This is a genomic window from Candidatus Solirubrobacter pratensis (genome assembly GCF_000425945.1).
GTDB lineage: Bacteria > Actinomycetota > Thermoleophilia > Solirubrobacterales > Solirubrobacteraceae > Solirubrobacter > Solirubrobacter pratensis.
On sequence record NZ_AUEK01000003.1, the window covers coordinates 168,840 to 223,550 of the forward strand.

At 72.8% G+C, this 54,711-nt stretch carries 60 protein-coding genes and 1 tRNA gene (2 of these 61 running past the window's edge); 38 read left to right on the top strand and 23 right to left on the bottom strand.

Features of this window, described 5'->3' with window-relative positions; genetic code table 11:
• From H958_RS33975 to H958_RS42490, 5 genes are all read right to left on the bottom strand, one after another.
• Window positions 1-7, bottom strand: the 5' end (the start) of a protein-coding gene (locus tag H958_RS33975; protein ID WP_037408783.1) for an ATP-binding cassette domain-containing protein. 593 nt of this gene lie to the left of the window's left edge; 7 of the gene's 600 nt are visible here — the first part of the coding sequence; its start codon is at window positions 5-7; its stop codon lies beyond the left edge, outside the window.
• Window positions 4-1,494: an ABC transporter permease subunit gene (locus tag H958_RS0100850; protein WP_028057280.1), complete on the bottom strand. Its 1,491-nt coding sequence runs from the start codon at window positions 1,492-1,494 to the stop codon at window positions 4-6. The genes H958_RS33975 and H958_RS0100850 overlap by 4 nt, the downstream gene beginning before the upstream one ends.
• Window positions 1,491-2,393, bottom strand: a complete 903-nt coding sequence (locus H958_RS0100855; protein ID WP_028057281.1) for an ABC transporter permease subunit — start codon at window positions 2,391-2,393, stop codon at window positions 1,491-1,493. Before H958_RS0100855 ends, H958_RS0100850 begins: the two co-directional genes overlap by 4 nt.
• 87 nt (window positions 2,394-2,480) lie before the next feature.
• Entirely contained in the window at window positions 2,481-3,017 is a 537-nt protein-coding gene (locus H958_RS0100860) for a hypothetical protein (protein ID WP_028057282.1), read from the bottom strand.
• 85 nt (window positions 3,018-3,102) lie between these two features.
• Window positions 3,103-3,885: an oxygenase MpaB family protein gene (locus H958_RS42490; protein ID WP_051323645.1), complete on the bottom strand. Its 783-nt coding sequence runs from the start codon at window positions 3,883-3,885 to the stop codon at window positions 3,103-3,105.
• Window positions 3,886-4,002: 117 nt separating this feature from the next.
• Here H958_RS42490 and H958_RS33985 point away from each other — a divergent pair, with 117 nt between their 5' ends.
• Window positions 4,003-4,746, top strand: a complete 744-nt coding sequence (locus H958_RS33985; protein ID WP_051323646.1) for a precorrin-2 dehydrogenase/sirohydrochlorin ferrochelatase family protein — start codon at window positions 4,003-4,005, stop codon at window positions 4,744-4,746.
• Here H958_RS33985 and H958_RS0100875 read toward each other — a convergent pair.
• Window positions 4,716-5,690 (bottom strand): aldo/keto reductase, encoded by a 975-nt coding sequence (locus H958_RS0100875; RefSeq protein ID WP_028057283.1) that lies wholly within the window; start codon window positions 5,688-5,690, stop codon window positions 4,716-4,718. The two genes, H958_RS33985 and H958_RS0100875, sit on opposite strands and share 31 nt — an antisense overlap.
• On the opposite strand from H958_RS0100875, the gene H958_RS0100880 reads away from it, so the two are divergent.
• The 10 genes from H958_RS0100880 (at window position 5,664) to H958_RS34015 (ending at window position 13,866) form a co-directional block, all read left to right on the top strand.
• Window positions 5,664-6,284 (top strand): MogA/MoaB family molybdenum cofactor biosynthesis protein, encoded by a 621-nt coding sequence (locus H958_RS0100880; RefSeq protein WP_231379147.1) that lies wholly within the window; start codon window positions 5,664-5,666, stop codon window positions 6,282-6,284. The two genes, H958_RS0100875 and H958_RS0100880, sit on opposite strands and share 27 nt — an antisense overlap.
• The gene (locus H958_RS33990) at window positions 6,262-6,930 is read left to right on the top strand and encodes an ATP-binding cassette domain-containing protein (protein WP_051323647.1); all 669 of its coding nucleotides are present in this window, start codon (window positions 6,262-6,264) and stop codon (window positions 6,928-6,930) included. Before H958_RS0100880 ends, H958_RS33990 begins: the two co-directional genes overlap by 23 nt.
• A complete protein-coding gene (locus H958_RS0100890; RefSeq protein WP_028057285.1) occupies window positions 6,927-7,601 on the top strand; it encodes a heme exporter protein CcmB in 675 nt (224 codons plus the stop codon). Before H958_RS33990 ends, H958_RS0100890 begins: the two co-directional genes overlap by 4 nt.
• 6 nt (window positions 7,602-7,607) lie before the next feature.
• Complete coding sequence (locus H958_RS33995) at window positions 7,608-8,339, top strand: cytochrome c biogenesis protein (RefSeq protein WP_051323648.1); 732 nt, start codon at window positions 7,608-7,610, stop codon at window positions 8,337-8,339.
• Complete coding sequence (locus H958_RS0100900) at window positions 8,339-8,536, top strand: hypothetical protein (protein ID WP_037408787.1); 198 nt, start codon at window positions 8,339-8,341, stop codon at window positions 8,534-8,536. The genes H958_RS33995 and H958_RS0100900 overlap by 1 nt, the downstream gene beginning before the upstream one ends.
• Window positions 8,533-9,897, top strand: a complete 1,365-nt coding sequence (gene hemA, locus H958_RS34000; RefSeq protein WP_081685480.1) for a glutamyl-tRNA reductase — start codon at window positions 8,533-8,535, stop codon at window positions 9,895-9,897. Before H958_RS0100900 ends, hemA begins: the two co-directional genes overlap by 4 nt.
• A 106-nt stretch (window positions 9,898-10,003) precedes the next feature.
• Window positions 10,004-10,858 carry a hydroxymethylbilane synthase gene (gene hemC / locus H958_RS34005; protein WP_037408788.1) on the top strand — a complete coding sequence of 285 codons (855 nt, stop codon included), beginning with the start codon at window positions 10,004-10,006 and terminating at the stop codon, window positions 10,856-10,858.
• Between the two features lie 43 nt (window positions 10,859-10,901).
• Window positions 10,902-12,371, top strand: a complete 1,470-nt coding sequence (gene cobA, locus H958_RS0100915; RefSeq protein WP_028057287.1) for a uroporphyrinogen-III C-methyltransferase — start codon at window positions 10,902-10,904, stop codon at window positions 12,369-12,371.
• Complete coding sequence (locus tag H958_RS34010) at window positions 12,368-13,219, top strand: SAM hydrolase/SAM-dependent halogenase family protein (RefSeq protein WP_081685481.1); 852 nt, start codon at window positions 12,368-12,370, stop codon at window positions 13,217-13,219. Before cobA ends, H958_RS34010 begins: the two co-directional genes overlap by 4 nt.
• Window positions 13,216-13,866, top strand: coding sequence for a biotin--[acetyl-CoA-carboxylase] ligase (locus tag H958_RS34015; protein WP_051323649.1), 651 nt, complete (start codon window positions 13,216-13,218; stop codon window positions 13,864-13,866). Before H958_RS34010 ends, H958_RS34015 begins: the two co-directional genes overlap by 4 nt.
• A 163-nt stretch (window positions 13,867-14,029) precedes the next feature.
• Here the strand turns inward: H958_RS34015 and H958_RS34020 are convergent, their stop codons facing one another.
• A complete protein-coding gene (locus tag H958_RS34020; RefSeq protein ID WP_196807147.1) occupies window positions 14,030-16,174 on the bottom strand; it encodes a putative bifunctional diguanylate cyclase/phosphodiesterase in 2,145 nt (714 codons plus the stop codon).
• 223 nt (window positions 16,175-16,397) lie between these two features.
• Here H958_RS34020 and H958_RS34025 point away from each other — a divergent pair, with 223 nt between their 5' ends.
• Together H958_RS34025 and H958_RS0100940 are read left to right on the top strand one after the other, a co-directional pair.
• The gene (locus tag H958_RS34025) at window positions 16,398-18,254 is read left to right on the top strand and encodes a hydrogenase maturation protein (protein ID WP_196807148.1); all 1,857 of its coding nucleotides are present in this window, start codon (window positions 16,398-16,400) and stop codon (window positions 18,252-18,254) included.
• Window positions 18,251-18,700, top strand: coding sequence for a hypothetical protein (locus tag H958_RS0100940; protein WP_028057288.1), 450 nt, complete (start codon window positions 18,251-18,253; stop codon window positions 18,698-18,700). Before H958_RS34025 ends, H958_RS0100940 begins: the two co-directional genes overlap by 4 nt.
• On the opposite strand, the gene H958_RS42495 is transcribed toward H958_RS0100940, so the two are convergent.
• Window positions 18,697-22,080 (bottom strand): DEAD/DEAH box helicase, encoded by a 3,384-nt coding sequence (locus tag H958_RS42495; RefSeq protein WP_081685482.1) that lies wholly within the window; start codon window positions 22,078-22,080, stop codon window positions 18,697-18,699. The genes H958_RS0100940 and H958_RS42495 overlap by 4 nt on opposite strands.
• Window positions 22,081-22,132: 52 nt before the next feature.
• Between H958_RS42495 and H958_RS42500 the strand changes: the two genes are divergently transcribed.
• The 4 genes from H958_RS42500 (at window position 22,133) to H958_RS0100965 (ending at window position 25,011) form a co-directional block, all read left to right on the top strand.
• Complete coding sequence (locus H958_RS42500) at window positions 22,133-22,717, top strand: TlpA family protein disulfide reductase (protein ID WP_051323652.1); 585 nt, start codon at window positions 22,133-22,135, stop codon at window positions 22,715-22,717.
• Complete coding sequence (locus H958_RS42505) at window positions 22,718-23,698, top strand: galactose-1-phosphate uridylyltransferase (protein WP_051323653.1); 981 nt, start codon at window positions 22,718-22,720, stop codon at window positions 23,696-23,698.
• A 100-nt stretch (window positions 23,699-23,798) separates the two neighbouring features.
• A complete protein-coding gene (dtd, locus tag H958_RS0100960; RefSeq protein WP_028057289.1) occupies window positions 23,799-24,218 on the top strand; it encodes a D-aminoacyl-tRNA deacylase in 420 nt (139 codons plus the stop codon).
• Between the two features lie 175 nt (window positions 24,219-24,393).
• On the top strand, window positions 24,394-25,011 hold the full coding sequence (locus H958_RS0100965; RefSeq protein ID WP_028057290.1) for a hypothetical protein: 618 nt from the start codon (window positions 24,394-24,396) through the stop codon (window positions 25,009-25,011).
• Between the two features lie 78 nt (window positions 25,012-25,089).
• On the opposite strand, the gene H958_RS0100970 is transcribed toward H958_RS0100965, so the two are convergent.
• Window positions 25,090-25,674 carry an ATP-dependent Clp protease proteolytic subunit gene (locus H958_RS0100970; RefSeq protein WP_028057291.1) on the bottom strand — a complete coding sequence of 195 codons (585 nt, stop codon included), beginning with the start codon at window positions 25,672-25,674 and terminating at the stop codon, window positions 25,090-25,092.
• 102 nt (window positions 25,675-25,776) lie between these two features.
• Here H958_RS0100970 and H958_RS0100975 point away from each other — a divergent pair, with 102 nt between their 5' ends.
• The 4 genes from H958_RS0100975 to H958_RS42510 are packed head-to-tail and all read left to right on the top strand — an operon-like array spanning window position 25,777 to window position 27,829.
• On the top strand, window positions 25,777-26,139 hold the full coding sequence (locus H958_RS0100975) for an SRPBCC family protein (protein ID WP_196807150.1): 363 nt from the start codon (window positions 25,777-25,779) through the stop codon (window positions 26,137-26,139).
• On the top strand, window positions 26,127-26,438 hold the full coding sequence (locus H958_RS0100980; protein ID WP_028057293.1) for an ArsR/SmtB family transcription factor: 312 nt from the start codon (window positions 26,127-26,129) through the stop codon (window positions 26,436-26,438). Before H958_RS0100975 ends, H958_RS0100980 begins: the two co-directional genes overlap by 13 nt.
• A gap of 9 nt (window positions 26,439-26,447) precedes the next feature.
• A complete protein-coding gene (locus H958_RS0100985; protein ID WP_028057294.1) occupies window positions 26,448-27,176 on the top strand; it encodes an SDR family oxidoreductase in 729 nt (242 codons plus the stop codon).
• Window positions 27,173-27,829: a Clp protease N-terminal domain-containing protein gene (locus tag H958_RS42510; RefSeq protein WP_051323654.1), complete on the top strand. Its 657-nt coding sequence runs from the start codon at window positions 27,173-27,175 to the stop codon at window positions 27,827-27,829. The genes H958_RS0100985 and H958_RS42510 overlap by 4 nt, the downstream gene beginning before the upstream one ends.
• Here H958_RS42510 and H958_RS34050 read toward each other — a convergent pair.
• The 6 genes from H958_RS34050 to H958_RS42515 form a co-directional block, all read right to left on the bottom strand.
• Window positions 27,826-28,896 carry an ABC transporter ATP-binding protein gene (locus tag H958_RS34050; RefSeq protein WP_051323655.1) on the bottom strand — a complete coding sequence of 357 codons (1,071 nt, stop codon included), beginning with the start codon at window positions 28,894-28,896 and terminating at the stop codon, window positions 27,826-27,828. The two genes, H958_RS42510 and H958_RS34050, sit on opposite strands and share 4 nt — an antisense overlap.
• Before the next feature lies 1 nt (window position 28,897).
• A complete protein-coding gene (locus H958_RS0101000) occupies window positions 28,898-29,962 on the bottom strand; it encodes an ABC transporter ATP-binding protein (RefSeq protein ID WP_028057295.1) in 1,065 nt (354 codons plus the stop codon).
• Window positions 29,963-30,934: an ABC transporter permease gene (locus H958_RS0101005; protein ID WP_028057296.1), complete on the bottom strand. Its 972-nt coding sequence runs from the start codon at window positions 30,932-30,934 to the stop codon at window positions 29,963-29,965. It abuts the gene before it with no gap.
• On the bottom strand, window positions 30,935-31,930 hold the full coding sequence (locus tag H958_RS0101010) for an ABC transporter permease (protein ID WP_037408789.1): 996 nt from the start codon (window positions 31,928-31,930) through the stop codon (window positions 30,935-30,937).
• Between the two features lie 132 nt (window positions 31,931-32,062).
• Window positions 32,063-32,134: transfer RNA gene (locus tag H958_RS0101015), tRNA-Arg, on the bottom strand.
• A complete protein-coding gene (locus tag H958_RS42515; protein WP_028057298.1) occupies window positions 32,125-32,691 on the bottom strand; it encodes an orotate phosphoribosyltransferase in 567 nt (188 codons plus the stop codon). The genes H958_RS0101015 and H958_RS42515 overlap by 10 nt, the downstream gene beginning before the upstream one ends.
• A gap of 126 nt (window positions 32,692-32,817) precedes the next feature.
• Here H958_RS42515 and H958_RS0101025 point away from each other — a divergent pair, with 126 nt between their 5' ends.
• Window positions 32,818-33,945: a carboxylate-amine ligase gene (locus H958_RS0101025; RefSeq protein WP_028057299.1), complete on the top strand. Its 1,128-nt coding sequence runs from the start codon at window positions 32,818-32,820 to the stop codon at window positions 33,943-33,945.
• Here the strand turns inward: H958_RS0101025 and H958_RS42520 are convergent.
• The 3 genes from H958_RS42520 to H958_RS42525 are packed head-to-tail and all read right to left on the bottom strand — an operon-like array spanning window position 33,903 to window position 36,441.
• A complete protein-coding gene (locus tag H958_RS42520) occupies window positions 33,903-34,892 on the bottom strand; it encodes a L,D-transpeptidase family protein (RefSeq protein ID WP_028057300.1) in 990 nt (329 codons plus the stop codon). The two genes, H958_RS0101025 and H958_RS42520, sit on opposite strands and share 43 nt — an antisense overlap.
• Entirely contained in the window at window positions 34,889-35,755 is an 867-nt protein-coding gene (locus H958_RS0101035; protein ID WP_028057301.1) for a CPBP family intramembrane glutamic endopeptidase, read from the bottom strand. Before H958_RS0101035 ends, H958_RS42520 begins: the two co-directional genes overlap by 4 nt.
• Window positions 35,752-36,441: an HAD family hydrolase gene (locus H958_RS42525; RefSeq protein ID WP_051323656.1), complete on the bottom strand. Its 690-nt coding sequence runs from the start codon at window positions 36,439-36,441 to the stop codon at window positions 35,752-35,754. The genes H958_RS0101035 and H958_RS42525 overlap by 4 nt, the downstream gene beginning before the upstream one ends.
• Here H958_RS42525 and H958_RS0101045 point away from each other — a divergent pair.
• The 5 genes from H958_RS0101045 to thiL all read left to right on the top strand — a co-directional run bounded on the left by H958_RS0101045 (window position 36,440) and on the right by thiL (window position 40,934).
• Window positions 36,440-37,216, top strand: a complete 777-nt coding sequence (locus tag H958_RS0101045) for a mechanosensitive ion channel family protein (protein WP_028057302.1) — start codon at window positions 36,440-36,442, stop codon at window positions 37,214-37,216. The two genes, H958_RS42525 and H958_RS0101045, sit on opposite strands and share 2 nt — an antisense overlap.
• 39 nt (window positions 37,217-37,255) lie before the next feature.
• A complete protein-coding gene (locus tag H958_RS34075) occupies window positions 37,256-39,448 on the top strand; it encodes a transglycosylase domain-containing protein (protein WP_051323657.1) in 2,193 nt (730 codons plus the stop codon).
• 136 nt (window positions 39,449-39,584) lie between these two features.
• Window positions 39,585-39,788, top strand: coding sequence for a cold-shock protein (locus H958_RS0101055; RefSeq protein ID WP_028057303.1), 204 nt, complete (start codon window positions 39,585-39,587; stop codon window positions 39,786-39,788).
• Between the two features lie 2 nt (window positions 39,789-39,790).
• Window positions 39,791-40,009 (top strand): translation initiation factor IF-1, encoded by a 219-nt coding sequence (gene infA / locus H958_RS0101060; RefSeq protein ID WP_028057304.1) that lies wholly within the window; start codon window positions 39,791-39,793, stop codon window positions 40,007-40,009.
• A 10-nt stretch (window positions 40,010-40,019) separates the two neighbouring features.
• Window positions 40,020-40,934 carry a thiamine-phosphate kinase gene (gene thiL / locus H958_RS34080; RefSeq protein ID WP_255325396.1) on the top strand — a complete coding sequence of 305 codons (915 nt, stop codon included), beginning with the start codon at window positions 40,020-40,022 and terminating at the stop codon, window positions 40,932-40,934.
• Between the two features lie 21 nt (window positions 40,935-40,955).
• Here thiL and H958_RS47255 read toward each other — a convergent pair whose 3' ends face one another.
• From H958_RS47255 to H958_RS0101080, 3 genes are all read right to left on the bottom strand, one after another.
• The gene (locus tag H958_RS47255) at window positions 40,956-41,093 is read right to left on the bottom strand and encodes a flagellar biosynthesis anti-sigma factor FlgM (RefSeq protein ID WP_196807151.1); all 138 of its coding nucleotides are present in this window, start codon (window positions 41,091-41,093) and stop codon (window positions 40,956-40,958) included.
• A 176-nt stretch (window positions 41,094-41,269) separates the two neighbouring features.
• The gene (locus H958_RS42530; protein ID WP_051323659.1) at window positions 41,270-42,022 is read right to left on the bottom strand and encodes a sortase; all 753 of its coding nucleotides are present in this window, start codon (window positions 42,020-42,022) and stop codon (window positions 41,270-41,272) included.
• 18 nt (window positions 42,023-42,040) lie between these two features.
• Complete coding sequence (locus H958_RS0101080) at window positions 42,041-43,834, bottom strand: M28 family peptidase (protein WP_028057305.1); 1,794 nt, start codon at window positions 43,832-43,834, stop codon at window positions 42,041-42,043.
• Window positions 43,835-43,882: 48 nt separating this feature from the next.
• Between H958_RS0101080 and H958_RS0101085 the strand changes: the two genes are divergently transcribed.
• The 4 genes from H958_RS0101085 to H958_RS0101105 all read left to right on the top strand — a co-directional run bounded on the left by H958_RS0101085 (window position 43,883) and on the right by H958_RS0101105 (window position 48,910).
• Window positions 43,883-44,593 carry a response regulator transcription factor gene (locus tag H958_RS0101085; protein WP_028057306.1) on the top strand — a complete coding sequence of 237 codons (711 nt, stop codon included), beginning with the start codon at window positions 43,883-43,885 and terminating at the stop codon, window positions 44,591-44,593.
• 1 nt (window position 44,594) lies between these two features.
• Window positions 44,595-46,085, top strand: a complete 1,491-nt coding sequence (locus H958_RS42535; protein ID WP_051323660.1) for a sensor histidine kinase — start codon at window positions 44,595-44,597, stop codon at window positions 46,083-46,085.
• Window positions 46,086-46,215: 130 nt separating this feature from the next.
• Entirely contained in the window at window positions 46,216-47,445 is a 1,230-nt protein-coding gene (locus H958_RS0101100) for a glycosyltransferase (protein ID WP_028057307.1), read from the top strand.
• Window position 47,446: 1 nt separating this feature from the next.
• Window positions 47,447-48,910 carry an alpha,alpha-trehalose-phosphate synthase (UDP-forming) gene (locus H958_RS0101105; protein ID WP_028057308.1) on the top strand — a complete coding sequence of 488 codons (1,464 nt, stop codon included), beginning with the start codon at window positions 47,447-47,449 and terminating at the stop codon, window positions 48,908-48,910.
• Here H958_RS0101105 and H958_RS0101110 read toward each other — a convergent pair.
• Complete coding sequence (locus H958_RS0101110; protein ID WP_156027582.1) at window positions 48,907-49,488, bottom strand: hypothetical protein; 582 nt, start codon at window positions 49,486-49,488, stop codon at window positions 48,907-48,909. The two genes, H958_RS0101105 and H958_RS0101110, sit on opposite strands and share 4 nt — an antisense overlap.
• 59 nt (window positions 49,489-49,547) lie before the next feature.
• On the opposite strand from H958_RS0101110, the gene rpsF reads away from it, so the two are divergent.
• Window positions 49,548-49,919 (top strand): 30S ribosomal protein S6, encoded by a 372-nt coding sequence (rpsF, locus tag H958_RS0101115; RefSeq protein ID WP_028057310.1) that lies wholly within the window; start codon window positions 49,548-49,550, stop codon window positions 49,917-49,919.
• A gap of 5 nt (window positions 49,920-49,924) precedes the next feature.
• Window positions 49,925-50,344, top strand: coding sequence for a hypothetical protein (locus H958_RS34095; protein ID WP_037408796.1), 420 nt, complete (start codon window positions 49,925-49,927; stop codon window positions 50,342-50,344).
• Between the two features lie 114 nt (window positions 50,345-50,458).
• Here H958_RS34095 and H958_RS0101125 read toward each other — a convergent pair whose 3' ends face one another.
• Complete coding sequence (locus tag H958_RS0101125; RefSeq protein WP_028057311.1) at window positions 50,459-50,938, bottom strand: single-stranded DNA-binding protein; 480 nt, start codon at window positions 50,936-50,938, stop codon at window positions 50,459-50,461.
• A 299-nt stretch (window positions 50,939-51,237) separates the two neighbouring features.
• Between H958_RS0101125 and rpsR the strand changes: the two genes are divergently transcribed.
• The 5 genes from rpsR to H958_RS0101150 form a co-directional block, all read left to right on the top strand.
• Window positions 51,238-51,564, top strand: a complete 327-nt coding sequence (rpsR, locus tag H958_RS42540) for a 30S ribosomal protein S18 (RefSeq protein WP_051323661.1) — start codon at window positions 51,238-51,240, stop codon at window positions 51,562-51,564.
• Between the two features lie 4 nt (window positions 51,565-51,568).
• Entirely contained in the window at window positions 51,569-52,021 is a 453-nt protein-coding gene (gene rplI, locus H958_RS0101135) for a 50S ribosomal protein L9 (RefSeq protein WP_028057312.1), read from the top strand.
• 160 nt (window positions 52,022-52,181) lie between these two features.
• Entirely contained in the window at window positions 52,182-53,567 is a 1,386-nt protein-coding gene (gene dnaB / locus H958_RS34105; RefSeq protein ID WP_051323662.1) for a replicative DNA helicase, read from the top strand.
• Window positions 53,567-54,409, top strand: a complete 843-nt coding sequence (locus H958_RS0101145) for an ATP-binding protein (RefSeq protein WP_028057313.1) — start codon at window positions 53,567-53,569, stop codon at window positions 54,407-54,409. The genes dnaB and H958_RS0101145 overlap by 1 nt, the downstream gene beginning before the upstream one ends.
• Window positions 54,410-54,423: 14 nt before the next feature.
• Window positions 54,424-54,711, top strand: partial view of an adenylosuccinate synthase gene (locus H958_RS0101150; RefSeq protein ID WP_028057314.1) — the 5' end (the start) only. It continues 1,053 nt past the right edge of the window; the window shows 288 of its 1,341 coding nt (coding positions 1-288); the start codon lies at window positions 54,424-54,426; its stop codon lies off the right edge, out of view.

Sequence of the window (54,711 nt, forward strand, 5' to 3'; positions counted from 1 at the left end):
CGATCACGCCAGCGCCCCCAGGTAGACCTCGCGCACCCCCGCGTCGGCGGCGATCTCCTCCGGCGCGCCGTGCGCGATCACACGGCCGTCGTCGAGCACCGTGACGGTGTCGGCGGCGCCGGCCACGAGCCGCATGTCGTGCTCGACGACGATCACGCCGCGGCCGCCCGTGGCGAGGCGGCGGAGCAGCCCGATCAGCCGCTCGCGCTCGGCGGCGCCGAGCCCGGCGGCGGGCTCGTCGAGCGCGAGCACCGGCGCGCCGGTGGCGACGGCGCGGGCGACGGACAGGAAGCCGGCGTCGGCGATCTCGCGCGCGAGCGCGTCGTCGGTTCCGGCGACGCGCAGCTGCCGGTACGGCGAGAGCGACGGGAACCCGGCCTCGCGCTGGAGCGTGCGCACCACGCGCTCGCCCTCGATCCTCCCCGCCGCCCGCAGCTCGCCCGCCAGCACGCGCAGCAACGTCGTCTTCCCGCTCCCGTTCGGCCCGATCACCGCGTGGATCTCGCCGGCGCGCAGCTCGAGCCCGACGCCGCGCAGCACGTGGACGTCGCCGAGCCGCAGATAGAGCTCGCGCGCCGTCAGCAGCCGCCCACCCGCGCCCACGGCGGCCGGCGCGGCCGGCGGCGGCTCCGCGAGGGCGCGCGGCCGCGCCCGCACGTACGGCCGCAGCACCACGCAGGCGACGAGCAGCGCGGCCGTCACGACGCCGGTCGCCGCCGTGTCCGACGCGCCGGAGTCGGCCACCAGCTGCGACAGGCGCGGGATCGCCGCGACCACCGCGAAGCCCAGCAGCGGCCCGGCGACCGGCGCCGTCCCGCCGACGATCACGGCCGCGAGCAGCTGCAGCGAGAGCAGCGGCGAGAGGTCGGCGGGCGCCGCGACGCCGAGCAGCAGGCTCACGCCCGCACCGGCCGCGGCGCCGAGCGCGCCCGCCACCGCCATCAGCTCAATCCGCCGCCGCCTCTCGCGCACGCGCAGGGTCAGCGCCAGCTCGCGATCGTCGCGCAGCGCTGCGGCATCGGCGCCGGCCCGCGCCGCCCGCAGCCGCGCGGTCCCCCACAGCGCGGCGCCGCACAGCGCCGCCGCCGTCACCGCGTGCACCCGAGGCGTGAGCGTCAGCGACCAGCCGAACAGCCCCTGGACGCGGTCGATCGCCGGGCGCGTCAGCCCCTGCTCGCCGCCCGAGAGGCCCGGGAAGGCGATCAGTGCCGTGTACGCGAGCCACGCCAGCGCCCATGTCGCCAGCGCGACCGCGGGCCCGTCGGCGCGCGCGACCAGCCACCCCGTCCCGGCTCCCGCCGCCGCCCCCGCCAGCACCGCGACCAGCACCGCGGTCCCGATCGGCAGACCCGCGCGCTCGAGCTGCAACGCGCCGACGCCGCCGACCGCGGCGAACGCACCCTGCGCGAGCACGGGCATCCCGGCGTGCGCGACCACGAGCGCGAGCCCGAGCACCGCGGCGAGCAGGTAGAGGTCGTGCGCGAGCTCGGTCACGCCGCCAGCAGCCCGTGCGGGCGTCGCGCGGCGAGCAGGGCGAGCAGCGCCAGCGGCAGCACGTCGGCCCAGCGGGCGCCGAGCGCGCCCCACGCGGTGACGAGCGACTCCAGCACGCCGAGCGCGAGCCCGCCCGCGAGCGCGAGCCGCAGCGAGCCGAGCCGGCCGAGCAGCGCAGCGCAGATGCCCTGGAGCCCGAGCAGCACCCCGTCGTCGACGCCGATCGGCGCGGCCGGCGCGATCAGCAGCCCGGCGAGGCCGGCGAGCGCGCCGGCCAGCGCGAACGCCGCGAGGATCACGCGCTCGCACGGGATGCCGAGCAGCGCCGCGGCGCGCGGATCGTCGCTGACCGCCCGCACGACCGCGCCCGCCCCGGTCAGCGCGAGCGCCCGCTCGACCGCCACGCCCGCGGCCAGCCCGACCGCGAGCACCTCGAACGCCCGCACCGGCACGGTCACGCCGCCGCCGAGCCGCAGCACCCCGGCACCGCCGAGCGGGTCAGGCAGCGCATACGCCTGCTGCGAGAACGGCAGCCCGAGCAGCTCGCGCACGAGCAGCCCGGCGGCGAGTCCGCCCGCGACCCAGCCGAGCACGTCGGCGCGCGGCAGGAACGGGCGCAGCGCCAGCGCGTAGACCGCCATCGACAGCAGCGCGCCGGCCGCGAGCGTCACGAGCGCGAGCGCGACCGCCGTCCCGAAGCCCGGCGTGGACGCCACGGGCGCCGTCCCGACGACCACCAGCACGCCGACGAAGACGGCGCCGACCACCACGTCGCCGTGCGCGAACGCGATCACGCCCGTGAGCCGGTGCACGAGCGTGAAGCCGAGCGCGATCAGCCCGTAGGTCGCGCCCGTCGCCAGCCCCGTGATCAGCGCCTGCAGCGCCACGGCACCGCTCACGGCGTGACCTCGCCCGGGAGAATCGCCCTCTGGGCGATTGCTCCCAGCGACGCGAGCCCGCAGGGCGAGCAATCGCCGCTCATCGCGCTACGAGACCGTGTAGCGGATCCGCAGCTTGCCCTCGCAGAGGCTGATCACCTGGATGTCGACGGCGTGCTTGCCGCTCAGGTGCGCCTCGGCCTCGGCGCCTTCCTCCTGGTCCTTGGCGAGCAGCTTGTAGCCGTTCTCGACCAGGATGTCGGACGCGTCGTCGCGCTTGGCGGGCAGGTCGTCCGGCCCGCCCTCGGTGACCGCGAAGTAGCGCGTGGTCTTGCCGAAGGGGCCCTCGGACTCGTAGACGTGCGCATCGCCCGGCAGCGCGAGATCCGCCGGCGGCTTGGCCTTGGGCTCGCCGGCGAGGTCGCCGGCGTCCGCGCACGGCTTGTCCTTGCCGCCCTGCTCCGCGGCCTTGTCGGCGTCGGAGTCCCCGTCCTGCGCCTGGCCGGCGTCCGCGTCCTGCGTCGCGGACGCCGTCGCGGTGGCGGTCGTCGCCCCGCCCGCGCCGGACGCGGCCGGCCGGTCGTCGCCGCCGCAACTGGCGACGAGCAGCGCGAGCAGCGCCGCGACGAGCGTGATCGTCCTCATACGCACTTCGTTCCCCCCAACTCGACCCTTTGACCTCTGGGCATCCGCGCCCAACGCCACAGCCTGACGTACGCAGATGAGCGCTTTATGTGACGCGCGCGACGCGGCGAGGCAGCGCGGGCACCACGAGCCGCTTCACGTACTCGGCGCCGCCGTGCAGCGCCACGGCGCGGACCGGGTCCCACGACAGGCCGTACTGGCGCCGGATGTCCGCCGGCAGCAGGCCGACCGTGATCTGGTTGACGAGCTCCTTGAGCGGCTTCCAGTGCAGCGCGACCGGCGGGGCGAGCACGACCTCCTTGCCGAGCTCGCGCGCCTGCGGGGTGACGAACAGCTCCCCGCTCGCGTACATGTCCGCCATATAGGCCTCGAAGGCGTCGATGTCGCGCGGCATGTCGCGCTCGCGCAGGCCGAACCGGCGGCCGACGACGCGATAGTCGCGCCACAGCGCGTCGAGCTCGTCGCGCGAGAGCGAGCGGACGTACTTCGGGTACACGAGCATCGCCGACTCGGCCAGCGCGGCCAGGATCCACAGCAGCAGGGCTGGATCGTCGGCGCGATACGGCGTGCCGGCGGGGAACGGCCCGGCGGGCTCGCGCAGCTCTCCGCGCACCCGCCGGTGCATGGCGCGCACGCGCGCCGTCAGCTTGTCGGCGCGCTCCTTGCTGTCGAACGCGACGGCGTCGAGCACCGTCGCGGTGCGGCGCAGGCGGGCGTACGGATCGTCGAGCGCGCCCGTGTGGGCGAAGAACCCGGCGAAGGCGACCGGGTGCGCGGCCATGACCAGCAGCGCCCGCGGGCCGGAGAGCCCCGTCAGCCGGTGGCCCACCACCTCCCGTAGGAGTGAGCGATCGTCGAAGTAGTCCATGTAGCGTCGTCCGGAGGTCCGAGCTTTGCGAGCGGCGAAGGCCGAGTAACGTCGTCCGGAGGTCCGAGCCTGCGAGGACCGAAGGCCGAAACTCTTCCTTAGTACGGTAAGACGTCGATGCCGGCTCAGGCCTATGCGGGAAAAGCGTGCGTCTGCCAGTACAGGCGCGGGATCTGCGATCAGACCTGCGTGCGCGACATGCTCGACACGCCGTTCTACATCGCGTGCCTGAAGCTGACCGGGCGCCGCTGCGTCGTCGTCGGCGGCGGCGAGATCGGGCTCGAGAAGGTCGAGGGCCTGCTCGCCTGCGACGGCCGCGTCGTGCTGATCGCGCCGGCCGCGGTGCCGGAGCTGGAGAAGCTGGCGTCAGAGGGCTCGATCGAGTGGATCCGGCGCGAGTATGAGACCGGCGACCTCGAGGCGACGTTCATCGCGATCGCCGCGACCAGCGACACCGACGTGAACATCCGCGTCTACGACGACGCGGAGGAGCGCGCGATGCTCGTCAACGTCGTCGACGTCCCGCCGCTGTGCAACTTCATCCTGCCGGCGATCGTCCGCACCGGCCCGCTCGCGATCGCGATCTCCACCGCCGGCGCCTCGCCCGCGCTGGCCAAGCGCATCAAGGCGCAGATCGCCGACGTCTACGGCGAGCCGTACGCGCGCCTCGCCGTGCTGCTCAACGAGGTCCGCGGCTGGGCCAAGGGGACGCTGCCGACCTACCAGGACCGCAAGGCGTTCTTCGAGGGGATCGTCAACGGCGACCCCGACCCGATCGAGCTGCTGCGCGCGGGCGATGAGGCCGCGGTGCGCGACCTCATCGCCGAGCATCAGCGGTCGACCGGCGTCATGTCCGCGTAGCGGTCGCCGGCCGCCTGGCCGGCCTCGCCGAGGCGCGCGAGGTCGTCGGCGTCGAGCACGATCTCGAGCGCCGCGGCGTTCTCCTCGAGGTACCTGCGGCGCTTGGTGCCCGGGATCGGGACCATGTCCGCGCCCTGCGCGTGGACCCACGCCAGCGCGATCTGCGCCGCCGTCGCGCCCTTGTCCTTCGCGATCGCGTCGATCTTCTCGACGATCGCGACGTTGTGCGCCAGGTTGTCGCCCGCGAAGCGCGGCTGATAGCGGCGAAAGTCGTCCTCCGCCAGCTCGTCGAGCGAGCGCACCTTGCCGGTCAGGAACCCGCGCCCGAGCGGCGAGTAGGGCACGAAGCCGATGCCCAGCTCGCGGACGGTCGGGATGATCTCGGCCTCCGGCTGGCGCGCCCAGATCGAGTACTCGGTCTGCAGCGCGCTGATCGGGAACGTAGCGTGCGCACGCCGGATCGTCTCCGGCGCCGCCTCGGAGAGCCCGAGGTAGCGCACCTTGCCCTCCTCGACGAGCGCGCCCATCGCGCCGACCGTCTCCTCGATCGGCGTGTCCGGGTCGACGCGATGCTGGTAGTAGAGGTCGATGTGGTCGACGCCGAGGCGCTTGAGCGAGCCCTCGACCGCCTCGCGGACGTACTCGGGCCGCCCGTTGACGCCGCGCTTGCGCGGATCGTCGGGGTCGCGCATGTTGCCGAACTTCGTGGCGAGCTGGACCTCGTCGCGCCGGCCCGTGATCGCCTTGCCCACGAGCACCTCGTTCGTGTGCGGGCCGTACATGTCGGCGGTGTCGAGGAACGTCACGCCCAGGTCGAGCGCGCGCTGGATGGTGGCGGTCGACTCGGCGTCGTCGCCTTGGCCGTAGAACTCGGACATCCCCATGCAGCCGAGCCCTTGGCGGGACACGACGAGGCCTTGGGTGCCGAGCGGGACCTGCTGGATCAAGGAGCGTTCAGCCTTTCGCGGTGGATCTCGATCTCCGGTGTCGTACCGGCGAGGTTAGAGCGCGCTCGAGCGCCGGCCCGGCTACGCTCCCGACCCATCCGCACCGCGATCCTCACCGTCTCCACCTCGGTCTCGCGCCGCGAGCGCGAGGACCTGTCCGGCCCCGCGCTGGCCGCCGCCGCAGACGCGGCGGGCTGCGAGGTGCTCGCGATGGAGGTCGTGCCGGACGACTTCGCGCTGATCGAGGACCGCCTGCACCACTTCGTCGGCGAGGGCTACGACCTCGTGTTCACGACCGGCGGCACCGGGCTGACGCCGAACGACATCACGCCCGAGGCGACGCTCGCCGTGATCGACCGCGAGGCGCCCGGCTTCGCCGAGCAGATGCGCGCCGAGGGCCTCAAGTACACGCCGATGGGCATCCTCACGCGCGGCGTCTCGGGCATCGCCGGCCAGACGCTGATCGTCAACTTCCCCGGCTCGCCGAAGGCGATCGACCAGCTCTTCCCCGTGCTCGCGCCGACGCTCAAGCACGTGGTGCGCACCCTGAGAGGGGACTCGTCGCACCATGAGAGCGATCGAGCTGGCTGACGTCGGCCGGGCGTACGGCGAGCGCATCGCGCTCACCGGCGTGACGCTTGGCTTGGACACGGGTCAAACCCTGGCGGTGTTCGGCTCCAACGGCGCCGGCAAGACGACGCTGTTGCGGATCCTCGCCACGCTCCTGCGCCCGCACCGCGGCGCCGTGCGCGTGCTCGGCCGCGAGCTGCCGCGCGACGGCTGGGCGGTGCGCGGCAAGGTGGGCTTCCTCGGCCACGACCCGCTGCTGTACCGCGACCTGACGGCGCGGGAGAACCTGCGCTTCCACGCCCGGCTGCACGACGTGGCGCCCGCGCGCATCGACACGCTGCTGGAGGCCGTCGGCCTGGAGCGCCGCGGCGACGAGCCCGTGCACACGTTCTCGCGCGGCATGGTGCAGCGGCTCGCGGTCTGCCGCGCCGTGCTGCACGAGCCGGAGCTGCTGCTGCTCGACGAGCCGCTGGCCGGGCTGGATCCGGGCGCGGCGGCGGCGGTCTCGCCGCTGATCGCGGGCGGGACGCGCGTGCTGATCTCGCACGACGTCGAGCACGGGCTGCGCGAGGCCGACGTCGTGCTCGGGCTGCGCGGCGGGCGGCCGGCGATCCTGGCCGACGCCAAGAGCGTCAGCGCCCAGGACGTGCGAGGGCTCTACGCATGAAGCGGGCGATCGGCGCGCTGATCCGCAAGGACCTGCGGCTGGAGCTGCGCACCCGCGAGTCCGTGCCTGCGATGGTCCTCTTCTCACTCGGCACCTTCGTGCTGTTCCACTTCGCGCTCGACCGCCCCTCGGTGGACGGCGACCTGGCCGCCGGCGTGCTGTGGGTGACGCTGCTGTTCGCCGCCGTGCTGGGGATCAACCGGCTCTTCGTGGCCGAGCGCGAGGAGGGCGGCTTCGACGGCTTCCTGCTCGCGCCCGTCGAGCGCAACGCGATGTTCGTCGCCAAGGCGACGGTGCTGTTCCTGTTCCTCGTCGTGCTCGAGGTCGCCGCGATCGCGGCGTTCTCGATCCTGCTGCTCGACCCGTCGCCGTTCCCGGCGCTGCCCGGCCTCGCGGTCGTGCTGCTGCTGGCCGACGCGGGGCTCGCGGTGATCGGAACGCTCGTCGGCGCGCTGGCCGTCGAGACCCGCGCGCGCGACCTGCTCGTGCCGCTGCTCGCGCTGCCGCTCTCGGTCCCGCTCGTGATCGCGGGCGCGCGCGCGACGTCGCCGCTGCTGGAGGCCACGGGCGCCGGCCCGCTCGAGGGCCGCTGGCTGCTGGTCCTCGGGCTCTATGATCTCGTCTTCGGGCTGATCGCCTATGCGCTCTTCGACTTCCTGCTGGAGGACTGACAAGCCGTGTTCGGCCGGGGGCTGAAGACCCTCTCGCTTCTCACCGTCGCGCTCATCGTGGGCGCCTTCGCGCTGGTCTTCTTCTACGCGCCCGACGACGCCGACCAGGGCTTCATCCAGAAGATCTTCTACCTGCACGTGCCGCTCGCGATCGTCGCGCTGTGCGGCTTCGTCGCCGGCGGCGTGTACGGGATCCTGTACCTGCGCACGGGCGACCGGCTGCACGACCTTCGCTCCTACGTCGCGATCCACCTGTCGCTGATCCTCGCGGTCGGCGCGCTGATCACCGGCTCGATCTGGGCGCGCGCGGCCTGGGGGCACTGGTGGGTGTGGGACGAGCCGACGCTCGTCTCGTTCCTGATCGTGTTCCTGCTCTATGCCTGCTATCAGCCGCTGCGCTTCTCGATCGAGGACCCGGAGCGCCAGTCGCGCTACGCGGCCGTCTTCTCGATCGTCGCCGGCGCCTTCGTGCCGCTGAACTTCATGGCGGTGCGGATGGCGCAGTCGCTCGCCCACCCGCGCGTGCTGAGCACGACCGGCGGGAACATGCCCGGCTCGATGTTCTTCACGTTCCTGGTCTCGCTGGCCGGGATGGCGTGCCTGTTCGTCACGCTGTGGAAGTACGAGCTGGCGTCCAAGCACGCCTCGATGCAGCTCAAGCGCCTCAAGCGCAAGCTCGCGGGCGACGAGGACGTGTGGACCCCCAACCCGCGCCGCTCGGCGGCGCCGCAGCTCTGATGCCGGCGCTGCCGCTCGACGAGGCGGGCAAGTACGTCGCCGCGGCGTATCTGGTGTTCCTTGCGCTGGTTCTCATCTACGTGGCGATCATGGCCGGCAAGCTGTCGCGCATCGAGCGCGACCTGCAGGAGCTCAACGAGCTCGCCGACCGCCGCGCCGCCGACGAGGAGGACGACAGGGAGCCCGTGGCGAGATGACCGAGCTGCTGGCGCTTGGGGCCTCGCACAAGACCGCGCCGCTGGCGCTGCGCGAGCGGCTGGCGCTGCTCGACGGCCAGGTCGAGCCGTTCCTGCAGGAGCTGATCGCCCACCCGCAGGTCTCCGAGGCCGTCGCGGTCTCCACCTGCAACCGCACCGAGCTCTACGTCGTCGTGGGCGAGCCGGTCGAGGCCGAGTCGGAGGTCCTTTCGATCCTCGCCCGCCGCGCCGGCACGCGGCCGACGGAGCTGCTCGGCTCGATCTACGTCGAGCGCAACTGCGACGCCGCCCGGCATCTGTTCCGCGTCGTCAGCGGCCTGGAATCGATGATCATCGGCGAGGCCGAGATCCAGGGCCAGGTCAAGCGCGCCTACGAGCGCGCGCTGCACGCCCGTACGACCGGCCCGCTGGCCAACAAGCTCTTCCGCGCCGCGCTCGCGACCGGCAAGCGCGTACGCACGCAGACGACGATCTCGACCGGGCACGCGTCGGTCGCGTCGGTCGCGGTCGACGCGGCCCGCGACGCCGTCGGCCCGCTGGCCGAGCGCCACGTCGCGATCGTCGGCGCCGGCGAGACCGCTGAGCTGACCGCGCGCGCGTTCCACGCCCAGGGCGTCTCGACGATGTTCGTCGCCAACCGCCACCGCGACCGCGCGATCGCGCTCGCCGAGCGCTACGGCGGCGCGTCGGGCTCGTTCGACGAGCTGCCCGGCGAGCTCGTGCGCGCCGACGTCGTGGTCTCCTCGACCGCGTCGCCGCACGCGATCGTCGGCGCCGAGGAGCTCGCCGACGTGATGGCCGAGCGCGCGCGGCGGCCGCTGCTGCTGATCGATCTCGCCGTCCCGCGCGACATCGATCCCTCCTGCGCCGAGCTCGAGGGCGTGACGCTGCTCGACATGGATGCCCTGCAGTCGGCGGTGCGCACGAACCTGCGCGTGCGCCGCGCCGAGGCGGCGCGCGCGGTCGACATCGTCGAGGACGAGATCCAGCGCTTCGCGGGCTGGCTCGGCGCGCTCGAGGTGATGCCGACGCTCGGCGCGCTGCGCGAGCGCGGCGACGCGGTGGTCGACGGGCTGCTGGCCGAGAACGCCGGCCGCTGGGAAGGCTTGAGCGAGCGCGATGCCGAGCGCGTCGAGGCGTTCGGCCGCGCGATCGTCAAGCGGCTGCTGCACGAGCCGACGCAGCGGGTGAAGGAGCTGGACCCCGAGCACCGGCACGCGCGTCTGCAGCTGCTGCGCGAGCTGTTCGGGCTCGACGAGACGCCCGCCGGTGAGCTGGCCGAATCGGCTGAAGCCGGTTCGCCGGGAGATCGGCTGGCGCCGATCTCGCGCGGCGCGGAGATTCGTCGCCGCCGCGCGTGACAGGCAACGGCTCGCTCTGCCTCGGCCCAGGGGCCTCGTCACCGCTTCGCTCGGGGCTCGCGTTGCTCCGAGCAATCGCCCCGGGGGCGATTCTCCCGGGCGAGGCATGCCGGTGACCGCGCTCCGGCTCGGGACTCGCGCGAGCGCGCTGGCGCTCGCGCAGGCGCGCGCGGTCGCGGCGCTGCTCGACGTCGAGTGCGAGCTCGTGGAGATCACCACGGCGGGCGACGTGGACCGCGCGCGCGGCGACAAGTCGCGCTGGGTCGGCGCGCTCGAGCAGGCGCTGCTGGCGGGCGACATCGACCTCGCCGTGCACTCGGCCAAGGACGTGCCCGGCGCGCTGGCCGACGGGACCGTGATCGCGGCGACGCCGCGCCGCGCGAACCCGGTCGACGTGCTGGTGGGCGACGTGTCGCTGGCCGCCGTGCGCGAGGGCGCGCGCGTCGGGACGAGCGCGCTGCGACGCCGCGCGCAGGTGCTCGCGGCGCGACCGGACGTGTCGGTCGTCGAGCTGCGCGGAAACGTGGACACGCGGCTGGCCAAGCGCGCGGCCGGCGAGGTCGACGTGCTCGTGCTCGCCGCCGCCGGGCTGGAGCGCCTGCATCGCGACGGCGGAAGGCACCTGGACTTCGTTCCCGCGCCCGGCCAGGGCGTGATCGCGGTGCAGGCGCGCGCGGGCAGCGCCGCGGCCGACGCCGCGCGCGCCGCCGACCATCCGGGCACGCACGTCTGCCTCGACGAGGAGCGCGCCGCGGTGCGGCTGCTCGGCGCGAGCTGCAACACGCCGGTCGGCGTGCTCGCCCGCCGCGTCGGTGACGGGCTGGTCGTGTGCGGCTTCGCGGGCCTGCCGGACGGCTCGGCGTGGCTGGTCGACCAGGCCGGCTCCGGCGAGGCGCTGGCGCGCCGGATGCTCGCGGCGGGCGCCGCGGAGCTGCTGCGCGAGGCGGAGGCGATCGCATGACTCGCGCTGCGCGCCCGCATGCTCCGGCGGGAGGTAGAGCGCGGTGACGGTGTACCTCGTCGGCGCCGGGCCGGGCGATCCCGGCCTGCTCACGATGCGGGCGCACGAGCTGATCGCGGCGGCCGACGTGATCCTCCACGATCGTCTCATCCCTGCGGGCGCGCTCGACCATGCGCGACCGGATGCCGAGGTATTCGACGTCGGCAAGCAGGGCGGCGGGCCGCAGGTCCCCCAGGAGGAGACCGAGCGCCTGCTGCTCGAGCACGGGGCGACCGGGCGCATGGTCGTGCGGCTGAAGGGCGGCGATCCGTTCGTCTTCGGGCGCGGCGGCGAGGAGGCGCTGGCCCTGCGCGAGGCCGGCATCCCGTTCGAGGTCGTGCCGGGCATCACCGCAGGCATCGCGGCGCCGGCCTACGCGGGGATCCCGGTGACCCAGCGCGACGTCGCGAGCGCCGTGGCGTTCATCACCGGCCACGAGGACCCGGCGAAGCCGGAGTCGGCGCTCGACTGGCCCGCGCTGGCCGCCTTCCCGGGCACGCTGGTGTTCTACATGGGGGTCAAGGCGCTTCCGCGCATCGCCGAGCAGCTGCTCGCGGGCGGGCGGCCGCCGTACGAGCCGGTCGCGGTCGTCGAGCGAGGCACGCTCGCGGACCAGCGGACGACGCTGGGCACGCTGGTGACGATCGCCGCGAAGGCCGCGGGCGCCCGCGCGCCGGCGATCACGCTCGTCGGCCCGGTGGCCGGGCTGCGGGAGCGGATCGCGTGGCTGGAGGCGCGGCCGCTGTTCGGGCTGACCGTCGCGGTCACGCGCGCGCGGGCGCAGGCCAGCGCGCTGGCGGCGCGGCTGCGCGAGCTGGGCGCGACCGTGGTGGAGGCGCCGGCGATCAGGGTCCGCCCGCTCGACGCCGAGCTGCCCGACCCGCAGGGCTACGACCTCCTGTGCGTCACGTCGCCGAACGGCGCCGAGCGCCTGTTCGACCACCTGCGCGATGCGCGCTCGCTCGCCGGCGTGACCGTCGCCGCGATCGGCCCGGGCACCGCGCGGGCCCTGCGCGCGCGGGGCGTCGAGCCCGACGTCGTGCCGGAGCGCGCCGTCGCGGAGGGTCTCGTGGAGGCGCTCGCGGACGTGCGCGTCGAGCGCGCGCTGGTCACGCGCGCCGCCGAAGGTCGCGACGTGCTCCCGGACGCGCTGCGCGAGCGCGGCGCCGTGGTCGACGTCGTCGCGCTCTACGAGACGGTCGCCGAGCCGCTCGACGAGGACACTCGTGTCGCCGCCGCCGCGGCCGACTACGTGCTCTTCACCTCGGCGTCGTCGGTTCGCTTCTTCGCGGCGGCCGGCGGTTCGCTGAGCGGACCGCGGCTCGTGTCCATCGGGCCGGCGACGAGCGACGAGCTGCGCGCCCACGGCGCCGAGCCGGCGATCGAGGCCGACCCGCACACCCCCGACGGCCTCATCGCCGTCGTGCTCACCCACGCACGGGAGTCCGGCCCGCAGGGCGGGTCTTCGCCATGATCACCTTCCTGTCCGACTACGGGCCGGGCGACGAGTACGTAGGCGTCGTCCACGGCGTGATCGCGCGGATCGCGCCCGGGCTGCAGGTGCTCGACCTCGGCCACGGCGTGCCGCCGCAGGACGTCCGCACCGGGGCGCGACGGCTCGCGCGCGCGGTGCCGTTCACGCCGCCCGGCGTGCACCTCGCGGTGGTCGACCCGGGCGTCGGCGGGCCGCGGCGGGCCGTGGCGCTGCGCGCGGCCGACCGCTGGTTCGTCGGCCCCGACAACGGCCTCCTGATCGACGCCGCCGAGCGCTTCGGCGGCGTGGCGGAGGCCTATGACGTCGGCGAGTCGCCGTGGCGCCTGGAGCCCGTGTCGGCGACCTTCCACGGGCGCGACATCTTCGCCCCGGTCGCCGCCCACCTCGCGCTGGGCGAGGTCCCGGACGCGCCGGTCGAGGCCGCAAGCCTGGTCCGCCTGCCGCGCCTGCAGGCGCGCCGCGACGGCGGCGCGATCGTCGCGCACGCGCTCGAGGTCGACGGGTTCGGCAACGTCCGCCTCGACGCGCCCGCCGGCACCGCCGCCCGCACCGCCGGCGGCCATCCCGTCGTCGTCGCGCGCACGTTCGGCGACGCGCTCCCCGGTGGCCTGCTGCTCTACACCGAGTCCGACGGCGGGCTCGCGCTCGCCGTCAACGGCGGCAGCGCCGCCGCGCTGCTCGGCCTGCGCGCCGGCGACGAGGTCCGGCTCGAGGGTATCCCTACCACGCGGGAGATTCGCCCTCTAGGCGATTCTCCTGGCGCAACGAGCCCCGAGCGAAGCGGTGACGAGGCCTCCGGCCGAGGCAGGAGCGAGGCTTCGCCGTGATCGGCAAGCCCCGCCTCCACCACCGTTCGATCGGCTCGACCAACCTGCGCGCGCGCGAACTGGCCGACGCCGGCGCGCCGCACGGCACGCTCGTCACCGCCTCCGAGCAGACCGCCGGCCGCGGCCGCCAGGGCCGCACGTGGGTCACGCCGCCGGGGACCGCGATCGCGGCCTCGCTGATCCTGCGCGAGTTCGACGAGCTGTTGCCGCTGCGCGCCGGGCTCGCGGTCGCCGACCTCGCCGGGCCGGGGGCGCGCGTGAAGTGGCCCAACGACGTCCTGCTCGACGGCCGCAAGGTCGCCGGCATCCTCGCCGAGGCGCGCGCGCCGGCCTGGGCGGTGCTCGGCATCGGGGTCAACGTGACCGGCGTGCCGCCGGAGGTGGAGGACATCGCGACCGCGCTCGGCCGCGAGGACGTCGAGCAGGCGCTCGCCGAGCTGCTCGAGGCGCTCGAGCGCCGGCTCGCCGAGCCGGCCGGGCCGCTGCTGCGCGACCTGCGCGCCAGGGACGCGCTCCTGGGCGCCCGCATCCGCTGGAACGGCGGCGAGGGGACCGGCGCCGGGATCGACGACGCCGGCGCGCTGCTCGTGGACACCGGCGGCGAGACGATCGCGCTCGCCGCCGGCGAGGTCCACCTGCTGAGCTAGGCGCCTGTTGAACTTTGATCCGTCGATGCGAGGTGGTGCGCCCGTGGATGCCGGGCGCCGGGCCCGTGCCTAGGCATACCGGTGCGTCTTCCTGGGCACGGGCCCGGCCAATCCGGCGCCGCGGGCGTGCCGCATCGCACGGCGGGGAAAGATCAACGGGCTCCTAGGCCGCGAGCTCGCCCAGCGCGTCGATCGTCAGCAGCCGCTCGAGCTCCTCGGGCGGCTGCGGGCGCGCGAAGTGGAAGCCCTGGGAGAGGACGCAGCCGAGGTCCAGCAGCGCCTCGACCTGCTCGGACGTCTCGACGCCTTCCGCCACCGCGGACAGGTTCAGGCCCGCCGCCAGGCGCAGGACGGCGTCGACGATCGCGGTGTCCTCGCCGTTGTTGTTGAGGCCGTCGACGAAGGACTTGTCGATCTTGATCGTGTCGACCGGCAGCAGCGCCTTCAGCTGCGCCAGCGACGAGTACCCGATGCCGAAGTCGTCGATCGCGAGCCGGACGCCGAGCGCCTTCAGCCGCTTCAGCGCGACGGTCGCCGCCTCCGGGTCGGCGAGCACGGCGCTCTCGGTGATCTCGAGGCACAGCAGGCGCGGATCGAGCCCGGTGTCGCGGAGCGCGTTCTCGACGATCAGCGGGAAGTCCCCCGCGGCCAGCTGGCGCGGGGAGACGTTGACCGAGACGCTGAGCTCGCGGTCGACGGTCGCGGCCCACCTCGCCGCCTGGCGGCAGGACTCCTCCACGACCCAGGCGCCGATCGGGACGATCAGGCCCGTCTGCTCGGCGATCGGGATGAACGCCGGCGGGACGATCAGCCCACGCTCCGGGTGGTACCAGCGGATCAGCGCCTCGGCGCCGACGATGCGCCCGCTCGCGAGCTCCACCTGCGGCTGGTAGAGCATCTTCAGCTCGCCGCGGTCGAGCGCGTGGCGCAGGCTTCCCTCGAGGTCGAGCCGCTCGACGGCGCGCTCGCGCATGCTCATGTCGAACACCTCGCAGCGCGCCTTGCCGAGCTCCTTCGCGCGGTACATCGCGGCGTCGGCGTCGCGCAGCAGCTCCTCCGGATCGGCCGCGTTGGCGCTGATCGAGCGCACGCCGAAGCTGGCCGTGACGAAGCGCTGGCCGCCGTCGAGCTCCACCGGCGCGCGCAGCGCGCCCGCCAGGCGGTCGGCCACCCGCCGCGCCGCCTTCTCGCCGCCCGCGTTGCCGATCATCACCGCGAACTCGTCGCCGCCGAAGCGCGCGATCAGGTCGCCGGGCCGCAGGACGCGGCGCAGCCGCTCGGCGACGACCTCGAGCAGGCGGTCGCCCGCGCCGTGGCCGAGCGAGTCGTTGATCAGCTTGAAGTTGTCCAGGTCGACGAACAGCACGGCGACGTCGTCGTGCCCGCTCACGGAGATCAGCTCGTGCAGGCGCTGCAGGAACAGCGTGCGGTTGGGCAGGCCGGTCAGCGGGTCGTGGTGCGCCTGGTAGTCGAGCTGGCGCTCGACGCCCTTGCGCGCGGAGATGTCGAGCATGTGGCAGACCCAGTACGCGGGCGCCCCGTCGCGGTCCTGCACGAGCGAGTGCTGCCACAGGCCCCAGCCGATCGAGCCGTCGGCGCGCGTGAAGCGGCGCTCGATCTCGACGCCCGCCTCGGCCGGCCACATCGAGCCGTCGTGGTCGGACTCCGGCCTGAGCGAGTCCAGCCGGCGGCCGAGCAGCTCGCCCGCCGTCAGCCCGGTGTCCGCGCACAGGCGGTCGTTGACGCGCTGGATGTTGCCGTCGAGGCCGACGAGGGCCATGCCGATCGGCGCGTCCTCGAACGCGGAGCGGAAGCGCTGGTCGGAGTCGCGGGTCTCCTCGCGCGCGTCCTCGTTCATGCGCCACGAGACGATGTTCACGATGCCCAGCGCGCTGATGAAGAGCGCGTGGACCGCGGCCCACTTCCACGGGCTCGCCTGCGCGTCGGGCGTGTTGTAGACCGAGACCGAGTCCAGCACGCCCATCGTGCCGTGGTGGACGAGCACGTACAGGAACGCGAGCAGGTACGGGAACCACTCCTCGTAGGTCGCCAGCAGCGCGACCATCACGAAGAAGTGGAAGTGCGCCTCGATGCGCCCGTCCCAGAAGTAGACGAGCATCGCCGAGGAGGTCAGCAGCGAGAAGCAGACGGCGGCCGCGCGGTAGCGGCGGCCGAGGTCGGCGCGGCCGGCGAGGGCGGCGAAGACGGCGATCGGGGTGATGTCCAGCAGCGCGCCGGACAGCGCATGCCCGGTGGCGAGCGCGAAGATCAGCAGGGCCGGGACGTGCGCCCAGGCCACGCAGCTCATCGCGCGATGCCGCCGCGCCCACGTCTCCGGCGGGAGCGTCTGCCCTCGCGGAAGGCGATCGCGCCACCGGACCGAGCCGGTTTCGTTCGTCATTGCCGTCGCCTCCTTGCCACGGGGTCCACACCGTGGGTCATCGACCCGGGGGCCGCAGCGTTTACGGCATTGGACGTTTGTCCGTTTTTGCATCAAGTGCATGTGCGCCACGTCGATCAAGCGGAGCACCATGAACGAGCTGACCGACAACGGACTGAAGGTCCTCTTTCTCGTCTCCGCCCACAACAGCCTGAGCCAGCGTGCCTACATCGCGCTGACCGAGCTGGGTCACGACGTCACGGTGCAGGTCGTCAGCGCGGCGCATCAGATGGAGGCCGCCGTCGCGGTCCACCGGCCCGAGTTGATCGTGTGCCCCATGCTCAAGACGTTCATCCCGGAGAGCATCTGGCGCGAGCACCGCTGCCTCGTGGTGCATCCGGGGCCGCAGGGCGACCGCGGGCCGTCGTCGCTGGACTGGTCGATCGAGCTCGGCTACGCCGAGTGGGGCGTGACCGTCCTGGAGGCCGCCGAGGAGCCCGACGCCGGGGACGTCTGGGCGACGCGCAGGTTCGCGACGCGCCCGGTGGGCAAGAGCAGCCTGTACCGGCATGAGGTGCGCAGCCACGCGATCGAGGCGCTGCTGGAGACGATGCGCAAGCTCGCCGATCCGAGCTTCACGCCCGAGCCGCTGGACTACTCCGACCCGAACGTCACGGGGCAGCTGCGCCCGCTGATGAAGCAGGCCGTGCGGTCGATCGACTGGACGTCGGACAGCACCGCCACGGTGCTCCGCAGGATCCGCGCCGCCGAGGGCTTCCCGGGCGTGCTCGACAGCATCGCCGGCATCGACTTCCACCTCTTCGGCGCGCACGCCGAGCGCACGCTTCGCGGCGTGCCGGGCGAGATCGTCGCGACCCGCAACGGCGGGCTGTGCCGCGCGACGGCCGACGGTGCCGTGTGGATCACGCAGCTCAAGCCGCCCAAGGACGTCGAGGGCTTCAAGCTGCCGGCCACCCACGCGCTCGCGCTGGCGGGCGTGACGCTCGACGTGCCGGAGGTCGGCGTCCCGCTGCACGCGCCGATCCCGTCCGGCCACACGTGGCGCGAGATCTCCTACGAGGAGGCCGACGGCGTCGGCTACCTGTACTTCGACTTCTACAACGGCGCGATGAGCACGGAGCAGTGCCGGCGACTGCGCGAGGCGTACGCGTACGCGCGCTCGCGCCGCACGACCCGCGCGATCGTGCTGATGGGCGGCGAGGACTTCTTCTCGAACGGGATCCACCTCAATGTGATCGAGGCGGCGCACGACCCGGGCGAGGAGTCCTGGTTCAACCTGCACGCGATCGACGACGTCGTGCGCGACATCCTCGAGACGGACTCGCACCTGGTGATCTCGGCGCTGTGCGGCGACGCGGCGGCCGGCGGCGTGCCGTTCGCGGTCGCGGCCGACCACGTCGTCGCGCGCAAGGACGTCGTCCTGAACCCGTACTACCAGCACATGGGCGGGCTCTACGGCTCCGAGTACTGGACCTACGTGCTCCCCCGCCGCGTCGGCGCGGAGCTGACGGCCGAGCTGACCGGCATCAAGACCGGGAAGTTCGAGCCGATCGGGACGCGGCGGGCGAAGGAGATCGGCCTGATCGACGACGTGTTCGGCGACGACGTCACGGGCTTCCGGGCGCAGGTCCGCGCGGTCGCGGCCAAGCTCGCGCGCCACCAGGACCGGCACGCGTGGATCGAGGAGAAGCGCCGCCGCCGCGCGGCCGACGAGCGTGTGAAGCCGCTCGAGGCCTACCGCGGCGAGGAGATGGCGCGCTCGTACGAGTGCTTCTTCGGAGCCGACCGCAGCTACCACGAGGCGCGCACGCGGTTCGTCTACAAGCTCGGCGCGCCGTGCGTCGTGGCGCCGGTCGAGCCACAGCCCGCGGCGGCGGAGTCGTTCGTGATCACGAGCGCCCCGGCCCCGGCGCCTCCCGCGCCCGTCGCCGCCGCGCCGGCCCCCGCGCCGGCCGAGATCGGCTGGCGCCTGGTCTCGAGCGCATGAGCGCGTATGCCGAAGTGCGGCGGGCGCCGGCGGCGGAGCTGCGGACCTCGCTCGGCCTGGCGACGCTCGCCGCCGCGCTCACCCACGTCATGGGAGCGTCGCACGCTCCCGGCGGCGTCTGGCCGGCCGGCGTCGGAGACCTCGCGATGGCGCTCGTCCAGGGCGCCTTCGCGGCGGGGCTCGCGTTCACCGCGGCGCGCTGGGTCGTCGGCCCGGCGGCGGCGGTCGACGCGACGATCGCGCTGGTCTGGCTTGTCACGCGCCTGCAGGGCCTGGAGATCGGCGTGCCCGGCGTCCTCGGCACGCTGACCGGGCTGGTCGCGGCGGCCGGCGCGCTCGCGCTCCTGCTCGGCGCCGGCGACCGCGCGCTGTCCGCGTGGTCCAAGGCCGCCCTCGCCGTCTTCACCCTCGCCGCCTGCACCGGCTTCGGGCACGTGGGGCACTAGGCCGCGGCGTCCTCCAGCGGCGCGCCGGACGCCTTCTTGGCCCGCGGCCGCCGGGCGGCGACCGTGGCGGTCTTCTTGGCGGCCGGCTTCTTCGCCGCGGTCTTCTTCGCCGCCGTCTTCTTCGCGGCGGCCTTCTTGGCGGCCGGCTTCTTCGCGGCCGTCTTCTTCGCGGCGGCCTTCTTGGCGGCGGGCTTCTTCGCGGCCGGCGCCTCGTCGGCCTTCTTCGCGCGCGGCCGGCGCGCGGGCTTGGCGGCCGTCTCCGGCGCCGGCGTCGCTCCGTCGGGCGTGAACAGCGTCTGCTGCGAGGCCGGCTCGGCCGGCTTCTTCGCGCGCGTCCGGCGGGCCGGCTTGGCGGCCTCCGGCGCAGCCGCCTCGGCGGCCTTCTTCGCGCGCGTCCGCCGGGCCGGCGCGGGAGCGGGCGCCTCCTCGACCGCGGCGGCCACGACGGGCTCCTCGGTCACCGGCTTCTTCGCGCGCCGGCGCCGCGCGGGCGCGGCGTCGGCGGTCGTCTTCTTCGCGCGCGTCCGCCGCGGCCTCGCGGGCGCATCGGACGCGGCCGCGGCGACCGCCGCCTCGACCGCGGCCGCGGCGTCGGCGAGCGGCCCGGTGGCGGCAGCGGGCTTGCGGCGGGAGCGGCGCGAGCGCTTCGGCGCCTCCTCTGCGTCGGTCACGACCGGCTCCGGCTCGTCGTCGATCGTCACGCGGCGCACGCCGCCCTCGACGCGCTCGGGATCGGCCGCCACCGTCTTGCGCCGGCGCGAGCGCGACGGCTTCGCCGCGGTCTCGACCGCGTCCTCGAGCTCCTCGCCGACGCCCACGCCGGCGACGCCGACGGCCTCCGTCACCGCGCCCGGCGCCTCCCCCGCGCCCTTGCGCCGCGAGCGGCGCCGCTTGGCCTTGCCGCGGCCCTTCGGGAAGTTGCGCAGCAGCTCGCGCGCCAGCGCCGCCGGCTTGCGCGACATCCGCGTGCGGGCGCCGTTGATGACCTCGCCCGCCTCCGCCGTATGCGGGATCGCCGCGGCCAGCAGCGCCGCGCTCAGCCTGCGGTCCTGCTGGCGCGAGGCGTGCACGAGCCGGCGCGCGTTGCGCGCGTGGGCGCCGCCCGAGGAGTTCACGAGCAGGCCCAGCAGCCGCTTGGTCTCCGGCCAGCGCTGGACCGCGTACTCCTCGTGGATCTCGCGCGTCATGTTCGCGCAGCGCCAGATCCAGTTGTTCGCCTGGTCGCGGCGGCCGATCTTCTTCTCGGCGAGCGCCTGCAGGACGACCTTCACGCCCTCGCGCTTGTCGTCGCGGGGCCAGGACTCGACGAAGTCCAGCGCGCGGTCGAACGCCTCGGCGTCGCGGCCCGACGCGATCTCCTGCAGCGCGCGCAGGCGCAGCTGCGGGTTCTTGTTGCGGTCGACCGCGGTGATCAAGAACGTCCGCTTGAGCTCGCCGCCCTGGTCGAAGTGCAGCATCGCCCGCGCCCGGCGCCAGCCCGTCGGCGCGACGCGCGCGCCGGCCAGCGCCGCCCACTGGACCTGCTCGCCGTAGTCGAGGTGCTCGACGGCGATCCGCCACAGCTCGCGCTCGAAGACCTCGATCCGCCGGTTCTCGTCCCCCGTCACCGGCAGTACGCGGCGCTCGACGCGCAGCCGGCGTCCGCGTCCGCGCCGCACCGGGCCGACCACGATCGCGCCGCCGCGGTAGACGTCGCGGTCCAGCAGCGAGTGCAGCGTCACGACCGGGTCGTCGTGCTTGGTCGCCGGGTGCACGAAGTCGACGACGATGCCGGCCTCCTTGCCCTGGTGGCGGCGCGTCACGCGGCCGACGCGCTGCTGGTAGATGCGCTTGGAGGCGGTCGGCGCGAGGTGCATGCACACCGTCGCGCGCGGCGAGTTCCAGCCCTCGGCGAGCAGCTGCGCGTTGACCAGCACGTCGATGTCGCCGCGCTCGTAGCGCGCGAGGATCTGCGCCAGCTCGCGCTTGGGCGTCTCGCCCGAGACGGCCATCGCCTTCATGCCGAGGTCGCGGAACGCCTGCGCGACGTTGTACGCGTGCCGCACGCCGGCGGCGTAGACGACGCCGGGGACATTGTTGAAGCGCGTCTTGTAGAGATCGGCGATCGCCAGGTTGAACGGCAGCTGATCGAGCAGCTCGGCCAGCATCTCCTGGTCGAACTCGGTGTCCACCTCGCCGCGCCGCAGCGGGACCTTGGCGATCGTGCGCACGCCCGGGCCGGGCGGGATGCGGACGCAGCGCAGCGGGGCGATGACGCCGCGGCGCGCCGCCTGCGCGAGGTCGAAGCGCGAGGTCTGCGTCGGGAAGAGATCGGTGACGTGGCGGGCGATCAGCGCGCCGGTCGCGGTCATGCCGATGAAGATCGGGCCGGTCCAGGCGCGGATCGAGCCGGACGTCTTCTCGCCGAGCGCCGTGTGGGCCTCGTCACAGATGACGATCGAGTAGGCGTCGGAGATGTTGCCGGCGTTGCGGACGAACCACTGGTAGGTCTCGACCGTCACGGGGCCGTCGAGCGGCGTGCGCTCGCCCAACAGCAGCGCGGGCGCGATCCGCTTCGCGTAGCCGCGGTCGCGCAGCTCGCCGTGGAACTGGTCGACGAGGTTGCGGCGATGGGTCAGGATGAGAACGCCGCCGGTGCGCGACGCCTCGACGAAGCCGAGCGCCGCGACGGTCTTGCCCGCCCCGGTCGCGTGCTCGAACCAGAAGCGCTTGCCGGCGTTCGGGTCCTCCGGCGCCTCCGCGTACTGATCGTCGCCGGACTCCGACCAGTCCTGCGGCTCCTCGGGCTCGTCCTCGTCGTCGACGTCCTCCTCGCCGGGGATCCCTGGGGACGCGAGCTGGACCTCGGTGTCGACCGTCCCGTTGGAGCCGTTGACCGACCCGCCGTTGTTGCCGTAGCGCTGCGTGTCGGCGAGCAGCGCCGTCAACGTCCCGGACAGCGCGTCGACCTGGTGGGCGGAGAGCACCGTGCCGTCGACCAGCGAGGGCTCGTCCTGCGAGAGCAGCCGGTCCAGGCCGAGCATCAGCGACCAGTGCCGGCGCCACTCGACGCTCGGCGTGCGCGCCCCCGCCTCGATCTCCGCCAATGCGGCGTCGAGCGCACGGCGGCGCGGTGAGCCGGGCGAGAGCGTGGACGCGGGGTCCTCGCCCTCCAGCACGAAGGGCTCACGTGTGAACGCGGCGGCGCGTTCGATCTCGTCGATTGAGGGAAGCGTGGCCGTCTCGGCCACCTGCGTGGTCTCAGCCAAAAGACACGGCTCGGTCGGTGAGAAGCGTCCCGGCGCAATGCTCGGGCGGCGCTCCAGGAAGAAACTCGCGGGCGGGAGCTCCAGGCGCCGCGCTTCGGCGTTCCCCTCGGTCGGCTCCCTGCGAGTTCGCATCTATTGAAGCAGACTCGGAGGAGGACGCCCTCCATGTGGCAACCTTGGCGGCATGCGCCGCCTGATCGTCGTCGTCGCCGCCATCGCCGTGGTCGCCGTGGTTGTCATCGGACTGACCCAGGCCAGCAGCGGCGGGACCCAAGGCGACGACGCGTCGAAGTTCGACCTGCCGGCCGCCAAGCGCAAGCTCGCGGCGGCTCCCGCCCCGCTCGACGGCCTCTACGCGCAGGCCAACGAGCTGATCGGCGGCGGCACGAGCGCGTTCGACGCGCGGCTCGCGGAGCTGAGGGGCCACCCGCTGGTGATCAACAAGTGGGCCTCGTGGTGCGGTCCGTGCCAGGCGGAGTTCTCGATCTTCCAGAACGTCGCCGAGGCGCGCGGCGCGAGCGTCGGCTTCCTCGGCCTCAACGTCAGCGACACCGATTCGCACGCCCGCGGCTTCCTCGCCAAGCGCCCGCTGCCGTTCCCGTCCTACGTCGATCCCGACGAGAAGCTGACGGCGTCGCTGAAGGCGCCGCAGAAGGTCGCCCCGATCACGATCTTCCTGGACAGCGACGGGAAGGTCGCCACCTTCCACAGCGGGGCGTACACGTCTGAGGCGAAGCTCAACGCCGACATCGACCGGTACCTGCGTTAGATGCCGCAGGTGCGCGTCGACCCGCTCACGGGTCTGAAGACGATCATCGCCGGCGACCGCGCCGACCGTCCCGGCGGCGGCTTCGAGGTGCCGCCCGACGCGCCGATCGATCCGGAGAGGGATCCGTTCCTCGAAGGCCACGAGGACCGCACGCCGCCCGAGGTCTATGCCGTGCGCGCGAACGGGAGCGCGCCCGACACGCCGGGCTGGACGGTGCGCGTCGTCCCGAACCTGTACCCCGCGCTCGACCCGGACGCGGCGACGCCGGAGCGTCACGCCGAGCCGGACCTCTTCACCGCGCAGCCGGCGCACGGCGCGCACGAGGTCATCATCAACGCCCCCGAGCCGGTCTCGTGCATGGCGTCGTTGTCCGAGCGGCAGTTCGCCGCCGCCGTCGAGGCGTGGCGGGAGCGGATGCGCGCGCACGCCGGCGCGATGTGCCGGCACCTGATCGTCAACGAGCGCAAGGAGGCGGGCGCCTCGCTCCCGCACACGCATGCGCAGCTGTATGCGATGGACTTCGTCCCCGCGGCCGTCGCCCGCGAGCGCGAGCGCTTCGGCGCCTACGCGGTCCGGACGATGGGCGGCAACCTGCTCGCCGACCTCGTCCAGGCGGAGGTGCGCGAGCGCTCGCGGATCGTGGCGATCGACGACGAGGCGGTGCTGATGGCGCCGTACGCCTCGCGCGTCCCGTATCACCTGATGCTCGCGCCGCGGCGTCCGGCGGCGCGCTTCGAGGACGACGGCCCGTCGGGCGCCGCGCTCCTGCACGACGCGCTGCGCCGCCTGCGCGCCCTGCTCGGCGCGAGCCCGCCGCTGAACCTGTGGGTCCGCACCGCGCCCGCGGGGGCGGAGCACTTCTGCTGGCGGATCGAGATCCAGCCGCGGCTGACGCACCTGGCCGGCCTCGAGCTGGGCACCGGCGTGAACCTGTGCATCTGGCCGCCAGAGCGTGCGGCGGCAGAGCTCAGGGGCCTGTGATCGGCGACGACTCGCAGCTGCCTCGGCCGCACGCCTCGTCACCGCTTCGCTCGGCGCTCGCGTCGCTCGGAGCAATCGCGCAGGGGGCGATTCTGAGCCCATGAGGGCTTTGGTGCAGCGCGTGTCGCGCGCGTCGGTCACGGTCGACGGCACCGTGACGGGGGCGATCGGGCCGGGGCTGCTCGTCCTGCTGGGCGTCACGCACGCCGACACGGAGGCCGACGCCGACCGGATCGCCGAGAGGATCCGCGCGCTGCGGGTCTTCCCGGACGTCGAGGGCAGGATGAACGAGGCGCTCGGCGAGCGCGAGGTCCTCTGCATCTCGCAGTTCACGCTCTACGGCGACACGCGCAAGGGCAACCGCCCGGCCTACGTGCAGGCGGCGCGGCCGGAGGTCGCCGAGCCGCTCTACGAGCGCGTGTGCGAGCGGCTCGGCGCGCGGCGCGGCGTGTTCGGCGCGCACATGGACGTCGAGCTCGTCAACGACGGCCCGGTGACGGTCATGATCGAGGTTCCCTAGTGTCGCGAGTCGTAAGTTCGCTCGCGCATTGCGGGATGCATCGTCGTGGCCGGCGTTCGCCGGCGAGCTGGCTCGTACCGGGCGTACTTGCGAGCTCGCCGGCGGGCGTCAGGCGCGGCGAGGCGCCCGCAAGGTGCCCGCGAACTTCCGGCTCGGGACACTAGTCTCCCGGCCCATGCCGCCCGTAGAGCGCCCCGTCTGCCAGTTCGCCGCCGAGCCGCCGCAGTCGTCGCTGCCGCACGGCCGCTGGGCGGACACCCTCCAGCAGGAGTTCATGGCCGCGTGCCTGCGCGTCGAGCCCGAGGAGGGCGAGGAGATCGGCTCGCTCGGCACGATCACCTGGTTCCCCGACCGCACCTGGCACGGCCGCACCTACGTCCCCGCGACGGCGCGCACGTCGACCGGCATGGAGCTGTTCGGCTACGTCTCGTTCTCGCCCGGCGACGACGAGCACGACCCCGGCGACTTCTACGCCTGGGCCGACTACACGCCGGACACCGCCGACCAGCATCCCGACTGGCGGATGGACATCTCGCAGGAGGCGGTCGGCGGCTGGCGCGGCGACGGCGACGATGTGGCGGCCATGACGCTCGTGTGGGGCGTCCCGCTCGTGCGCGGCGGCAAGGTCGCGACGGCCGAGCTCGGCGCGCGCACCGTGGACCAGTGCGCGGTGACCGAGGACCGCTTCACGCTGCTCGCCCCCGACGCGTACGCCGACGAGTACATGGACGTCGTGCTGTGGGACGCGACCGGAGGCGAGCTGGCGCGCGAGTCGTTGTACGAGGAGGATTAAGGGTTTCGCCTCCAGTCGCCGGCCGTCGCGGGCGCGCGTCGCCGGTCGCGACCAGCGGGCTTGCTCCCTCCGGCGACGTTACACGCGCCCCTCGATGACCCGGTCGATCAGGCCGTAGTCCCGCGCCTCCACGGGCGTGAAGAACCGGTCGCGCTCGAGGTCGAGCGAGACCTGCTCCTGCGGCTTGCCGGTGTGCTCGGCGTAGATCTCCTCGATCCGCTCGCGCAGCGCGAGCGCCTCGCGGGCGTGGATCTGGATGTCGGTCGCCTGGCCCTGGAAGCCGCCTGACGGCTGGTGGATCAGGATCCGCGAGTTCGGCAGCGCGCTGCGCTTGCCGGCCGCGCCCCCGGCGAGGATCAGCGACCCCGCCGACATCGCGATCCCGCAGCAGATCGTCGCTACGTCGGGCTTGATGAACCGCATCGTGTCGTAGATCGCCAGGCCGGCGTAGACCACGCCGCCCGGCGAGTTGACGTACATCTGGATGTCCTTCTCGGGGTCCTCGGCCTCGAGGTGCAGCAGCTGCGCGACGACGAGGTTGGCGATGTCGTCGTCGATCTGCTGGCCGACGAACACGACGCGCTCACGCAGTAGTCGCGAGTAGATGTCGAACGAGCGCTCTCCGCGCGCGTCCTGCTGGACGACCATGGGGACTAGGGGCATGTCTTCTCCTGAGTCGCGAACTTTGGGTTGCCCTGACGCAACCCACTGGTTGCGCTTTCGATGATACTCTGAAACGCAACCCGTACGTTGCAGGAGGCGCCCGTGCCCGTCGTCAACCGCGAAGTCGTCCTTCCCGTCCCGCGCGAGCGTGCGTGGGAGCTGATCACCGAGCCCTCCGAGCTCGAGGGCTGGCTCGCCGACGAGGTCGAGTTCGAGCCCGAGGAGGACGCGCCGCTGCGCGTCGCGTGGGACTCCGGCGAGGAGCGCGAGGGCGTGGTGGAGGAGGTCGCCGACGGCGAGCGCATCGTCTTCCGCTGGGGCGACTCGCGTGTCGAGTGGATCCTCGAGGACCACCCCGCCGGCACCCGCTTCCTCGTCACCGAGCACCGCTACGCCGCCGACACGATCACCTGGGGGCCGCGCCTGATGGCGCTCTCCGGCGCCTCCATGCTGTGCCCGGCGTAGACGAGGTCTTCTCCGCGCTGTCGGACCCGACGCGCCGCGAGGTCCTGCGCAGCATCTCCGAGCGCCCGGAGCTGACCGCGTCGCGGCTCGCGGGCGAGCTTCCGATCACCCGCCAGGCGGTCGCCAAGCACCTCGCCGCGCTCCAGCGCGCCGGCCTCGTCGAGCCGCGCCGCGAGGGGCGCGAGACGCACTACGTGCTCACGCCCGCGCCGCTGGCGGAGGCGATGGACTGGATGGCCCAGGTGGGTGCGAGCTGGGACCAGCGCCTTGCACGCCTGGCCCAGCGCGCGCGAGGGTAGTCAGCCCTCATGCCCACCGCGCTCGTCACCGGCGCCGCAAGCGGGATCGGCCGCGCCGTCGCAGAGCACCTGCTGGACGGCGGGTACGACGTCCTCTCCGTCGACCTCAGAGACGACGGGCCGGGCACGCCGTACGCGGCCGACCTGACCACGCGCGAGGGCAACGCCGGTGCCGTGCAGGCCGCGCTCGACGCATTCGGCGGGCTCGACGTCGTCGTCGCGAACGCCGGCGTCCAGCACGTCGCGTCGGTGCGTGACTTCCCCGAGGACCGCTGGGACCAGATCGTCGCGCTGCTGCTGACGAGTCCGTTCCTGCTCGCCAAGCACGCGTGGGACGCGCTCGCCGCGTCGGGCTCCGGGCGCTTCATCGCGATCGCGTCCGCGCACGCGCTCGCCGCCTCGCCCTACAAGGCCGCGTACGTGTCGGCCAAGCACGGCGTGCTGGGCCTCGTGAAGACGCTCGCGCTCGAGGGCGCCGAGGCCGGCATCACCGCCACCGCGGTCTGCCCCGGCTACGTGCGCACGCCGCTCGTGGAGCGCCAGATCCCCGACCAGGCGAAGGCGTACGGCGTCTCCGAGGAGCGCGCGCTCGAGGAGGTGATCCTGCAACCGCACGCCATCAAGCGCCTGATCGAGCCCTCCGAGGTCGCCGAGGTCGTCGCGTTCCTCGCCGGCCCGAACGGGAGCGCGTTCTCCGGCGTGCCGGTGACGATGGATCTCGGCTGGACGGCACGGTGATCGAGGACCGGCTGACCGAGCTGCTGGAGCACGCCGTCAAGGCCGGCGACGCCGAGACGTCGCTGCACGCCCTCGCCGCGCTGCGGCGCGAGCTCGACGCCTTCGAGCGCGTCCAGGCCTGGCGCGCGCTGGAGGCCGGGAGCTCCTACGGCGCCGTCGCGCGCGCGCTCGGCATCTCGCGCCAGGCCGCGCACCGCCGCTACCGCGAGCTCGCGGACGCGGCCGAGCCGCCGACCGGCGCGCCGGCCCTGCGCGTGACGCCCGAGGCGCGCGCCGCCGTCCAGCTCGCCGGCGACGAGGCGAAGGCGCTCGGCGCGTCCCGGATCGGCTCCGAGCACCTGCTGCTCGGCATCCTGCGCGCGGGCGACCCGCGCGCCGCCGGCGCGCTGCGCCAGCACGGCGTCCGGCTGGAGGCGGCGCGGCTCGCCGCCCAGCCGACGCTCGTCGCCGACGAGGACGACGGCACGCCCGCGATCACGGCCTACGCGCGGCGCGTGTTCGGCGAGGCGATGCGCCAGGCGGCCGCCGACCGCCACGCGATCGACGTCGCCGACCTGCTCGCCGCCGCGCTGCGAGAACGCGGCGGCGGCGCGTGCCGGACGCTCGAGGCGCTCGGCGTCGACGCCGCCGCCATCCAGCGGGATCTGGCCTAGCCGCCGACGTTGCGCGCCGTGGGGACGCGCTCGAGCACCTCGGCGTCCGTCAGCGGGAAGTGGCAGGCGGCGACGTTGCCGCCCTCCTTGACCTCCAGCGGCGGATCCTCGCTGCGGCAGATCTCCTGCGCCTTCCAGCAGCGCGTGTGGAAGCGGCAACCGGACGGCGGGTTGGTCGGCGACGGCACGTCGCCGGTGAGCAGCTGGCGCTTCTTGGACGCGGCGAGCCGCGGATCCGGCACCGGCACGGCGGACATCAGCGCGCCCGTGTACGGCATCCGCGGGTGGGCGTACAGCTCGTCGGAGCTCGCCAGCTCGTAGATCTTGCCGAGGTACATCACCGCGACGCGGTCGCACATGTGGCGCACGACCGAGAGGTCGTGGGCGATGAAGATCAGCGTCAGGCCGAGGTCGCGCTGCAGGTCGCGCAGCAGGTTGAGCACCTGCGCCTGGATCGACACGTCGAGCGCCGAGACCGGCTCGTCGGCGACGATCACCTTCGGCTTGAGCGCGAGCGCGCGCGCCACGCCGATGCGCTGCCGCTGGCCGCCGGAGAACTCGTGCGGATAGCGGTTGTAGTGCTCGGGGTTGAGGCCGACGGTGTCCATCAGCTCCTGGACCGCGCGCTTGCGCTCCGCCTTGCCGCCGAGCTGCCCGTGGATGACGAACGGCTCGGCGATGATCGAGCCGACCGTCTTGCGCGGGTTCAGCGACGAGTACGGGTCCTGGAAGATCATCTGCATCTCGCGCCGCAGCGACTTCAGCTCGCCGCCGCGGACGTTCGCGATCTCCCGGCCCTCGAACTTGATCGAGCCGGCGGTGGGCTGCATCAGCCGCAGCAGCAGCCGCGCGGTGGTCGACTTGCCGCAGCCCGACTCGCCCACGAGGCCGAGCGTCTCGCCGCGCAGCACGTCGAAGGAGATGCCGTCGACGGCCTGCACCGCGCCCACCTGCCGGCGGAAGAAGCCGGCGTGGATCGGGAAGTGCTTGACGAGGTTGCGCACCTCCATGATCGGCTCGCCCGGCTGCGGCGCGCCTTCGCGCACCTCGATGGCGGTCTCGGCCATGTCAGGCCACCTCTTCTTCAGTGATGACGTCCTTGCGCGCCGCGTCGGGCGCGACGCCGCTGCGCAGCTCCTGCCAGAGCCGGCGGCGCACGTCGGAGGCCAGCAGGCAGGCGACCTTGTGGTCGGGGTGGGCCGGGACGGGGTCCAGCGTCGGGTCGACGTGCTTGTGCGCCTCGCGCACGTACGGGCAGCGGGGGTGGAACGAGCAGCCGCCGGGCAGGTTGATCAGCGACGGCGGGCGGCCCGCGATCGGCACCAGCTCCTCCCCGCGCGGCGCGTCCAGGCGCGGGATCGAGGACAGCAGGCCCCACGTGTAGGGATGCTCCGGCGCCGCGAAGATCGTGTCGGCGTCGGCCTTCTCCACGATCCGGCCGGCGTACATGACGGCGATCTCGTCGGCCATCTCGGCCACGACGCCGAGATCGTGCGTGATGACCACGACGGCGGTGTCGAACTCGCTCTGCAGGCGCTCGATCAGCTCGAGGATCTGCGCTTGGACCGTCACGTCCAGGGCCGTCGTCGGCTCGTCGGCGATCAGCAGCTTTGGGTCGTTGGCCAGCGCCATCGCGATCATCGCGCGCTGGCGCATGCCGCCGGAGAACTCGTGCGGGTAGGCGTCGGCGCGCTTGCGCGGCTCGGGGATCCCGACGAGGCCGAGCATCTCGACCGCGCGGTCCCACGCCTGCGCCTTGGACACCTCGCGATGCGCGCGGACGGCCTCGGCGATCTGCGTGCCGACCTTGTAGAAGGGGTGCAGCGACGACAGCGGGTCCTGGAAGATCATCGCGACGTCGTCGCCGCGGATGTTGCGGATCTCCTCGTCGGATGTCGTCAGCAGGTCCTTGCCGTCGAAGCGCACGCTGCCCGAGATGCGGGCGTTGCGGGCGCGGGTGAGCCCCATGACGGTGAGCGAGGAGACCGATTTGCCGGAGCCCGACTCGCCGACGATCCCGAGCGTCTGCCCGCGCTCGACCGTGTAGGAGATGCCGTCCACGGCCTTGACCAGGCCGTCGTCGGTCTCGAAGTGGACGCGGAGGTCTTCGACCTCCAGCAGCGGAGCGCTCATCTAGTACCTGACCCGCGGATCGATGAAGGCGTACAGGATGTCGACGACGAGGGACATGCACACGATGAAGAACGCGCCGAACAGCACGGTGCCCTGGATCACCGGCAGGTCCGACTGATTGATGGCGTCATAGGCATAGCGCCCGATGCCCTGGATGTTGAAGACCGTCTCGGTGAGGATGGCCCCGCCGAGCAGGATGCCGATGTCGAGGCCGAGCAGCGTGACGATCGGCGTGATCGCCGCGCGCACGCCGTGGCGGAAGATCACCCGCCGCTCCGAGAGCCCCTTGGCGCGTGCGGTGCGGATGTAGTCCTCCTGCAGCGTGTCGATCAGGTTCCCGCGCAGGAAGCGCGCGTAGACCGCCGCGAAGGAGGCCGCCAGCACGCACCACGGCATGATCAGCGCCTCACCCTTCTCGAGGATGCCCGACGCCTGCCCGTAGGCCGAGTTGCCCGGCAGCAGCTTGAACACGCCGATGTCGTCGGCGAACAGGTAGAGGGCCAGCAGGCCGAGGAAGTACACCGGCGCCGAGATGAAGATCAGCGCGACGCCCATCGCCAGGCGGTCGATCCAGCTGCCGGTCTTGACGGCCGAGATCATCCCGATCGGGATGCCGATCGCCAGCCAGAGGATCACGGCGCCGGCGGTGAGGAAGATCGTGTTGGGCAGCCGGTGCAGGATCTCCGGCAGCACCTGCGTGTTGTTCTGGTAGCTGAACCCGAAGTAGAAGCCGTTGTGACCGAGGAACGGCAGGATGTCGCCGATGTAGTTGATGAACTGCACCGGCTTGGGCTTGTCGAGCCCGAACTGGTGCCGGATCGCCTCGATCAGCTGGGGCGACGGCTGCCGTCCGGCGCGCAGCACGGCCGGGTCGCCCGACGGCAGCACGCTGAAGATCACGAACGTGATCAGCGTGATCATGAACAGCAGGAAGACGACCCAGACGAGGCGCCGTGCGATGTAGGCGGCCATCTACTTGGTCCTCGTGCCCTTGGGGTTCAGCGCGTCCTGCATGCCGTCGCCCACGAGGTTGAACGCCAGCACGGTGAGCAGCAGCGCGCAGCCCGGCGCGATCATGTACCACCACGCCGTGTTGAAGATGTTGGTCGCGTCGGCGAGCATCTGCCCCCACGACGCCTGCGGCGGCTGCACGCCCACGCCGAGGAACGAGAGCGCCGCCTCGAGCAGGATGTTGGCCGGGATGAACAGCGTCGTGTAGACGATGATCGGCGCGACGAGGTTCGGCAGGATCTCGCGGAAGATGATCCGCATGTTGGAGGCGCCGAGCGACTTGGACGCCTCGACGAACTCCTTCTCGCGCAGCGAGAGCACCTGGCCGCGGATGATGCGCGCGACATAGGGCGAGTTGGCGATCACGATGATCGTGATGACGACGCCGAGCCCGGGCTGGAGCTTGCCGCCGAAGCAGCCGTCCTTGCCCGAGCACGCCGACGCGAGGCCGAGCCCGAGCAGCAGCACGGGGAACGCGAGCAGGATGTCGACGGAGCGCGAGATGATCGTGTCGACCCAGCGGCGGTAGTAGCCGGCGATCATGCCCATCGTGACGCCGAGGATCACCGACAGGCCGGTGCCGATGAACGCGACCTTGAGCGAGACCTGAGCGCCGGCGAGCACGCGCGAGAAGACGTCGCGGCCGAGTTGGTCGACGCCGAAGATGTGGTCGGCGGTCGGCCCCTGCGGGAGCCCGAAGTCGTCCAGCGCCGCCGTCGACTGCACGTTGGGACCGGGCGCGCCGACGAGCTTGCGGATCGGGTCGGCGAGCACCGCGGCCACGATCAGCAGGAGGATGAAGATGCCCGCCGCGAGCGCCACCTTGTCCCTCCGGAAGCGGCGCCAGAACAACTGCAGCGGCGAGCGAGCCGCGACAGGCGCCTTCCCCGACACGATCTGATCGATCGCACTGTCCTCGGCGTGCAGCAGATCGCTGGCGCCTGTTCCCGTACTCATAAGGCCTCCTGGGCACGTCTCGCTGGCGGAGACGCGGTAATCCCTAGTTCCCCGAACTGCGCAAGAAACCTACTACTTGATGTCTGACTGACCCCGGACCCTGCGAGATCTCCCCTGGGAGATTCTCGCAAGTGCCCCCGGCAGGAATCGAACCTGCATCCCGCGCTTAGGAGGCGCGTGCTCTATCCATTGAGCTACGAGGGCTCAGCCTGCCGGTCGGGCCGGTCAGGATAGACATCGTCGATCGTGGCGAGAGCTTGATAGGGCGCGTTGTCACTTGCGCGGGCGATCGCGTCGGCGCCGCCGGAGAGCCGGTCGAGCACCGTGACGACGCCCACGACGTCGTACCCTTCGTCACGCACCGCCTGGATCGCCTTGACCGTCGAGCCGCCGGTCGTGACGACGTCCTCGACGATCAGGCAGCGCTCGCCCGCCCTCAAGGGCGGACCTTCGATCCGCCGCTGCAACCCGTGCGCCTTCGTCTCCTTTCGAACGAAGAACGCCTTCACGTCCGCGCCGCCGGCGAGCGCGGCGCAGGCGGGCGTGTCGGCGCCCATCGTGAGGCCGCCGACCGCGGTCGCCTCCCACCGGCGGGCGTAGCCGGCGACGAGCTCGGCGAGCGCGCCGAACCCGGCTGGGCGCAGGATCGCGCGCTTGGCATCGACGTAGTACTGCGCCGTGGCGCCGGATGTGAGCGTGACCTCTCCCACGATCAGCGCGTGGCGGCGCAGCTCCTCGATCAGCGTGTCTGTGGCTGACATCGGCGTGCACCCTAGTGCGCGCGCGAGCGCCCGGTTTGGCGCCGCGGCCGCCGATCCCGGTGCTCGCGTGGTCTTTTTTTCGCGCGTCCGCGTCAGAAACCTCGACCTTCATGCGACGATACTCATGTGATCCAGGCGTTCGGTCGTGAGGCCGACTTCGCGCTCGGCATCGAAGAGGAGCTCCTGCTCGTCGATGCCCGGACGCTGGGACTCGCGCACGTCGCGAGCGAGCTCATCGCAAGCGTCGAAGCGCCCGCCGGCGCGATCCAGCACGAGCTCTATGAGGCGCTCATCGAATGCTCCACCCCGGTGGTGCGCCACGTACCCGAGGGGATGGAGGCGCTCGCCGCGCTGCGCGAGGCGCTGAGCGAGGCCGGCGCGACGCTGATCGGGGCCGGCCTGCACCCCGGCGGCGCCTTCGGCGACGTCGTGCACGCCCCGACGCCACGCACCAGCGCGATCCGCGACTCCATGCGCGGGCTGGTCGAGCGCACGCCGACCGCCGCGCTGCATGCGCACGTCGGCATGCCGGATGCCGAGACGGCGATCGTGGTCTGCAACCGCCTGCGCTCCTACCTGCCGCTGCTCCAGGCGCTGGCGGCGAACTCGCCGTACTGGCACGGCGAGGACTCCGGCTTCGCGTCCGCGCGCTCGATCGTCTTCCGCGCCTTCCCGCGCTCCACCATCCCTCCCACGTTCGCGGGCTGGGAGCACTACGCGGACATCGTGCGCTGGTGCGTCGAGGCCGGCGACCTGCCGGACTACACGTACCTGTGGTGGGACCTGCGCCCGAGCCCGAACCTCGGGACCGTCGAGGTCCGCGCGATGGACGCGCAGAGCCGGCTGGAGTCGGTCGCCGGGCTCGCTGCGCTCGTGCACGCGTTGGCGCTCGCCTCGGCCGACGGCCACGAGGAGATCTCGCCGCCGTCGGAGGCGCTGATGGAGTCCTCCTTCCGCGCCGGGCGCGACGGCCTGGACGCGACCGTCTGGTGGCGCGACCGCCTGACGCCGGTGCGCGAGATCGCGCAGGACGTACTCGAGCTTGCGCGCCCGTACGCGCGCGAGCTCGACGGGGAGGACGCGCTCGAGGAGGTCGAGCGCATCGTCCGCGAGGGCGGCGGCGCGGACCGTATGCGCGAGGCCCACGCCGCCGGCGGGATGGAAGGCGTCCTCGCCCACCTCGCCCAGGAGACGGCGGGCGGGCGGGCCTTCTACTCCACCCAGACCACGTCGCCGAGCCGCACCCAGTTGTAGATCGTCCGCGCGTTCATGATCGGGACGCGCAGGCAGCCGTGGCTGGCGTTGTAGTTCGGCACCGAGACGTAGCCGTGGATGGCGTAGCCGCGGATGAAGTAGCTCGAGTCGACCATGCCCTTCGCGTTGGTCCCCGGCGTCTTCATGTAGACGTGGAAGCGGCCGCGCACGGTCGGCGTCGACGGCTTGCCGGAGGACGTGTGGTAGATCCGCACGACGGTCGCGCCGTCGATCAGCGCGAGCACCTGCTTGTCCAGGCGCGCCTCGACGTGATGGCCGTCCTGCGGGTGGCGGACCTTGAACGCGCCCTTGCCGGCGAGCAGGCCTGAGAACACCTGCTCGGACGCGATCGTGGTGCGCGCCATGCCGGTGTACTTGCGCCACGCCATGACCGCATCGGCGGTACCCGCGTCGAAGACGCCGTTACGCGGCACGGCGTAGCGGAGCGCGTCCAGCCTGGCCTGGAGCAGACGCACGAGCGGGCCGCGCGCGCCGGGCGCGGCGTAGGGCGCCAGCGCGGTGACGCGCAGCGTCTTGGCGACCGCGGTCCCGGCGAGCGGCGTTGCCCGGTGCGAGGCCCTGATCGTGAGCTTGCCCGGCTTGGCGGTCTTGACCTTCAGGACCACGACGCCGGCCGTGTTGCCCGCGACCGGCGTTGGTGTCAGTGCGCGAACCTGCAGCTTCCGCTTGCCGCGATAGACGCGGACGGTGACCTTCTCGCCGGCGACGTACGGCTTCATCACCACGCGGGCGGTGAACGAGTGGCCGGTGAGCGCCGTCGCTGTCGCCGGCAGGTCGGGCGCCGAGCTGGTCAGCGCGACGGCGGCCGGAGGCGGCGGCGCGGGCGCCGGGGCCGGCGGCGGCGTGGGCGCCGGAGGCGGCGTCTGGGCTGCCGCGGTGGCGGGATAGAGCAAGGCGAGGGCGGCGAGTGCCCCCGCGCGCCTCATGCAGTCACCGCCGGGCGCGACGAGACCGCGGTGGCAAGAGCGACGACGAGGCCGACGCTGCCGATCACGAGGGCCGCGTAGAGCCCCGCGTCGAGCGATTTCGTGTACCCGAAGGAGATCGAGTTGTTGAGTGCATGGAGGGCCATGCACGGAATAATGGACTGGGTGCGCCAGTAGAGGGCGCACAAGCAGACTCCCAACACGGCCAGCGCGATCAGCCCCACGGCGGGATTGGGGGCGTGGATGAGGCCGAAGATGCCGCCGGCGAGCAGCGCGCCCCAGCGCGGGCCCAGCTTGCGGGCGAACGTCGTGAAGAGCAGGCCGCGGAAGAAGATCTCCTCGCAGATCGGCGCCACCACGCACGTGAGCACGGCGAAGCCGAGCAGGATCGCGAGCGAGCCCTCGGCCTTGAGGTCCTTGACGATGTCCTGCTGGGGCTGGTGCGGGAACAGCTGCGACAGGAGCCCGGACGCCACCCAGTAGATGGCGTAGACGGCGACCGCGGTGAGGATCGCGCTGCGCCAGTCGACGATCCTCCGCAGCCCGACGTCGGCCGCCCGGACGCGGCCGAACACGAGCTTGAACGTCAGCACCGCGGCGAGCAGCAGGAACGCGTCCTGCACGACCGTGACGGCGAGGGTGAGCGACTCGGGCGGGTTGGAGCTGTCGATCGAGCTGTCGATCGAGGCCGCGATGCCGACGATCGCCGCGTAGAACGTGCCGACGACGATGAACACGACGCCCATGACCGCGAACGGCGCCCACAGCGGGATCGCGCGGGGCTCGGGCGGCGGGGGCTCCTCCGGCGGGGCCATGCCGTCGGGCAGCTCAGGCCTGGGCGGGAGGAACTCGGGGCGTGTCATCGCGACAACGCCAAGGGTATGAGCTCAGCTAAGGATTCGATCACGGTGACGCCGTCCGGCATCGCCGGCTCCTCATGGCGCGCGATCAGGACCGGTGTCAGCCCGGCGGCGAGCGCGCCGTCGACGTCCGCCGCGACGGTGTCACCCACGTGCCACGCGTCGCGCGTGCCCGCGAGCGCGAGCGCGGCCTCGAAGATCGCGCGCTCCGGCTTCGCGGCGCCGGCCTCGGCCGAGGCGACCGCGCCGTCGACGAGCGACGCGAGCCCCGTCTCGGCGAGGCGCTCGTGCAGCGAGTGGTCCCAGTTGGAGACGACGACGGTGCGGATCCCGGCCGCGCGCAGCGCCTGGAGCGCGGGCGCCGCATCCGGGTAGGCGAAGAAGCGCAGTGCGTCCAGCAGCGCCTCGGTGAGCAGCTCCGTGCTCGCGTGGACCGGCAGCGCGGGGCGCATGGCGTCCGCGCAGCGCGCGCGCAGGTCCGCCAGCGCGGCCGCGTCGCGGCCCTCGTGCAGGTGGACGCGGTAGTAGGAGATCTCGGCGCGGATCGCCGCCTCGGCCGCCGCGGCGCCGACGTCGATGCCGAGCCGCTCGCGCAGCGCGAGCCGCAGTCGCGGCGCGGGCGGCTCGAAGGAGATCAGCGTGCCGAGCGCGTCGAGCAGGACGGCCCGGGGGGTACTGTGCGCGGCCATGCGTGCCCCGGATCCTCGCATCGCCGAGTCGCTCTGGCACCGGGAGTGGTTCAGCGCGGCGCTCTCGCTCGCGGTCGCGTTCGCGATCGCGACGGCGTTCGACCGGGTGCTGCGCGGGCGGATCGTGCGGGTGGCCGCCCAGCGCACCGGCATCTCGCGCGAGGCGGACACGCGCCTGCGCTTCGTGCGCCGGCTGATCTACGCGACGATCGTGCTGATCGGCGTCGCCGTCGCGCTCTCGTACTTCGCGAGCATCGGGCGGCTCGCCGCGAGCCTCCTGGCGTCGGGCGCGATCGCCGCCGCCGTGGTCGGCTTCGCCGCGCGCCAGGTGCTCGCGAACTTCGTCGCCGGCATCATGCTCGCGATCACGCAACCCCTGCGCGTCGGGGACTGGGTGACGTTCGAGGGCAACTACGGCGTCGTCGAGGACGTGCGCCTGAACTACACGATCCTGCGCACGCTGTCCGACCAGCGCGTCGTGATCCCGAACGAGCGGCTCGCGTCGGGCGTGCTGCGCAACGACACGCTCGCGATCGACCGCGTCGCGCTCGACGTCGCCGTCTGGCTGCCGCCGGAGGCCGACGCAGAGCGGGCGATCGAGGTGCTGCGCGACGAGACCGGGCAGGAGGCGAGCGTCGCCGAGATCGAGCCGTGGGGCGTGCGGCTGGCGGTCGGCGGCGACCCCGTCCCGCCGCCGCAGAAGGCCGCGCGCGAGGCCGAGTTGCGGCGAATGTGCCTGAGGCGGTTGCGCGACGAAGGATTGCTAACCGTGTAGAGGAGCCGCGAACCGAGTCTAGAATCGGGAATTCGGCCTATGAGCCATTCCTCGCGCATCAAGAAGCGCCAGCGCGGCGCTGGACCGGGCCGATACGTCCTCTTCGGCGTGCTGCTCGTGCTCCTGGCTGGCGCTATCGCGGGCGCGAGCGCCGTCGCGTGGGTGCTGCACGCGGCCAACGAGGCGGAGCCGCTCTCCTCGCTCAAGCGCAAGGAGGTCGGCTCGATCTCCACGATCTACGCCGCCGACGGCACGCGGCTCGCGTTCATCCAGGCCGACGACCTGCGCGTCCCCGTCGACAGCGGCGACATCCCGAACGTGCTCAAGCAGGCCACGGTCGCGATCGAGGACGAGCGCTTCTACAAGCACAAGGGCGTCGACTACGAGGGCCTCGCGCGCGCGGCGGTGAAGAACGTCACGTCGAAGAAGACGGTGCAGGGCGGCTCGACGCTGACGATGCAGCTGGTCCGCAATCTCTACACGCAGAACTACCAGCGGACAGGCATCGAGGGCGTCAAGCGCAAGCTGCAGGAGGCCAAGCTCGCGCGCGACCTCGAGAAGAGCCACTCGAAGAACTGGGTGCTTTCGACCTACATCAACACGGTCCCCTACGGCACCGTCGGCGGCCAGTCGGCGATCGGCGTGGGCGCCGCAGCGCGGATGTACTTCAACAAGAGCGCCAAGGACCTCACGCTCAGCCAAGCCGCGATGCTCGCCGGCATGCCGCAGGCGCCGTCGGAGTACTCGCCGGTGCTCAACCCCGAGGGCACCAAGACGCGCCGCAACGAGGTGCTCGGCAAGATGGCCGAGCTCGGGATGATCAGCCGCGAGACCGCGCGCACCGCGCAGGCCAAGGACCTCGGGCTGCACATGGACAAGTACTTCCGCAAGGCGCGCGAGCGCTTCTTCGTCGACTACATCACGTCCGAGCTCAACAAGGAGTACGGCGCCGCGACCGTCAAGCTCGGCGGGCTGAAGGTCTACACGACGATCGACCTCAAGAAGCAGCAGGAGGCGCGCGCCGCGATCAAGTCGCAGCTCGCCGACGCGGGTCCCTCGTCGGCGATCGTCTCGATCGATCCCAAGAACGGCGACATCGTCGCGATGGCGTCATCGGCCGATTACGGCAAGTCGGTCTTCAACCTCGCCGCCCAGGGTCACCGGCAGCCCGGCTCCGTGTTCAAGGTCGTCACGCTCATGACCGCGCTGCGCGAAGGTGTGAACCCGGACACGACCCACTACGTCTCGCGCTCGCCGATCGAGCTCACGAGTCCGCCGTGCGGCTCGCCGGCCACGCCGTGGGAGGTCAAGACCTACGGCGGCAAGGGCGCGGGCGACCTCACGCTGCACGCCGCGACGCTGAAGTCCGACAACTCCGTCTACGCCCAGCTCGCGTCCGACCTCGGGCCCGACAAGGTCAAGGAGACGGCGCGCATGCTCGGCATCACCTCGCCGCTGCACGGCTTCTGCGCGGAGACGCTCGGCGGCCTCTCCAGGGGCGTCTCGCCGCTGGAGGTCGCCAACGCCTACGCGACGATCGCCGACGGCGGCTACCGCAACCGCCCCCGAGCGATCCGCAGGGTCGTGTTCCCCGACGGCCACTCCGAGCTGCCCAAGCGCTGGAGGGTCAAGCGCACGAAGGCGTTCGACGACGGCGTCACGTACGAGGCGACGAAGATCCTCAAGGACAACGTCCAGGCCGGCACGGGGACCAAGGCGCAGATCGGCTGCCCGGCGGGCGGCAAGACCGGGACGACCGACCACAACACCGACGCCTGGTTCGCCGGCTTCACGCCGCGGCTGTCGACCGCCGTGTGGGTCGGGTATCCGAAGGGCGGCACCTACATGAACACCCAGTTCTTCGGCGGCCCGGTCGACGGCGGCACGTTCCCCGCGCTGATCTGGGGCACGTACATGAAGCAGGCCGTCGGCAAGTACTGCGGCGACTTCTCCAAGCCGACGCAGCCGTTCGTCAGCCAGCCCTTCATGGGCCACTACGCCACCACCGGCCGCAACAGCGGCGACACGCAGGGCGCCACGACCGGCGCGCCTCAGTCGGCGCCCCAGGGCGGCCAGGGCGACAAGCAGGACAGCGGCGGCGGCAAGGGCAACGGCGGTGGCGGGAAGTCCCCGGCGACCAACGGCGGCACCACGTACAACCCCGATCAGTACGAGTCTCCGCCTCAAGGCGCGCCCGGCACGACCGGCGGGCAAACTTCGCCGGGCCAATAGCCTGGGCAGGCGCGCCCGCGACTGGTACAACTTGCGCCGTTGGGCCGCCGAGGGCGGCGGCAATGGTGGTATGCGGGAAGGCAGTGCCGGCAGCACCCCTCGCGCATGCTTGATTCACAGAGGAGTGCTGCAAGGCATGGCTACGGGTGTCGTGAAGTGGTTCAGCGACGAGAAGGGCTTCGGGTTCATCACGCCCGATGACGGTGGGAAGGACGCGTTCGTCCATTTCTCCGGTATCGCCGGAGACGGGTTCCGCACGCTGGCCGAGGGCGCGAAGGTCGAGTACGAGCTGGGCGAGTCGGCGAAGGGGCCGCAGGCGACGAACGTACGGGTCATCTGAGTTTGCCGAAGGAAGAAAAGGTCGAGTTCGAAGGCGAGGTCGTCGAGGCGCTCCCGAACGCCATGTTCAGGGTTCAGCTCGACAACGGCCACGAGGTCCTGGGCCACGTGGCCGGGAAGATGCGGCGCTTCCGCATCCGGATCCTCCCGGGCGATCGCGTCCGGGTGGAGGTCTCGCCTTACGACCTGAATCGGGCGCGGATCGTCTACCGGCATCGGTGAGCTCGCCCTGATAGAGGCGATCGCTGCGGTGCTGGAGCGGCGACCCGGCTCGCGGGTCGTGCACTGGCTCGGCGACGACGCGGCCGTCATCCGCGCAGGCGGTGCGGCGGCGGTGTCCACCGACGTGATGGTGGACGGCACCCACTTCAGGCTCGGCCAAGCTTCCTTCGAAGACGCAGGCTGGAGAGCGCTCGCGGGCGCTCTCTCAGACCTCGCCGCCATGGGCGCGGAGCCCGGCGAGGCCTATCTCTCGATCGTGATGCCGCCGGACGCGGACGTGCTCGCGGTGATGCGCGGAGCGGAGGCGCTCGCCTCGCAGACGGGCGTCACGATCGCGGGCGGCGACCTCGCGCGCGGCCCGGCGCTCATGATCGCCGTCACGGTGGTCGGCTGGGGCGAGACCCCCGGCGCGTTCGTGACGCGCGACGGCGCGCGACCCGGCGACCTGGTCGGCGTGACCGGCACGCTCGGCGCCGCCGCGGCGGGGCTCGCCGCGCTCGACGGGCGCGCACCTTCCGGTGCGGGACTCGTGGACCGCTATCTGCGCCCGCGTCCCCGGCTTCAGGAGGGCCGCGCGCTCGCCGCGGCCGGCGCGAGCGCGATGCTCGACCTCTCCGACGGGCTCGCCTCCGACGCGCGCCGCCTCGCGGAAGCCGGCGGCGTGCGGCTGCGGCTGGACGCGCGGGCGCTTCCGCTCGCCCCCGGCGTCGCGGAGGCGGCGGCGGCGCTCGGCGTTCCCGCCACCGAGCTGGCGGCGACGGGCGGCGAGGACTACGAGCTCTGCGCGTGCGTCCCCCCGGGCGCGCGGGACCGGGCCGGCGCGGCCGGCCTGCGCTGGATCGGCGTGGTCTGTGCCGGTGAGCCGGGAGTGGAGTGGCTCTCGGCCCCGCCAGGCGCGGACGACTGGCGGGGCTTCGAGCACTGAGGACGCAGGGGGACCGGCTAGTTACGCCAGCCGGTCACGGCTCTTCCCGTCCTCGCTCGTCTCGGCGCGTTCGAGCAGCCGCGCGAGGATCGCCGCGGCCACAGCGTCGCTGTCGACCTCGTACGTCCCGCGCACGATGCGCTCTCGCAGTTGTTCCACTTTTGTCAACCCGCCATCCGTCGGAGGGGGCGAAGGGGACGGACGCCCGAAGCGCCGCCCGCCGTCGCGAGGCGGACCCGTCATCCGCGCTCGCTTCACGTATCGGGATTCCCGCACCGTCATGTGAGACCTATCGTCCCCAGCCGGACAAGGGTCCATGGGGCGGTCACCGGATGTCATGCGGCGGCCCCGCGCGGCTGCGCTCCGGTAAGCCGCGCGAACACCACGATCCGCTTGGCGGCGCTGTACAGCGGGTGGCAGGCGGACAGGATCAGGCGGTCGTACGAGACGCGCTGCGTGACCCAGACCGCCGTCGGCGCGACGATGCGCGTGCGCTCCACGCGGTAGGTGAAGCGGCCGTAGGGCATCGTCAGCGTGATCGTGTCGTCCTTGCGCAGCCGGTCGACCCTGCGAAACCACGCGCCGTAGGTCGTGCGGTGGCCGGCGATCCCGACGGTGCCGCTCTCGCCCGGCAGCGGCGTCCCGGGGTAGTGGCCGGGCCCGTTGCGCAGGTCGCCGCCGGCGGTGCCCTCGACGAAGACCGCCGACACGCCGATGCGCGGGATCGCGATACGCCCGAGCGGATCGCCCTCGCCGGTGCGGCGGTCGAACGAGCGCGCGGCGAACGCGAGCCGGCGGCGTGGGTCGGGCAGCTTGACGAGCGCGCGCCGCTCGACCGGCGTCGGCTTCGCGGCGTCGAGCTGCTCGAGCCGGTGCTCGAGCTTGCCCTGGCGCAGGTGCGCGTAGACCGCGGACAGCGGCTCCTGCCAGAGCAGCGTCGCCGACGCATCGATCAGCAGCAGCGCGCCGGCGATGATCAGCGCGCTCGAGAGCGCGCGCAGCAACGCGCGGCCGCGGCGCCGGCGCGGCGGCGCGGGAGCGCCGCCGACCGGGTCGGGCTGCGCGGCGATCGTCGGCGGTGCGGCCATGGGCTCTCTAATCGGCACTCAGCGCCGCAGCGCCGACTCCGTGCCGCCGAGCGAGCCCGGGCCGGCGTAGGACTTCGGCCCGCGCGTCTTGATCGCCTCGTCCGGCCGCGCGGCCGCGTCGCCGCGACGCGCGATCAGCACGCGGACCAGCAGCGCGAACGCGGCCGCGAAGGCGGCGAGCACGAGCGCGCTCCAGAGCCCGTGGCCGCCGGCGACGGCGAGCACGCTCGCCCACGCGAGGTCAGGCGGCGCGAGGCCGAGCGCGATCGACAGGGAGGCGAGCGCGACCAAGGGCACGGCCAGCCCGGCGAGCGCGGCCGCCGCGCCGGTCCGCAGCCGCCGGGCGCCGGCCGCCCACGGCCACAGGTGCGCGGCCGGCAGCAGCAGCGCGGCGGCGTACGGGTTCGGCACCCACACCAGCGCGGCCAGCACGCAGATCGACAGCCCGGTCGCGATCGCGTACCCGTCGGGCGTGCAGGGGCGCGCGAGCGCGCGCCGCGCGACGTACCACGCGACCGCGGCGAAGACGGCGGCGGCGGCGATCGCCTCGAGCGCGCTCGCGTCGACGGGGTAGACGTCCGGGAGCACCGGGCCGTCGGTCGCAGGCAGCAGGCCGACGGCGCCGAACAGCCGCAGGATGATCCACGCGGCGACGACCGGCACCGCCGCCACCGCGAGCCGGCGGAACGCGTGGGTGACCGGTACGCGCCGGCGGCGGGCGCGGAAGAAGGCGTCGAGCGCGACGAGCAGCGCGGGCAGCAGCAGCGTGGCGATCACGAGCCGCACGGCCCAGTCCGGAAGCACGTTGCGCATCGTCACGATCCCGTGCGGCGCGCCGCTGAACGCCCGTCCCGCGCGCGGCCCGGCGGCGTCGATCGCGGTGACGGCGCGCAGCACCGCGCGCCCGTAGCGCTCGACATACGAGTCGACCACGGGCTCGCCGGGATCGGGGCCGCGCTCGCCGGACTGCGAGATCAGCGTCGCGGGCAGGCCCGCGGCGGCGATCGGTCCCTGCTCGGACACGGTCACGCCGAACGCGCGCCGCACCCACTGCACGATCGCGCGGGGCGCGCCGGGGTCGTTCTTGGTCTCCGCCCGGACGGCCGCCTGCACGGTGCGCTCGAGGCCGAGCGGGACGCCGCCCGACCCGTCCGGCCACGACACGACCAGCGGCTTGTGCACCTGCTCGCCGCCGACGTCGCCGAGCACGATCACGGCGTCGACCGGCGTCCCCTTGTTGGCCTCGGCCCATGCGCGCGCGCCCGCGAACCCCGTCTGCGCCCCGGAGGTGGAGACGAGCACGAGTGTCTTGTTGAGCTCGCGCGTCTTGAACACGCGCGCGAGCTCGAGCAGCGTCGCGGTCGCCGACAGCTCCGCAAGCCCGGGACGCCCGCGTGCGTCGCGATGCGCCAGGACCACGATGCGGCGGCTCGAGAGCCCGGGGCGCGTGCCGGTGACCGTGACGATGTCGGCCGTCCCGTCCGGCGTGTGCGCGCGCGTGGTCGTGCGCTGGACCTCGAACGCGGAGCGCCTGCCGAGGTCGTCCGGCACCGCGAAGACGCGCGCGACGCGGTCCGCGAGCCCGTTGTCGCCGGGCGAGCCGGGCGCGCGCGACGGGAAGTCGCGCGCCATCCCGAGCAGCGACTCGGGCTCCGGCGCCACCTCGTTGCCGTAGGCGCGCTTGCCGCTGAACGCGTCAGCGGGCAGTGGCGACGGGGCCGGGGCCGGGCGGTCCGCGAGCGCGAACGCGGCGACGAACAGCGCGACCAGCGCCGGCAGGAAGGCGGTCCGGTACACGCGAGCGTCGAGCACCGCAGCCGAGGGTACCTTCGGCGCCACTATCCTTGGCGACGGTAGGTCATGGCAGACCGAGCCCCCCGCATCCTGCTCGTAGACGACGAGCAGCCCATTCAGACGCTCCTGTCCTTTCCCCTGCAGCGCGACGGCTACGAGGTCGTCCACGCGGCAGACGGGCGGGAAGCCCTCGCGCGCTTCTCCGAGCAGGTCTTCGACCTCGTCGTGCTCGACGTGATGCTGCCGCGGATGGACGGGCTGGAGGTGTGCCGCCGCCTGCGCGCCAAGGGCGAGACGGTGCCGATCATCATGCTGACCGCGAAGTCCGAGGAGATCGACAAGGTCCTCGGCCTCGAGCTCGGCGCCGACGACTACATCACCAAGCCGTTCTCGATGCGCGAGTTCCGCTCGCGCGTGAAGGCGGCGCTGCGGCGCTCCGGGATGGCGCGCGCCGACGCCGACGACGAGCGCGCGATCGACGTGCGCGGGCTGCGCATCGATCCCGGCAAGCGCACCGTCTCGCGCAACGGCGACGTCATCGCGACGACCTACGTCGAGTTCGAGATCCTCGCCGCGCTGGCGCGCTCGCCGGGCCGCGTCTTCACGCGCGACATGCTGCTCGCGCGGGTGTGGGGCGACTCGGCCTACCGCGACCCGCGCACGATCGACGTCCACATCCGCCACCTGCGCGAGAAGATCGAGGCGGACCCGAAGGAGCCGGAGTACCTGTTCACGGTGCGCGGCGTCGGCTACCGGTTCCGGGACGAGGAGACGTGAGTTGCCGGGGCTCCGGTCCCTGCGCAACCGCCTCGCGGTCATCTTCGCCCTGATCGTCGCCGGCGCGATCGGGACGATCTACCTGTCGGTCACGCCGCGCCTGGAGGCGAGCCTCACCAGCCAGCGGCTCAACGGCCTCGTCGGCGACAGCAAGCGCTATCTGCCCACGGTCGCGCGCGTGCTGCCCGCCAACGACCCGCAGCATGTGACCGTCGACGCGAAGGCGCCCAAGGCGATCCGCGAGGAGCAGGCGGCCGAGGGCAAGCGCCGCGTGGCCCAGAGCAAGCGCAACCGGGACCGGCGCGAGAAGGCGACGCGGCGCGCGGCCGACGCCTCCGGGGCCGAGGTGATCATCTACACCGTCGCGGCGCTCGGGCCGTTCGCGGTCGCCGACTCCAAGCCCGGTGACGGCGTCAGCCAGAACGACGTGCGCGAGCTCGCGGTGCAGGCGATCAAGACCCACCGCGAGGTGACGCGGACGGGGCCGACGAGCGCGGGGCGGCAGGTGATGGTCGCCCAGCCGACGTTCGACGAGGAGCACCACGTCACCGGCGCCGCGGTGTTCGCCGACTCGCTCTCCGACGTGCAGGACAACGTCGGGCTGATCCGCCGCCAGGTGCTGATCTCCGGGGGCATCGCGCTCTTCATCGCCGTGCTCGCCGGCTACCTCGTCGCGCGGGCGCTGGCCGCGCGCGTGAAGCGGCTCGAGGCCGCCGCGCGCAAGGTCGCCGCCGGCGACTTCTCGCAGCCGATCCGGGCGGACGCCGACGACGAGCTCGGGCGCCTCGCGGCGGCGTTCGACGACATGCAGAACCAGCTCGCGCGGCTCGACCGCGCGCGCAAGCAGTTCATCGCGTCGGCGTCGCACGAATTGCGCACGCCGATCTTCTCGCTCGGCGGCTTCCTCGAGCTGCTCGCCGACGAGGACCTCGACGAGGAGACGCGGCGCCAGTTCCTGGACCAGATCCGCGGACAGGTCGACCGCATGCGCAACCTCTCGGTCGAGCTGCTCGACCTCTCGCGCCTGGAGGCGGGCGCGCTGGAGCTTCGGCCGGAGCCGACCGACGTCGGCCAGCTCGCGCGCGAGGTCGCGGCGGAGTTCACGCCGGCCGCCACGCGCCACCGGTCCGAGGTCACGCTCGACCTGCGGCCGGACCCGATCGAGCTCGAGTGCGACCCCGAGCGCGTCGCACAGGTCCTGCGCATCCTGCTCGACAACGCGCTGCGCCACACGCCGCCCGGAACCGGCGTTCGCGTCTCGGCCAACCGCAGCAACGGGCACGTTCGGCTCGAGGTCTCCGATCGGGGCCTCGGGATCAAGCACCAGAACATGCCGCACATCTTCGAGCCGTTCTTCACCTCCAACGAGGAGGCCCAGGGAGCCGGCCTCGGCCTCGCGATCGCGCGCGAGCTCGCCGACCGCATGCACGGCCGGCTGACGGTGCGCTCGATCCCCGGCGCGACGACGTTCTCGCTGGTGCTGCCGTCATGAGGCGGGCGGCGGCGCCGGCCGCCGAGACGTTCCAGCGCTCGACCTACCGCCGCGGCGGCGACGTGATCACGAACGTCGGCGACCGTCAGGGCGCATCGGCGCGATCCGGCGGCTGAGTTAGGCTCGTCGCGTGCTGCAGCCCGTCGTGCTGGCTCACAAGAGCCTCGCCGATTACACCCACATCGTCGGCCGCGACCTGATCGAGGAGATCCGCGAGCTCGCCGAGCCGCTGAAGGGGCGGCGCGTCGTCCATCTGTCGGCGACCGCGTTCGGCGGCGGCGTGTCGGAGATCCTCTACACGCTCGTCCCGCTCATGCGCGACGTCGGGCTCGAGGTGGAGTGGCAGGTGATCTACGGGCGCGAGGAGTTCTTCAACTCCACGAAGCTGATGCACAACGCGCTCCAGGGCAACCCGCAGGACCTGACCGAGGAGCAGTGGCACGTCTGGCGCTCCTACAACGAGATGAACGCGCGCGAGCTCTCGCGCGGGTGGGACGTCTGCGTGGTGCACGACCCGCAGCCGGCCGCGCTGCCGTCGCTCGCCCCGGAGAAGGCGCGCGCGTGGATCTGGCGCTGCCACATCGACATCTCGACGCCGAACCCGCAGACGCTCGAGCAGCTGCTGCCGTACATCCAGCGCTACCCGGCGTCGCTGTTCCACGTCCAGGGCTACGTCCCCGACGGCATGAACGGCGGCGTGAACATCGTCCCGCCGGCGATCGACCCGCTGACGCCGAAGAACATGGCGCTCTCGCACGACGACGCGGTCTACGTCTGCCGCCAGTTCGGGATCGACGTCAACCGCCCGATGATCTGCCAGGTCTCGCGCTTCGACCCGTGGAAGGACCCGCTGGGCGTGATCGACGCCTACCGGATCGTGAAGCAGTCGCGTCCCGACGTGCAGCTCGCGCTTGTCGGATCCATGGCATCCGATGACCCGGAAGGGTGGGATTTCTACAACTCGACGCTCGCGCACGCGGCCGGCGATGAGGACATCCACATCCTCAACAACTTCAACAACGTGGGCGCGATCGAGGTGAACGCGTTCCAGTCGCTGGCCGACGTGGTGGTGCAGAAATCCACCCGCGAGGGGTTCGGGCTGACGGTTTCGGAGGCGCTCTGGAAGGGGCGTCCGTTCATCGGCGGCGACGTCGGCGGCATCCCGCTGCAGGTCACCGACGGCGTGACCGGCTACCTCGTGCGGTCGGTCGGGGACTGCGCAGCGCGCTGCCTCGCGATCATCGAGGACCCGTCGCTCGGCAGCTCGCTGGGCCGTCAGGGAAAGGAGCATGTGCGGGCGAACTTCCTCACGCCACGCTACCTTCGTGACTATCTCCGAATCTTCTCCGAGGTCCTCTGAAATGAGCTCCAACGCGCCGCTGGTCCTCGTCTCCAATCGAGGGCCGGTGACCTACCAGGAGGACGGCTCGGTCAAACGCGGGACCGGCGGCCTGGTGACCGCGCTGACGGGGTTGGCCTCCCACCGCGACGCGATCTGGATCGCGTCGGCGATGACCGAGGCGGACACGAAGGTCGCGCGCGACAACGGCGGGCGGCCGTTCGAGGTGGAGGCGCCGGAGGGCGGCACGTTCCGCGTGCGCTTTGTGGAGTCCGACCCCGAGGCCTACGACGGCTTCTACAACATAATCGCCAATCCGATGCTCTGGTTCATCCAGCACTACCTGTGGGACCAGAGCAACGCGCCGGACATCCGCACCCACGAGGTGATCGCGTTCGACGACGGCTACCAGCGCGTCAACGCGGACCTGGCCTCGGCGGTGGTGGAGGAGATCGAGGGGCAGTCCGAGCCGGTCGTGATGGTGCACGACTACCACCTGTACGGGCTCCCGGCGATGGTCCGCGAGGCGCGCCCTGACGTCTTCCTGCACCACTTCGTGCACATCCCGTGGACGCAGCCTGACGCCTGGCGCGTGCTCCCGACGCGGATCCGCAACGACATCTACGAGGGCGTGCTGGCCAACGACATCGTCGGCTTCCATACGCGCTCCTACCAGCGCAACTTCCTGCAGTGCTGCCGCGACCTGATGGATCTCGAGGTCGACTTCAAGGACGGCGTCGTCCAGTGCGGCGACCGCGAGGTATGGGTGCGGGCATACCCGCTGCCGATCGACTACGAGGCGACTCGCGGCGTGGCCCGCCGGCCGCGCGTGCGCGAGTTCGAGGAGCGGGTCCTGCGGCGGCGGCGCGAGTACTCGATCCTGCGCGTCGACCGCGCCGACCTGTCCAAGAACGTCCTGCGCGGGTTCACCGCGTTCGACATCTTCCTCGAGCAGCACCCGGAGTACGCCGAGCGGATCACGTTCACGGCGCAGCTGATGCCGTCGCGGACCGACGTGCCGGAGTACGCGGAGTACCTGGAGAAGATCGAGGCGCTGGTCGCCGTGGTCAACCACCGGCACGGGACGCCGGACTGGATGCCGATCGACCTCAAGCTGCGCGACGACCTCGACGAGGCGGTCGCGTCGTACAAGCACTACGACGTGATGATGGTCAACGCGATGTTCGACGGCATGAACCTGGTGGCCAAGGAGGGGCCGCTGGTGAACGAGCGCAACGGCGTCTCGATCCTGTCGGAGAACACGGGCGCCCACGAGGAGCTCGGCGAGTTCGCGCTGTCGGTCAACCCGTTCGACGTGCAGGAGCTCGCGGACGCGATCTACGACGCGCTGACGATGTCTCCGGAGTCGCGCGCCCGCCGCGCCCGCGGCCTGGAGGAGATCGTCACGTCGCGCGACCCGGGCGACTGGATCGACGAGCAGATCGCCGACATCCGCGCCAAGGCCGGCACGCCGGCCGGGCACTAGCGCTCGAACGAGAACTCGCCGCCGGCCAGGCCCTGGGGCGCGGGCACGACGCGCGGCGCGTCCGCGGCCGGCGAGCCGGCGCGGCGCGAGCCGCGACGCGGGGCGTCCCCGCCGCCACGCGGGGCCTTCCCGCCCCGGCGCGGCGCATCGCCGGGGTCGCCAGTGCCGCCCTGCCGCGAATCGCCGGGCCGCGTCTTCGCGCGGCCCGAGTCGCCCCCGCGCGGCTTCCTACGCCCGGCGCCGGCCCGGCGCGTCTTCGCCTCGCTCCGGCGATCCGCGCCGCCACGGCGCGGATCGCCGGGCCGCGCCCCTGCGTGCCCCGCGCCCGCCCCGCGCGTCTTCGCCCCGCCCCCGCGCGTCCGGTCCGGCCGCGGCGCCACGCCTCGGTCCGTCGCCGGGCGTTGCGGATCCGTCTCGCCCCCGCCGGCCCGCTCCAGCGGCCTGGCGGCGTCCGGCGGCAGGGCCGGGGGCGGCGCGGCCAGGCGGGGCCAGGCGACCGCGGCGGCGAGCAACGCGATCGCCGTGGCCGCGAGGGCGACGTTGCCCCAGCGGACGCGCCGCACTATGTCGAGCCGCATGTTCGTCCTAGCTCGCGGGCCGGGGCGTTCGCCCCACGTTGCTACCATCCGCGACCGCAATGGCGAGCGGAACGCATATCTACGACCTGACCCTGCTGCTCGATCCTGCCGTCGAGGCCGAGCGTCGCGAGCAGATCGTGGCCGACGTCGCCGACCTGATCGATCGCACGGGTGAGTTCATCGGGCGCCACGACTGGGGCACCCGCCAGACGACCTACGAGGTGCGCAAGCACCCGGAGGCGGACTACCACCTGATCCAGTTCAGGGGTCCGTCCTCGCTGCTGGAGCAGCTCGATCACAACCTGAAGATCACGGACGGCGTGCTGCGCTTCCGGATCATCAAGCTCCGCCCGGGCACGCCCGAGCCGCCGGACCTGCGTCCGTCGGCCACGGCCGTGGTTCCCGAGCCGGAGCCGGTCGAAGCCCAGTAGCCCCGTTGGATCGCAACCCGGTCGTCCAGCTCTGCGCGCAGGGCATGATGACCGGGGATCCCGCCCTGTTCGAGCAGGCGTGGGACGCCCGCACCGACGACTTCGACGCCTGCGTCGCCGCGCACTACCTCGCGCGACACCAGCCCGACCCACTCGCCGCCGTGGAGTGGAACCTCCGCGCGCTCGGGCACGCCGACGCCGCGGGACCGGAGCGCGTGCGCGGCTTCTACCCGTCGCTGCACCTGAACCTCGCGAAGGCCTACGAGGACACGGGCGACCTCCCGGCCGCGGCACGCCACTACGAGCTCGCCGGCGAGGCGGCGCGTGAGCTGCCCGACGACGGCTACTCCGCGATGATCCGCCGCGGCGTCAGCAGCGGCCGCGCGCGCGTCGCGGCCGGCGGCGACAGCGCGTCGCGGAACTAGCGCACGCGCCGGTCACGGCGCCTGCGGCGCGTCCGAGCGCGGCGCGGTGCCGGGCGGCTTCGCCGCCCGGCGGGAGCCCGGCGGCCCGGCGGACGAATCCGCCGGCCCGAGCGCCTAGAACGGGATGTCGTCGTCCGCGGGCGCGCTGTTGCGCGCGCCGACCGGCTGCGGCGCGAAGTCCGACGTGTCGGCCGGGACGTCCGAGTGCGGGGCGAAGCCGTTGCCCGCGCCGCCGCCGCCCATCGGGGCGTCGTCGCGGCCGCCGAGGAACTGCACGGCGTCGGCCACGATCTCGATCGACTCGCGCTTGTTGCCCGACTGGTCCTGCCACTCGCGCCACTCCAGGCGGCCGTCGATGCAGACCGGCCGGCCCTTGGACAGGAAGCGGGCGCAGTTCTCGCCCTGCGCGCCCCAGACGGTGACGCTGAAGTAGTTGGGCTTGTCGCCCCACTCCCCCGTCGCCCCGTCCTTGCGGCGCGTGTTGGAGGCGATCCGCAGCGAGCACACGGACATGCCGCCGGGGGTCGAGCGAAGCTCGGGGTCGCGCGTCAGGTTGCCCGTGAGGACGACGCGATTGATGTTGGTGGCGGCCATCTCTAGGTGGCTCCTTTCAGCTGCCTGTGTAACCTCGCCTGAGGCCCTGATCGGAGGACGCAGAGGCGAAACTCAAGTTCTCGGGCGAGTCTACGGTCGGGTCCCGACGACTCGACGGGAATTGCCGGTTCCTCCGCAGATTCGTTGCGCTTTCTTCGCACAGGGTCGCGCGCGCGGGCGTGTTCCTGACATCTGTCCGGCCAACGTGATCCGCTACCCTGTTCGGCCTTGCGCCAGATGGCGCCCGGCCTCGCGCGCGCGGGGCGCGCAACGGAAGCAGCTAGAGAGGTCTTCAGACAGTGGCAAAGCAGCGCAGCCGGCCGACGCGCCGGCGTGATCGCAAGGCAGGAGGCGGCGGCGGGCGGCGCAAGTCCTGCCAGTACTGCCGCGACAAGGTCGAGTTCGTCGACTACAAGGACATCAACGCCCTCCGGAAGTTCGTCTCCGACCGGGGCAAGATCCGCTCGCGGCGCATCACGGGCGCCTGCCGGCGCCACCAGAACCAGGTCGCCCGCGCGGTCAAGCGCGCGCGTGAGCTGGCGCTGCTGCCGTACGTCGGCGAGGGCGGCGGGCGCGACGACGAGCGCGAGGGCGGCGGCGGCCGCGGCCGGCGCGGGCGCGACTAGGGCCATGCCGCAGGCCATCCTCCTGCAGGACCACGAGCAGCTCGGCAGCCGCGGGACGGTCGTCGACGTCTCGAAGGGCTACCTGCGCAACTACCTGATCCCGCGCAAGCTCGCCGAGCCCGCGACCAAGGGCGCCGTCGCCGCCGCGCAGAAGCGCCAGGAGGCCAGCGACCGCGCGGCCGCCCAGGCCACGCAGCGCGCGCAGGACGCCGCGGCGGTGCTCAGCCGCACCGTGCTGACGATCCCGCACCAGGCGGGCGACGACGGCCGTCTCTTCGGCTCGGTCACCGCGCAGGACATCGCCGACGCGATCAAGGACGCGCGCGGCATCGAGATCGACCGCCGCAAGGTGAACCTCGAGGAGCCGATCCGCACGGTCGGCACCCGCATGGTCGAGGTCGAGGTCGAGGACGGCGTCATCGCGACCATCAAGACGATGGTCGTCGAGCAGAAGTAGCGCCGCGCGACGACTCGCGCCGCCGGGCGGACCCGGCGGCGCCCGCGGTCGCAAGCCTGCCGGGCCGGCGCTCGATTGCGAGCCCGAGTGGCGAATCCTCCGCAGGTAGCGGGGAGAACGTGCGTTCGCATCCGAACGGCGGCCTAGACTCCGGCGCCCGATGAGCGCGCCGAACGGCACCAACGGGCACGCGAACGGGTTCGGTCAAGGCCCGCTCGCTCCGCCCCAGAACCTCGAGGCCGAGCAGTCGGTGCTCGGCGCGGTGCTGCTCTCGGACACCGCGCTGCCGGCGCTGATCATCGACGAGCGGCTGCAGCCGGCGGACTTCTATCGCGAGGCGCACGGCCGCATCTTCCAGGCGATGCTGGACCTGCACACGGTCGGCGAGCCGGTCGACGCGCTGACGCTGGTCGAGCACCTCAAGCAGAGCGGCACGCTGGATCTCGCCGGCGGCCCGGCCGCCGTCGAGCTGCTCGCCGGCTCGGTCCCCGCGGTCGGCAACGTCCGCCAGTACGCGCGCATCGTGCGCGAGAACGCGATGCTGCGGCGGCTGCTGAACGCGGCGTACGAGATCCAGGCGCAGGTCCACGGCCACGAAGGCCGCCCGCGCGAGCTCGTGGACATGGCCGAGCGCGCGATCCTCGAGGTCGCGCACGAGGACTCGCGCAAGGACTTCCGCTCGATCGAGCAGCTCCTGCACTCCGAGCTCGACAAGCTGCAGAAGCTCTCACTCGAGGGCACCGCGATCACGGGCACGCCGTCGGGCTTCGAGGACCTCGACACCATCACGGGCGGCTTCCAGCCCGGCAACCTCATCATCCTCGCGGCGAGGCCGTCGATGGGAAAGAGCGCGTTGATGGCCAACTTCGCGGAGAACGCCGCGCTCGGATCCGGCAAGGCGGTCGCACTGTTCAGCCTCGAGATGGGCGAGGGGGAGCTCGCGCAGCGGTTCATCGCGTCGCAGGCATCCATCAAGGGCGACGACCTGCGCAAGGGCAAGGTGCCGCAGTCGCGCTGGGGGAAGATCCTGCAGGCCTCGAACCGGCTGGCGGAGTCCGGGCTCTACGTCGACGACAGCTCGGACCTGTCGGTGCTCGACGTGCGCGCGAAGGCGCGGCGGCTGGCGCAGCAGCACGCCGACGGCCTCGGGCTGATCCTGATCGACTACCTGCAGCTGATGCGCGCGGGCGGCGACGTCGAGAACCGCGTCGAGCAGATCGGGCAGATCAGCCGCGGGCTGAAGACGCTCGCGCGCGAGCTCGAGGTGCCGGTGATCGCGCTCAGCCAGCTCAACCGCGGCGTCGAGCAGCGCACCGACAAGCGCCCCGTCCTGTCGGATCTGCGCGAATCGGGCGCGATCGAGCAGGACGCCGACCTCGTGATGTTCATCTACCGCGACGAGTACTACGACAAGGAGTCCGAGCGCGAGGGCATCGCGGACCTGATCATCGCCAAGCACCGCAACGGCGGGCTCGGGACCGTCGAGCTGACCTTCCAGAAGGAGTTCCCGCGCTTCATGTCATACGTCGGGGACGACCGGTACTGATGGACGCCTGCCTCGAGGGGCGCTGCGACGGCTCCGGCTTCCTCTACGACGAGGAGCGCCGGCGGGCGTATCCCTGCACCTGCCGGCCGAAGCGGCTCGCGCGCAAGCGCGCCGGGGCGGTCGCGGGCCGGCTGCCGAAGCGCTTCCGCGGCGTGGCGTTCGACCGCGAGCCGGTCCTCTCGATCGCGCGCGCGAACGAGCACCAGGTGCGCGCCGTGCGAGCGTACGTGAACGCGATCGGCGAGAACCTCGACCAGGGGCGCGGCATCTGGTTCACCGGCGACGTCGGCACCGGCAAGACGACGCTCGCGATGCTGATCTCCAAGGCCGCGCTCGAGGCCGACCGCACGGTCGCGATCTACAGCCTCCCGCGGCTGCTCGCGATGCTGCGCGAGACCTACGACGAGGACTCGCACTTCTCGCTCAGCGAGCTGATCGACCGGCTGTGCTCGGTCGACCTGCTGCACGTCGACGACGTCGGCGCCGAGCAGACCACCGACTGGGTGCTCGAGCAGCTCTACACGATCGTCAACACGCGCTACGAGGACGGCCGCGCGCTGCTACTGACGACGAACCTCGTCGGCCGCGAGGATCCCGAGGGCGACGGCCATCCCGCCGGCCCGCTCAAGCGCCAGATCGGCGAGCGCACGGTCAGCCGCATCTGGGAGATCTGCGGGGACCCGCTGCCGCTGTTCGGCGACGACAACCGCATGTTCGCGGCCGACCGGCTGCCCGCCGCCGAGCCCGAGCCGCCGGCCGCGCCCGGCGGCTGGGACCCGTTCGACGACTCCACGTGGGACGAGGAGCCCTCGCCGTACGGGCGCCCGCGCCGGAGCGCCTAGACTGAACTCACGACATGGCCGGCATCGTGATCGTGGGCGCCCAGTGGGGCGACGAGGGCAAGGGCAAGGTCGTCGACCTCCTTGCCGAGCGCGCGGATCTCGTGATCCGCTTCCAGGGCGGCAACAACGCGGGACACACCATCGTCCGCGACGGCGTGCCGTGGAAGTTCCACCTGATCCCCTCCGGGATCCTCTATCCCGGCAAGCTGTGCGCGATCGGCAACGGCGTCGTGATCGACCCGAAGGTCCTCACGGGCGAGCTGGACGACCTGCGCGCCAAGGGCGTCGACCTCTCCGGGCTG

Coding starts and splice junctions, on each gene's coding strand:
- H958_RS0100860 (WP_028057282.1), bottom strand. CDS start 3,017: ATGAGGACGATCACGCTCGTCGCGGCGCTGCTCGCGCTGCTCGTCGCC.
- H958_RS42490 (WP_051323645.1), bottom strand. CDS start 3,885: ATGGACTACTTCGACGATCGCTCACTCCTACGGGAGGTGGTGGGCCAC.
- H958_RS33985 (WP_051323646.1), top strand. CDS start 4,003: ATGCCGGCTCAGGCCTATGCGGGAAAAGCGTGCGTCTGCCAGTACAGG.
- H958_RS33990 (WP_051323647.1), top strand. CDS start 6,262: ATGAGAGCGATCGAGCTGGCTGACGTCGGCCGGGCGTACGGCGAGCGC.
- H958_RS0100890 (WP_028057285.1), top strand. CDS start 6,927: ATGAAGCGGGCGATCGGCGCGCTGATCCGCAAGGACCTGCGGCTGGAG.
- H958_RS0100900 (WP_037408787.1), top strand. CDS start 8,339: ATGCCGGCGCTGCCGCTCGACGAGGCGGGCAAGTACGTCGCCGCGGCG.
- hemA (WP_081685480.1), top strand. CDS start 8,533: ATGACCGAGCTGCTGGCGCTTGGGGCCTCGCACAAGACCGCGCCGCTG.
- hemC (WP_037408788.1), top strand. CDS start 10,004: ATGCCGGTGACCGCGCTCCGGCTCGGGACTCGCGCGAGCGCGCTGGCG.
- H958_RS34010 (WP_081685481.1), top strand. CDS start 12,368: ATGATCACCTTCCTGTCCGACTACGGGCCGGGCGACGAGTACGTAGGC.
- H958_RS34020 (WP_196807147.1), bottom strand. CDS start 16,174: ATGAGCTGCGTGGCCTGGGCGCACGTCCCGGCCCTGCTGATCTTCGCG.
- H958_RS34025 (WP_196807148.1), top strand. CDS start 16,398: ATGAACGAGCTGACCGACAACGGACTGAAGGTCCTCTTTCTCGTCTCC.
- H958_RS0100940 (WP_028057288.1), top strand. CDS start 18,251: ATGAGCGCGTATGCCGAAGTGCGGCGGGCGCCGGCGGCGGAGCTGCGG.
- H958_RS42495 (WP_081685482.1), bottom strand. CDS start 22,080: ATGCGAACTCGCAGGGAGCCGACCGAGGGGAACGCCGAAGCGCGGCGC.
- H958_RS42500 (WP_051323652.1), top strand. CDS start 22,133: ATGCGCCGCCTGATCGTCGTCGTCGCCGCCATCGCCGTGGTCGCCGTG.
- H958_RS42505 (WP_051323653.1), top strand. CDS start 22,718: ATGCCGCAGGTGCGCGTCGACCCGCTCACGGGTCTGAAGACGATCATC.
- dtd (WP_028057289.1), top strand. CDS start 23,799: ATGAGGGCTTTGGTGCAGCGCGTGTCGCGCGCGTCGGTCACGGTCGAC.
- H958_RS0100965 (WP_028057290.1), top strand. CDS start 24,394: ATGCCGCCCGTAGAGCGCCCCGTCTGCCAGTTCGCCGCCGAGCCGCCG.
- H958_RS0100970 (WP_028057291.1), bottom strand. CDS start 25,674: ATGCCCCTAGTCCCCATGGTCGTCCAGCAGGACGCGCGCGGAGAGCGC.
- H958_RS0100985 (WP_028057294.1), top strand. CDS start 26,448: ATGCCCACCGCGCTCGTCACCGGCGCCGCAAGCGGGATCGGCCGCGCC.
- H958_RS34050 (WP_051323655.1), bottom strand. CDS start 28,896: ATGGCCGAGACCGCCATCGAGGTGCGCGAAGGCGCGCCGCAGCCGGGC.
- H958_RS0101000 (WP_028057295.1), bottom strand. CDS start 29,962: ATGAGCGCTCCGCTGCTGGAGGTCGAAGACCTCCGCGTCCACTTCGAG.
- H958_RS0101005 (WP_028057296.1), bottom strand. CDS start 30,934: ATGGCCGCCTACATCGCACGGCGCCTCGTCTGGGTCGTCTTCCTGCTG.
- H958_RS0101010 (WP_037408789.1), bottom strand. CDS start 31,930: ATGAGTACGGGAACAGGCGCCAGCGATCTGCTGCACGCCGAGGACAGT.
- H958_RS42515 (WP_028057298.1), bottom strand. CDS start 32,691: ATGTCAGCCACAGACACGCTGATCGAGGAGCTGCGCCGCCACGCGCTG.
- H958_RS42520 (WP_028057300.1), bottom strand. CDS start 34,892: ATGAGGCGCGCGGGGGCACTCGCCGCCCTCGCCTTGCTCTATCCCGCC.
- H958_RS0101035 (WP_028057301.1), bottom strand. CDS start 35,755: ATGACACGCCCCGAGTTCCTCCCGCCCAGGCCTGAGCTGCCCGACGGC.
- H958_RS0101045 (WP_028057302.1), top strand. CDS start 36,440: ATGCGTGCCCCGGATCCTCGCATCGCCGAGTCGCTCTGGCACCGGGAG.
- H958_RS42525 (WP_051323656.1), bottom strand. CDS start 36,441: ATGGCCGCGCACAGTACCCCCCGGGCCGTCCTGCTCGACGCGCTCGGC.
- H958_RS34075 (WP_051323657.1), top strand. CDS start 37,256: ATGAGCCATTCCTCGCGCATCAAGAAGCGCCAGCGCGGCGCTGGACCG.
- H958_RS0101055 (WP_028057303.1), top strand. CDS start 39,585: ATGGCTACGGGTGTCGTGAAGTGGTTCAGCGACGAGAAGGGCTTCGGG.
- H958_RS42530 (WP_051323659.1), bottom strand. CDS start 42,022: ATGGCCGCACCGCCGACGATCGCCGCGCAGCCCGACCCGGTCGGCGGC.
- H958_RS0101085 (WP_028057306.1), top strand. CDS start 43,883: ATGGCAGACCGAGCCCCCCGCATCCTGCTCGTAGACGACGAGCAGCCC.
- H958_RS0101105 (WP_028057308.1), top strand. CDS start 47,447: ATGAGCTCCAACGCGCCGCTGGTCCTCGTCTCCAATCGAGGGCCGGTG.
- H958_RS0101110 (WP_156027582.1), bottom strand. CDS start 49,488: ATGCGGCTCGACATAGTGCGGCGCGTCCGCTGGGGCAACGTCGCCCTC.
- rpsF (WP_028057310.1), top strand. CDS start 49,548: ATGGCGAGCGGAACGCATATCTACGACCTGACCCTGCTGCTCGATCCT.
- H958_RS0101125 (WP_028057311.1), bottom strand. CDS start 50,938: ATGGCCGCCACCAACATCAATCGCGTCGTCCTCACGGGCAACCTGACG.
- rplI (WP_028057312.1), top strand. CDS start 51,569: ATGCCGCAGGCCATCCTCCTGCAGGACCACGAGCAGCTCGGCAGCCGC.
- dnaB (WP_051323662.1), top strand. CDS start 52,182: ATGAGCGCGCCGAACGGCACCAACGGGCACGCGAACGGGTTCGGTCAA.
- H958_RS0101145 (WP_028057313.1), top strand. CDS start 53,567: ATGGACGCCTGCCTCGAGGGGCGCTGCGACGGCTCCGGCTTCCTCTAC.